The sequence below is a fragment of the Collinsella sp. HCP3S3_E11 genome (assembly GCF_052067375.1).
GTDB lineage: Bacteria > Actinomycetota > Coriobacteriia > Coriobacteriales > Coriobacteriaceae > Collinsella.
Genome location: NZ_JBQHQI010000001.1, coordinates 1 through 57671, shown reverse-complemented (window position 1 = coordinate 57671; position 57671 = coordinate 1). Strand labels below are relative to the sequence as shown.

The 57671-nt window shown below is 59.2% G+C and carries 46 protein-coding genes and 4 tRNA genes (1 of these 50 running past the window's edge); 30 read left to right on the top strand and 20 right to left on the bottom strand.

Translation table 11 applies throughout. The features are described 5' to 3' along the window. Together trpS and ACTM86_RS00245 are read right to left on the bottom strand one after the other, a co-directional pair. Positions 1-881 carry the 5' portion of a tryptophan--tRNA ligase gene (trpS, locus tag ACTM86_RS00250; RefSeq protein ID WP_441014802.1) on the bottom strand. Its footprint begins 169 nt before the window's first position, so only the first 881 of its 1050 coding nucleotides appear in the window; its start codon is at positions 879-881; its stop codon lies off the left edge, out of view. 159 nt (positions 882-1040) lie between these two features. After that, on the bottom strand, positions 1041-2240 hold the full coding sequence (locus ACTM86_RS00245; protein WP_441014800.1) for an MraY family glycosyltransferase: 1200 nt from the start codon (positions 2238-2240) through the stop codon (positions 1041-1043). A 534-nt stretch (positions 2241-2774) separates the two neighbouring features. Between ACTM86_RS00245 and ACTM86_RS00240 the strand changes: the two genes are divergently transcribed. The 5 genes from ACTM86_RS00240 (at position 2775) to proB (ending at position 7338) form a co-directional block, all read left to right on the top strand. Next, entirely contained in the window at positions 2775-3713 is a 939-nt protein-coding gene (locus ACTM86_RS00240; RefSeq protein ID WP_441014798.1) for a radical SAM protein, read from the top strand. A 232-nt stretch (positions 3714-3945) separates the two neighbouring features. Further along, positions 3946-4018: transfer RNA gene (locus ACTM86_RS00235), tRNA-Ala, on the top strand. Between the two features lie 64 nt (positions 4019-4082). Further along, the gene (locus ACTM86_RS00230) at positions 4083-4541 is read left to right on the top strand and encodes a hypothetical protein (RefSeq protein WP_441014796.1); all 459 of its coding nucleotides are present in this window, start codon (positions 4083-4085) and stop codon (positions 4539-4541) included. A gap of 84 nt (positions 4542-4625) precedes the next feature. Further along, a complete protein-coding gene (locus ACTM86_RS00225; protein ID WP_441014794.1) occupies positions 4626-6131 on the top strand; it encodes a nicotinate phosphoribosyltransferase in 1506 nt (501 codons plus the stop codon). Positions 6132-6210: 79 nt separating this feature from the next. Then, positions 6211-7338, top strand: coding sequence for a glutamate 5-kinase (gene proB / locus ACTM86_RS00220; RefSeq protein ID WP_441014792.1), 1128 nt, complete (start codon positions 6211-6213; stop codon positions 7336-7338). 100 nt (positions 7339-7438) lie between these two features. Here the strand turns inward: proB and ACTM86_RS00215 are convergent, their stop codons facing one another. Further along, positions 7439-8857, bottom strand: a complete 1419-nt coding sequence (locus tag ACTM86_RS00215; protein ID WP_441036907.1) for an alpha/beta fold hydrolase — start codon at positions 8855-8857, stop codon at positions 7439-7441. Positions 8858-8970: 113 nt separating this feature from the next. Between ACTM86_RS00215 and ACTM86_RS00210 the strand changes: the two genes are divergently transcribed. Together ACTM86_RS00210 and ACTM86_RS00205 are read left to right on the top strand one after the other, a co-directional pair. Next, a complete protein-coding gene (locus ACTM86_RS00210; protein WP_441014788.1) occupies positions 8971-10257 on the top strand; it encodes a glutamate-5-semialdehyde dehydrogenase in 1287 nt (428 codons plus the stop codon). 171 nt (positions 10258-10428) lie between these two features. After that, the gene (locus ACTM86_RS00205) at positions 10429-11028 is read left to right on the top strand and encodes an HD domain-containing protein (protein WP_427747469.1); all 600 of its coding nucleotides are present in this window, start codon (positions 10429-10431) and stop codon (positions 11026-11028) included. A 170-nt stretch (positions 11029-11198) separates the two neighbouring features. On the opposite strand, the gene ACTM86_RS00200 is transcribed toward ACTM86_RS00205, so the two are convergent. Both ACTM86_RS00200 and ACTM86_RS00195 read right to left on the bottom strand, forming a co-directional pair. Then, complete coding sequence (locus ACTM86_RS00200) at positions 11199-11957, bottom strand: transposase (RefSeq protein WP_441014786.1); 759 nt, start codon at positions 11955-11957, stop codon at positions 11199-11201. Between the two features lie 355 nt (positions 11958-12312). Continuing rightward, positions 12313-12798 carry a CarD family transcriptional regulator gene (locus ACTM86_RS00195; RefSeq protein ID WP_427727935.1) on the bottom strand — a complete coding sequence of 162 codons (486 nt, stop codon included), beginning with the start codon at positions 12796-12798 and terminating at the stop codon, positions 12313-12315. A 342-nt stretch (positions 12799-13140) separates the two neighbouring features. On the opposite strand from ACTM86_RS00195, the gene argS reads away from it, so the two are divergent. The 4 genes from argS to ACTM86_RS00175 all read left to right on the top strand — a co-directional run bounded on the left by argS (position 13141) and on the right by ACTM86_RS00175 (position 20570). Next, complete coding sequence (gene argS, locus ACTM86_RS00190) at positions 13141-14994, top strand: arginine--tRNA ligase (RefSeq protein ID WP_441014784.1); 1854 nt, start codon at positions 13141-13143, stop codon at positions 14992-14994. Between the two features lie 980 nt (positions 14995-15974). Next, positions 15975-18353 carry a transcription termination factor Rho gene (gene rho, locus ACTM86_RS00185; RefSeq protein WP_441014782.1) on the top strand — a complete coding sequence of 793 codons (2379 nt, stop codon included), beginning with the start codon at positions 15975-15977 and terminating at the stop codon, positions 18351-18353. A 312-nt stretch (positions 18354-18665) separates the two neighbouring features. After that, positions 18666-20114, top strand: coding sequence for a hypothetical protein (locus tag ACTM86_RS00180; RefSeq protein WP_441014780.1), 1449 nt, complete (start codon positions 18666-18668; stop codon positions 20112-20114). Between the two features lie 6 nt (positions 20115-20120). Next, on the top strand, positions 20121-20570 hold the full coding sequence (locus ACTM86_RS00175; RefSeq protein WP_441014778.1) for a VanZ family protein: 450 nt from the start codon (positions 20121-20123) through the stop codon (positions 20568-20570). A gap of 113 nt (positions 20571-20683) precedes the next feature. Here ACTM86_RS00175 and ACTM86_RS00170 read toward each other — a convergent pair whose 3' ends face one another. Next, the gene (locus ACTM86_RS00170; protein ID WP_441014776.1) at positions 20684-21574 is read right to left on the bottom strand and encodes an ROK family protein; all 891 of its coding nucleotides are present in this window, start codon (positions 21572-21574) and stop codon (positions 20684-20686) included. A gap of 140 nt (positions 21575-21714) precedes the next feature. After that, the gene (locus ACTM86_RS00165; protein WP_441014774.1) at positions 21715-22896 is read right to left on the bottom strand and encodes a pyridoxal phosphate-dependent aminotransferase; all 1182 of its coding nucleotides are present in this window, start codon (positions 22894-22896) and stop codon (positions 21715-21717) included. Between the two features lie 165 nt (positions 22897-23061). Here ACTM86_RS00165 and ACTM86_RS00160 point away from each other — a divergent pair. From ACTM86_RS00160 to ACTM86_RS00150, 3 genes are all read left to right on the top strand, one after another. Then, positions 23062-23138 (top strand) — tRNA-His (locus tag ACTM86_RS00160). 22 nt (positions 23139-23160) lie between these two features. Beyond that, positions 23161-23236 (top strand) — tRNA-Lys (locus ACTM86_RS00155). Between the two features lie 43 nt (positions 23237-23279). Then, positions 23280-23355: transfer RNA gene (locus ACTM86_RS00150), tRNA-Lys, on the top strand. 302 nt (positions 23356-23657) lie between these two features. Here ACTM86_RS00150 and ACTM86_RS00145 read toward each other — a convergent pair. The 4 genes from ACTM86_RS00145 to ACTM86_RS00130 form a co-directional block, all read right to left on the bottom strand. Further along, complete coding sequence (locus ACTM86_RS00145) at positions 23658-24194, bottom strand: BRO family protein (protein WP_441014772.1); 537 nt, start codon at positions 24192-24194, stop codon at positions 23658-23660. 161 nt (positions 24195-24355) lie between these two features. Then, positions 24356-25882, bottom strand: a complete 1527-nt coding sequence (locus tag ACTM86_RS00140) for an FAD-dependent oxidoreductase (protein WP_441014770.1) — start codon at positions 25880-25882, stop codon at positions 24356-24358. Positions 25883-26138: 256 nt separating this feature from the next. Beyond that, a complete protein-coding gene (locus ACTM86_RS00135) occupies positions 26139-27143 on the bottom strand; it encodes a GGGtGRT protein (RefSeq protein WP_154518278.1) in 1005 nt (334 codons plus the stop codon). 18 nt (positions 27144-27161) lie between these two features. Next, positions 27162-27896 (bottom strand): iron-sulfur cluster assembly scaffold protein, encoded by a 735-nt coding sequence (locus ACTM86_RS00130; RefSeq protein WP_006235554.1) that lies wholly within the window; start codon positions 27894-27896, stop codon positions 27162-27164. Positions 27897-28299: 403 nt separating this feature from the next. Here ACTM86_RS00130 and ACTM86_RS00125 point away from each other — a divergent pair, with 403 nt between their 5' ends. After that, positions 28300-29112: a transposase gene (locus ACTM86_RS00125; RefSeq protein WP_441014768.1), complete on the top strand. Its 813-nt coding sequence runs from the start codon at positions 28300-28302 to the stop codon at positions 29110-29112. Positions 29113-29745: 633 nt separating this feature from the next. Here ACTM86_RS00125 and sufU read toward each other — a convergent pair. Genes sufU through sufC form a run of 5 tightly spaced genes read right to left on the bottom strand, consistent with a single transcriptional unit; the run spans position 29746 to position 35099 of the window. Continuing rightward, on the bottom strand, positions 29746-30180 hold the full coding sequence (gene sufU, locus ACTM86_RS00120) for a Fe-S cluster assembly sulfur transfer protein SufU (RefSeq protein ID WP_427718807.1): 435 nt from the start codon (positions 30178-30180) through the stop codon (positions 29746-29748). Further along, on the bottom strand, positions 30173-31498 hold the full coding sequence (locus ACTM86_RS00115; protein WP_441014766.1) for an aminotransferase class V-fold PLP-dependent enzyme: 1326 nt from the start codon (positions 31496-31498) through the stop codon (positions 30173-30175). The genes sufU and ACTM86_RS00115 overlap by 8 nt, the downstream gene beginning before the upstream one ends. Continuing rightward, positions 31495-32874 (bottom strand): SufB/SufD family protein, encoded by a 1380-nt coding sequence (locus ACTM86_RS00110; RefSeq protein WP_441014764.1) that lies wholly within the window; start codon positions 32872-32874, stop codon positions 31495-31497. The genes ACTM86_RS00115 and ACTM86_RS00110 overlap by 4 nt, the downstream gene beginning before the upstream one ends. Next, on the bottom strand, positions 32874-34286 hold the full coding sequence (sufB, locus tag ACTM86_RS00105; RefSeq protein ID WP_441014762.1) for a Fe-S cluster assembly protein SufB: 1413 nt from the start codon (positions 34284-34286) through the stop codon (positions 32874-32876). Before sufB ends, ACTM86_RS00110 begins: the two co-directional genes overlap by 1 nt. Before the next feature lie 12 nt (positions 34287-34298). After that, the gene (sufC, locus tag ACTM86_RS00100; protein ID WP_427794569.1) at positions 34299-35099 is read right to left on the bottom strand and encodes a Fe-S cluster assembly ATPase SufC; all 801 of its coding nucleotides are present in this window, start codon (positions 35097-35099) and stop codon (positions 34299-34301) included. 223 nt (positions 35100-35322) lie between these two features. Here sufC and ACTM86_RS00095 point away from each other — a divergent pair, with 223 nt between their 5' ends. The 3 genes from ACTM86_RS00095 to ACTM86_RS00085 all read left to right on the top strand — a co-directional run bounded on the left by ACTM86_RS00095 (position 35323) and on the right by ACTM86_RS00085 (position 39541). Continuing rightward, positions 35323-35754: an RrF2 family transcriptional regulator gene (locus ACTM86_RS00095; protein WP_154518293.1), complete on the top strand. Its 432-nt coding sequence runs from the start codon at positions 35323-35325 to the stop codon at positions 35752-35754. 138 nt (positions 35755-35892) lie between these two features. Then, the gene (locus tag ACTM86_RS00090) at positions 35893-37542 is read left to right on the top strand and encodes a hypothetical protein (RefSeq protein ID WP_441014760.1); all 1650 of its coding nucleotides are present in this window, start codon (positions 35893-35895) and stop codon (positions 37540-37542) included. 202 nt (positions 37543-37744) lie between these two features. Next, positions 37745-39541 (top strand): AAA family ATPase, encoded by a 1797-nt coding sequence (locus ACTM86_RS00085; protein ID WP_441014758.1) that lies wholly within the window; start codon positions 37745-37747, stop codon positions 39539-39541. Positions 39542-39552: 11 nt separating this feature from the next. Here ACTM86_RS00085 and ACTM86_RS00080 read toward each other — a convergent pair whose 3' ends face one another. Both ACTM86_RS00080 and ACTM86_RS00075 read right to left on the bottom strand, forming a co-directional pair. Then, positions 39553-40572 (bottom strand): glycosyltransferase, encoded by a 1020-nt coding sequence (locus ACTM86_RS00080; protein ID WP_441014756.1) that lies wholly within the window; start codon positions 40570-40572, stop codon positions 39553-39555. 170 nt (positions 40573-40742) lie between these two features. Next, positions 40743-41876 carry an acyltransferase family protein gene (locus ACTM86_RS00075; RefSeq protein ID WP_441014754.1) on the bottom strand — a complete coding sequence of 378 codons (1134 nt, stop codon included), beginning with the start codon at positions 41874-41876 and terminating at the stop codon, positions 40743-40745. Positions 41877-41987: 111 nt separating this feature from the next. Here ACTM86_RS00075 and ACTM86_RS00070 point away from each other — a divergent pair, with 111 nt between their 5' ends. From ACTM86_RS00070 to ACTM86_RS00050, 5 genes are all read left to right on the top strand, one after another. Beyond that, complete coding sequence (locus tag ACTM86_RS00070) at positions 41988-43091, top strand: glycosyltransferase family 2 protein (protein WP_441014752.1); 1104 nt, start codon at positions 41988-41990, stop codon at positions 43089-43091. A 6-nt stretch (positions 43092-43097) separates the two neighbouring features. Then, entirely contained in the window at positions 43098-44138 is a 1041-nt protein-coding gene (locus tag ACTM86_RS00065; protein ID WP_441014750.1) for a glycosyltransferase family 2 protein, read from the top strand. A gap of 74 nt (positions 44139-44212) precedes the next feature. Next, positions 44213-45331, top strand: coding sequence for a glycosyltransferase family 2 protein (locus ACTM86_RS00060; RefSeq protein WP_441014749.1), 1119 nt, complete (start codon positions 44213-44215; stop codon positions 45329-45331). Positions 45332-45343: 12 nt separating this feature from the next. Beyond that, the gene (locus tag ACTM86_RS00055; protein WP_441014747.1) at positions 45344-46411 is read left to right on the top strand and encodes a glycosyltransferase; all 1068 of its coding nucleotides are present in this window, start codon (positions 45344-45346) and stop codon (positions 46409-46411) included. After that, positions 46412-48898, top strand: coding sequence for a glycosyltransferase family 2 protein (locus ACTM86_RS00050; protein ID WP_441014745.1), 2487 nt, complete (start codon positions 46412-46414; stop codon positions 48896-48898). A 146-nt stretch (positions 48899-49044) separates the two neighbouring features. On the opposite strand, the gene rhuM is transcribed toward ACTM86_RS00050, so the two are convergent. Continuing rightward, positions 49045-49989 (bottom strand): RhuM family protein, encoded by a 945-nt coding sequence (gene rhuM, locus ACTM86_RS00045; RefSeq protein WP_441053272.1) that lies wholly within the window; start codon positions 49987-49989, stop codon positions 49045-49047. Positions 49990-50352: 363 nt separating this feature from the next. On the opposite strand from rhuM, the gene ACTM86_RS00040 reads away from it, so the two are divergent. The 6 genes from ACTM86_RS00040 to ACTM86_RS00015 all read left to right on the top strand — a co-directional run bounded on the left by ACTM86_RS00040 (position 50353) and on the right by ACTM86_RS00015 (position 55409). Beyond that, positions 50353-51492, top strand: a complete 1140-nt coding sequence (locus ACTM86_RS00040; RefSeq protein ID WP_373118380.1) for an Abi family protein — start codon at positions 50353-50355, stop codon at positions 51490-51492. A gap of 314 nt (positions 51493-51806) precedes the next feature. Further along, on the top strand, positions 51807-52097 hold the full coding sequence (locus ACTM86_RS00035) for an IS3 family transposase (protein ID WP_441017441.1): 291 nt from the start codon (positions 51807-51809) through the stop codon (positions 52095-52097). A gap of 131 nt (positions 52098-52228) precedes the next feature. Next, entirely contained in the window at positions 52229-53146 is a 918-nt protein-coding gene (locus ACTM86_RS00030) for a hypothetical protein (protein ID WP_373118385.1), read from the top strand. Between the two features lie 3 nt (positions 53147-53149). Further along, positions 53150-53656 (top strand): hypothetical protein, encoded by a 507-nt coding sequence (locus tag ACTM86_RS00025; protein ID WP_441017439.1) that lies wholly within the window; start codon positions 53150-53152, stop codon positions 53654-53656. A gap of 54 nt (positions 53657-53710) precedes the next feature. After that, on the top strand, positions 53711-54166 hold the full coding sequence (locus tag ACTM86_RS00020) for a transposase (RefSeq protein ID WP_275689608.1): 456 nt from the start codon (positions 53711-53713) through the stop codon (positions 54164-54166). Between the two features lie 88 nt (positions 54167-54254). Then, on the top strand, positions 54255-55409 hold the full coding sequence (locus tag ACTM86_RS00015) for an acyltransferase family protein (protein WP_441017436.1): 1155 nt from the start codon (positions 54255-54257) through the stop codon (positions 55407-55409). A gap of 94 nt (positions 55410-55503) precedes the next feature. Here ACTM86_RS00015 and ACTM86_RS00010 read toward each other — a convergent pair whose 3' ends face one another. Further along, the gene (locus ACTM86_RS00010) at positions 55504-55656 is read right to left on the bottom strand and encodes a Fic family protein (RefSeq protein ID WP_161160854.1); all 153 of its coding nucleotides are present in this window, start codon (positions 55654-55656) and stop codon (positions 55504-55506) included. Positions 55657-55778: 122 nt separating this feature from the next. On the opposite strand from ACTM86_RS00010, the gene ACTM86_RS00005 reads away from it, so the two are divergent. Then, positions 55779-57671 (top strand): N-acetylmuramoyl-L-alanine amidase (locus ACTM86_RS00005; protein WP_441053269.1); only part of this gene is annotated, 1893 nt, incomplete at its 3' end.

Sequence of the window (57671 nt, the reverse complement as noted above, 5' to 3'; positions counted from 1 at the left end):
ACGTACTTCTTGAGTTGGCCAGAGCCGCCCATGCCAATCTCCTCGGCAATCTCGACCTCGGAACGGCCGGTGCAGATGGCGGCGGTCGAAAGCAGGCCGGACACGCCGGGGCGGTTCTCGGGATCGAACGTAATCATGCGCTCGGAGTCGGTCTGGCTCTTCTTGATGCGCTTGGCCGTCTCCTCGGCGGTCATCGAGATATTGATGGCGTTGCCGTAGCTCTTGCTCATCTTGCGGCCGTCCAGGCCGGGCAGCAGCGGGGTTTCGGACAGCAGCGCGTCGACCTCGGGGAACACCTTGCCGTAGCGGTTGTTAAAGCGACGGGCGATGGTACGGGTGAGCTCGATGTGCGGCAGCTGGTCGCGACCGACGGGCACAACGTTACCCTTGCAGAACAGGATGTCGCAGGCCTGGTGTACCGGATAGGTGAGCAGAAGGCCGGTGAGCTCGTGGCCCGAGGCCTCCATCTCGGCCTTGACGGTGGGGTTGCGCGCCAGCTCGGCCTCGGAGACCAGCGACAGGAACGGCAGCATGAGCTGGTTGGCGGCGGGCACGGCGGAGTGCGTGTAGATCATGGTCTTGTCGGGGTCGATACCGCAGGCAAGGTAGTCCATGACCATGTTATACACGTTGTCCTGGATGTGCTCGGTGGTGTCGCGGTCGGTGATGACCTGGTAGTCGGCAATGAGCACGTTGGTCTTGGCGCCCATATTCTGCAACTCCACGCGGCCCTTGAGGGTGCCAAAGTAGTGGCCTAGGTGCAGACGGCCGGTGGGGCGGTCGCCGGAAAGCATGGTGAACTTCTCGGGCGTCTTGGCCAGGCCCTCGCGAATGGCGTTGCTCTTTTGCAGCGCGACTTCGTAGCTGTTCTCGTTTGGCATGATTGCTCCTAACGTATGTTCATGGGTCAAGATGATAACGCGTTTATTGAGAGGGGCGGGCGAAAGTGGGCAAGGGGGTGGTAAGGCGAGACATGCGTGGCGGTCGAGGCGCGGTCACGAGCGGCCGACGGTAAGCAGAGCGACCTTCTGCAGCAAACCTTAATGCCTGTGGTGGCGCTCTCCCTTACGCTCCTCGGCCGCTTGCTCCTCCTGCTTAAAGGCGGGGTCGTCGGGGGTTATCAGCTCGTCTTCGTGCGTGCGCTTGTTGTAATGGTGGCGTAGCACGGGCTCAAACAGGTGCAGGTGCTTGGCGAAGGCTGCCGAGCCAATGCCAAGGACGGTAAAGATGAGCACGCGCATGGGGACTTCGACCTGGTTGATGGCGGCCGCACCGGCCGAAAGCAGGACACACCAGGCATAGATAAGCAGCACAGCCTGCTTTTGGTTATAGCCCTCTTGAATGAGGCGGTGGTGGATGTGGCCTTTGTCGGCCTGCCCAATGCTAATGTGGGCGCGCTTGCGGCGCACGATGGCGCTAAACGTGTCGATGATGGGCACACCGGCAACGATGAGCGGAATGATAAGCGAGGTGAGCGCGGCAGTGCGGCTCACATTAAGCAGCGAAATGGAGCCCAGCGCAAAGCCCAGCAGCAGCGACCCCGAGTCGCCCAGAAAGATGCTCGCGGGGTTGAAGTTGTAGCGCAAGAAGGCCAGGCAGGCGCCAAACAACGCGATGGAGAGCGCGGCGGCATCGATGCGGCCCGAGAGAACGGCCATCGAGAACATCGTGAACGATGCGATGCCGCAGATGCCTGTGGCCAGGCCATCGAGGCCGTCGATGAGGTTGATGATATTGGTGAACGCCACCAGGTAGACCACGGTGATGGGATAGGCGAGCCAGCCGAGCATGATCTCGCCGGGGGCAACCGGGTTGACGATGACGCCGATTTTTAGTCCACCCACGCAGGCGATGAGCGCGGCGAGGACCTGGCCGGCGAGCTTTTGCTTGGGCTTAAGCTGGAAGACGTCGTCGATCGCGCCGGTCGCAAAAATGACGGTAAAAGAAAGCGCCAGCATGGGGTAGCTAATGTGCAGGCGCGGATGCGGGACCAAGACGGGCGGCCAGCCCAGATGCCAGGTGCCCATAATCTGAACGATGCAGGCAACGACCAGGCCCAAAAAGACCGCCGTACCTCCCAAGCGCGGGATGGGCTTGGTGTTGATACGGCGTTTTGAAGGATAGTCAACGGCGTCGAGCTTGATTGCCAGACGTTTAACCAGGGGCACCGTGAGGAAGGTCGTGATATATGCCGCGGCTGCCACGCAAAGGAACGGTATGTAGCTCGTGGATGAAGCCATGTATCAAAAACCGCCAAGCGTCGAAGGAAAAGGTCAAAGGATGCCATGCCGCAAAGGGTATAGCTGACCCATGATACTCGACCAAAGGGGGTGCGGGGAATCGCGCCGATCGATAATCACGCGCTTACCAGATATTGGGATGGTGGTGAGGGTTCTGCCAAGTGCCGTTGGGTGTCATACGGGATCTGCGATGGCAATTTTTGGCAAAAACGGCAAAAGAAAACCACCCCCCACGTTACGAAAATGAACCCACCTAAAACAGGTGGGTGCCCTCATCGACCGTTCCAGCGTCCTTAACAACGAAGGATACCTGTACTACGTACGACTGTGTGGGCTCCCTAAATAAACGCGACGGTTCACCCAGTTGCTCCGCGGGGGGCGGAATACCTACATCATAAAGCGGCACTTTATCGATTCCAGTCTTGACTTTACAAAAATCGTGTCGGACGATTACGGCGCCTTGGGCTCGAGCCGTCTGCGCGGTTGGTCCTTTTGCGTTTGAGCTGCTGAATCGTTGTTTTGGAGCATGTTTTTATGCCGACGTCGTTGACCGAACTTTTTTCTCCCGCTTGCCATTTGTGTCCGGCCCGTTGCGGTGCGGCGCGCGATGAGGGTGCGCGCGGCGTATGCGGTGCTAACGACACGCTCAAGGTGGCCCGCGCGGCGCTTCATATGTGGGAGGAGCCGCCTATCTCGGGCGAGGCCGGTTCGGGCACGATCTTCTTTAGCGGCTGCTCGCTCAAATGCGTCTATTGCCAGAACCACGAGATCTCGACGGGCAATTTTGGGCTTGAAATTTCGCCTGAGCGCCTGGTCGAGATTATGTTGGAGCTGCAGGACCAGGGTGCAAACAATATTAACTTGGTGACGGCGACGCACTACGCGCACCTGCTGCCGGCTGCGATTGCCGCGGCACGGGCGCGCGGGCTGGTTGTTCCAATCGTCTACAACACGAGCGGTTATGAGCGCGCGAGTGCCGTGGCGGCGCTCGGCGATCTGGTCGATGTGTGGCTTACCGACTTTAAATATGCCGATGCGGGGCTTGCGCAGTCGCTCTCTCATATTCAGGACTACCCGCGTGTGGCCGTGTCGGGTTTAGCGCAAATGGCGCGCGAGATTGAGCGCCGTGGGGGAGAGCTGGTGGACGAGGACGGGCTCATGAAGCGCGGCATGATCGTGCGTCACCTGGTGTTGCCGGGGCATGCGGACGATTCGTGTCGCGTGCTAGACCTGGTGTGGCAGACGGTGGGTGATGTGCCGATCTCGGTCATGAACCAGTACACGCCCAATGCGCTCATGCGCGAGCAGGGCGGCGACTTGGCGCGAGCCGTGACGCGCGAGGAGTACGAGCGGGTGCTCGACCATGCCGACGACCTGGGCTTTACGACGATGTTCTGGCAAGAGGGCGGCGCGGTAGACGAGAGCTTTACCCCGGCGTTCGACACCACTGGCGTCCTCACCAGCGCAAAGTAGCTCTTTTGAGCAGTCTTTTTGGGACGGGGCTATTTTAGCTGCCCCTGCCGTTAATCGTCCAAATCGTTTTCGCTATCTGCCTGGGTAGCTAAAAAAGCCCCGTCCCAAAAAGACTGCTCCCGGTGGGGGTCGAGCTACCATCCGAAAAGTAGTCAAAAAAGCCCCGTCCCAAAAAGACTGGGTATTGGGCGTTGACAGCTGGCGAGCCGTAGGTAAAATATCAACTTGTCCTGGGGACGTAGCTCAGTTGGGAGAGCGCTGCCGTCGCATGGCAGAGGCCGAGGGTTCGACTCCCTTCGTCTCCACCCTTGGATTTGATAAGCCGCTGACATTGTGTCGGCGGCTTTTTTTGAAAGAAAGGGCTGCACCATGGCCGAGCTTGATTCCCAACCATTGTCCGACGAGGAGCGCGCCGAGTTGGAAGAGCTCCGCGCTGAGAAGGCCCGCCGCGAGGCCCAGGAAGAGGCCCGGCGCGAGCGTGAGGAGCTGGCTGCCCTGCGTGCCGAGCGTGCGAAGGCCGAGGAGGCTGCCGCGAGCGCCGCATCCGAGCGCAAGCCCGCGCCCGCGCCCAGGCCCGCCGCTGCGAAGCCTGCGCCTGCCGCGCCCAAGCCTCAGCCTAAGAAAGCCGCTCGTCCCAAGCCCGTCGATTCCAAGCCGAGCCGTGACGAGATGACGTTTGCCCAGCGCATGGTCACTTCCAAGGAGCCCACGGCCGAGGGCGAGATCCCCGGTATGGCCCCGGCTCAAAAGATCATCATCGCGCTCGCCTTGGTCGCGTTTGTCGTCTTTATGGGCTACACGATCATGACCAGCATGGGCCTGCTCTAACCGATTTGCATCGGGCGTCATGTCCGCATGCTCTGCTCTCGTCCAACCCTCAACCTCTGCACAACGCATCCGAAAGGTCGCCCCATGGCTTTGACCGACATCTCGCATCCCACCGACATCGCAATGCTCACCGATCTGTACGAGCTCACTATGGCCCAGGGCCTGTGGGAGAGCGGCAAGGCCAATGAGCAGGGCTGTTTTACCGCGTTTTACCGTGACCATCCGTTTGGCAGCGCCTACGCCGTTATGTGCGGCACCGCCGAGCTGCCCGAGCTGGTCGAAAACCTTCGCTTTACGCCCGAGGATATTGACTACCTCGCATCGCTCCAGGCCCCGGCCGGCGGCGCGATGTTCAAGCCCGAATTCCTCGACTACCTGCGCGATTTTCGTGCACATGTAAACATCGACGCCGTCCCCGAGGGCGAGCTCGTCTTTCCGCGCGAGCCCATGGTGCGCGTCACCGGCCCCGCGCTTGAGTGCCAGCTGCTCGAGACGGCGCTGCTCAACATCGTCGGCTTCCAGACGCTTGTCGCCACCAAGACGGCGCGCGTGGTGTTGGCGGCGGACGGCCGTCCCGTGGCCGAGTTTGGCCTGCGCCGCGCCCAGGGTCCCGATGGCGGTCTGGCCGTCGCGCGCGCGAGCTACGTTGCCGGCTGCTCCTCTACGTCCAATGTGCTCGCCGGTCGCCGCTACGGTATTCCCGTCTTTGGCACGCATGCCCACAGCTGGGTGATGAGCTTCGATTCCGAGCTCGAGGCTTTCCGTGCCTTTGCCAAGTCGAGCCCCAAGAACTGCACGCTGCTCATTGACACTTACGACGTGCGCGAGGGCTGCGAGCATGCCATTACGGTTGCCAAGGAGATGGAGGCGGCGGGCGAGCGTCTGTCGGCCATCCGCATCGACTCAGGCGACCTGGCCAAACTCTCCAAGTATGTCCGCGGCCGTTTTGATGCCGAGGGCTTGCCCTATGTGGGGATCTCGGTTTCCAATGATCTGGATGAATACACGATTCAGTCGCTGCTCGACCAGGGTGCGCCCATCGATAGCTTTGGCGTGGGCACCAAGCTCGCGACCTGCTACGACCAACCGGCGCTGGGCGGCGTGTACAAGCTTTCCGCCCGCCGTGCGAGCGAGGCGGACCCGTGGACTCCGGTGGTCAAGCTCTCCGAGCAGCCCTACAAGCGCACGATTCCGGGCGTGCAGCGCGTGCGCCGCTATTACGACGGCTTTGGCGGCCCGGTCTGCGACATGATCTATGACGAGGACCATCTGGCGGGGGAGGGCGCCGCGCGCGGCAATACCCTCGTGGCCGTGAACGATGCCGCTCTAGTGACCGACGTGTCCGAGCTTGAGTATCGCGAGCTGCTGGCGCCGATCGTGCGCGATGGCAGTGCTGTTGCCCCGCGCGAGAGCATCGAGGCCGCACGCGAGCGTTGCGCTTGGGCGCTGGACCATCTGGATCCGGTCTACAAGCGCTTCCTGTACCCGCAGACCTATGTGGTTGGCATGGAGCAGGGCCTGGCGCAGGTGCGCGACGAGCTCGTGCGCAAGAACATGGCCGCGGCTTCTGCCTTCCCCTGGGCTCGCTAATTTTCTTGGGTGTAGGGTGGAATTACGTTCCCTCGGCCGTCAGCTCGCCCGAACCCTCAACAGTTGATTGGTTTGACGTATGACGACTTCTTATAAAACGATGGTGGTAAAGATCGGTTCGTCCACGGTGGTGGGCGCCGATGGCAAGGTCAACCGCGCCTTTATCGGCGGGCTTGCCGATCAGGCTGCTGCCCTGCGCAAGCTCGGCTGGCGTCTGGTCGTGGTGAGTTCGGGCGCCATTGCCTGTGGCTATCCCGTGCTGGGCTTTGACCGCAAACCGGTCGGTGACCTGCCGAGCCTGCAGGCCTGCGCCTCGGCCGGTCAGTGCATCATCTCGTCGGCCTACGACGAGGAGTTCCATGCGCGCGACCTGCTCACCTCGCTCGTGCTGCTCACGCGTCATGACACGGCCCGTCGCACGTCCTATCTGCACGCGCGCGACGCGCTGCTGCGTCTGGTGGAACTGGGCGTGGTGCCGGTCGTCAACGAGAACGACACCGTTACCGTCGACGAGATCAAGTTTGGCGACAACGACACGCTGGCGGCGCTTGTGGGCTGCCTGGTTTCTGCCGACCTGTGCGTGACGCTCTCGGACATCGATGGCCTCTATACCGCCAATCCGCACGAGGACCCCACGGCCGAGTTCGTCCCGGTCGTGCATAGGATCGATGCCAAGATTATCGCCTCGGCGGGCGATTCTTCCACATCGGTTGGCACAGGCGGCATGATTACCAAGATCCGCGCGAGCCGCATCCTGATGACGGCAGGCATTCAGAGCGTGATTTGCTCGGGCGAGGAGCCCGATGCGCTCGTGCGCCTTGCCCGCGGCGAGAGCGTGGGCACGCTGTTCGATCCGCCGGCGGAGCGCCTGGACATTGCGCCCCGCAAGCTGTGGATTGCACTGGGCGACAAGGCGCATGGCTCGGTGACGGTCGATGACGGCGCCGCGAAAGCGCTGGTCAGCCGCGGTTCTTCCCTGCTTGCGGTGGGTATTCGCGAGGTCGATGGCACGTTTGCCGAGGGCGATGTGCTCGACGTGTGCGACCCGAGCGGCATGGTTGTCGCCCGCGGTATCGCCGAGGCCGATTCGGACGTGCTGGAGCTTGCAGCCGGACGCCGCCAGGATCAGATTGCCGGCAACCGCTTGCTGGCAGACTTGGCCGAGAAGCCCGCGATCCACCGAGACAACTTGATCGTCTTTGCATAAAGAAAGACAGCGCTGCGGATCGTTTCCCGCAGCGCTGTCTTTCTCGTGCCGGCACTTGGGGACGTTCCTTTTGTGCCGGCTGATGGGGGACACTCCTTTGCTAGAAGATCTGGCGCAGGTCTCCGCGGTTGAGGGCCTCGTCGAAGAGGTGCTTGAACACCACGCTGCCGTGCAGGCCGTCGTGCTCGAACTCGTTCGTCACCCAGGCGTGTGAGTTGCCCACGCGGCTGAGCGTGTCGAGCTGCAGGCCCGAATCCACGTACATGTCGTCGAAATACACCGCGGCTTGGAGCGGCACCTCGTTGCAGGCCAGGCGCTGCGGGTCGTAGATCTTGTCCCAGCTGGTGTCTTCCATCAGCAGGTCCATGGCGGGCTTGAAGGGCTTGAGCTCGGGCATCTGCTCAAACATCCACGGGAACATGGCCTCACCGGTAAACATGAGTGGGCGCGCGAGGGTGTCGAACTCGGCACGATGGGCCTTTTCCTCGGCGGCTGCCCAGCCAATGGGCATCGTGTCGCCATCGGCGTAGATGAATTCCTGCAGCGTCCAGTACAGCGGATTCGTGCGCGTGTTGGTGCGCTCGAAGGCGCGCATCAAAAAGCTGTCTGATACCGAGGAGCCGCAGCTCAGCGTACCGTCGCCATTAACAAACGCGTGGTCGATAATCCAGTGCATGCGCTCAAAGCTCGGCTTCATGCCAAAGTCGCTGCCCATGAGCTGCAGGCGCTCGACCGTCATCGGCGAGCCGTCGGGCAGCGCGGGCTTTTGCTCCTCGAGGGCATCTGCCAGGGCCGCCACGCGCTCGACGTCGGCGGGGTAGCGGTCGTAATACTGCTGAGTCTTGGCCGCCATACGCGGGAAGGTGTGCGCGTAGACCTCGCTGGCACTTGCCGGCACGTGCGGAATGCCGCCGCAGGTAAAGCTCGCCGCCACGCCCTCGGGGAAGAGCGACAGATAGCTCAACGTCAAAAAGCCGCCGTAGCTCTGGCCGAGTGTGACCCAGGGCTTGCCGCCAAAGCCCACCAGGCGCAGGTACTCAAAGTCGCGCACGATGGAGCTGGCGAGGTGGCGCTTGAGAAAATCCGCCTGCGAGCGGGCCGCATCGGAGCCTGCCGCCTCGGCGCGCTCGCCCAGTGCGGCAATCGTGCGCCCGTCTACACAGCTGCTGCGCCCGGTACCGCGCTGGTCGGGCAGGACGACGCGGAAGTGCTTGACGGCCTCCTCGATCCAGCCGTCGCTTGTGGGCGACAGCGGACGCGGGCTCTCACCGCCGGGGCCGCCCTGCAAAAAGAGGAGGAGTGGCAGGTCGTCGTTGATACGGTCGGGAGCGCAAACCACGCGGTAGAAAAGCTTGATGCTCTCGGGTGCGCCGGCGATGGGCGCCGGCATGGCGCCGCGGCGCATGGTGCTGCCGACGGCCAGGACCATCGGCTCCAGGCCGCGCCAATCCAAGGGGACGTCGATGCTGTGGTCCTCGACATAGAGGCCGGGGACGTGGTACGAAGTGATGAGGGCCATGCGGTACTTCCGTTCGTTGCGGTGTTTCGGGTTGACCAATTCTACCGCCATGCGCGAAGGCATGCACAAATCGGCTACCATGGTTGGCAAACTTCTAAGAGAAAGGGCCGCCCATGTCGGTCGATATAGCCACGTATGTCCACGATCTTGCCGTTGCCGCCAAGGCAGCGTCAGTCTCGCTTGCCACGGCGAGCGACGAGCAGCGCCAGGAGGCCGTGCGCGCCATGGCCGCGGCGCTGCGCGACGGCGTCGATTCCATCGTCGCCGCCAACGAGCTCGATATGTCCGCTGCGCGCGATGCGGGGACCTCGGCGGGGCTCCTCGACCGTCTGCTGCTGACGCCCGAGCGCGTCGAGGGCATGGCCGCCGGCCTGGAGAAGCTCGCTGAGCTGCCCGATCCCGTCGGCCGTGTTCTCGACCACCGCGTACTTGCAAGTGGTGTGGACCTCACTCGCGTGAGCGTGCCGCTGGGCCTGGTCGCCATGGTCTATGAGGCGCGCCCCAACGTGACGGCAGATGCCGCGGGCATCTGCATCCGCACCGGTAACGCCTGTATTCTGCGCGGCGGCTCGCTGGCCTATCACTCGTGCGCCATGATTGCCGAACTGCTGGCCGATGCGCTCGAGGCCAAGGGTTTCCCGCGCGAGGCTATCTCGATGATCGAGTCCACCGATCGCGAGGCCACCGGCGAGCTCATGAAGCTTCGCGGCATCGTCGACGTGCTTATTCCGCGTGGCGGCGCGGGCCTGATCCAGCGCTGCGTGCGCGAGTCGCTTGTGCCGGTTATCGAGACGGGCACGGGAAACTGCCACATCTACGTGCATGAGTCGGCCGACTTTGATAAAGCGCTCAACATTATCGTTAATGCCAAGACCCAGCGCGTGGGCGTGTGCAACGCCGCCGAGTCGCTGCTTGTGGACCGCGCCGTGGCAGATTCGTTTTTGCCGGCGGTCGTGGCCGTGCTGCACGACCACGGTGTGCTGATTCACGGCGACGAGGCCGCGTGTGCCGCATGCGCCGACGCCGGTCTTGCCGAGGGCGATGACTTTGTTGCCGCAACCGAGGAGGACTGGGGCCGTGAGTACCTGGCGCTCGAGATGAGCGTAAAGGTCGTGGCGAACGAGGACGAGGCCATCGCGCACATCAACCGCTATGGCACTATGCATTCCGAGGCCATCATCGCCGAGGACGCGGACGCCTGCGAGCGCTTTTTGGATGAGATCGATGCCTCGGCCGTGTATGCCAACGCCAGCACGCGCTTTACCGACGGCGGCGAGTTTGGCCTGGGCGCCGAGATCGGCATCTCGACCCAAAAGCTCCACGCCCGCGGCCCCTTTGCCGCCGAGGCCCTCACCACCTACAAATACAAGCTCCGCGGCACCGGCCAGGTCCGCCCCTAAACCTACCAAAAAGGGACAGGTTTATTTTGGTAGGTTTTATCTGCGGTTTTGCCGGGCGACGCGTTCGCCCGGCTTTTTTCTCCGTATGCCATTTCTGCCTTTCGGCTTGAGCCGCGGCGATATACGATAGTGACACCGTGTCTTAGCATCGACTCACCTGGAGGTATTGCCATGTCTCAGACGCTTTCCGCCGGAATCACCCGCGACCGTGCGTTCGAATTGCTCAACGAGCACAACAAAGATCCGTTCCACATCACCCACGGCGAGACGGTCGAGGGCACCATGCGCTACTTTGCGCGCGAGTTCGACCCCGAGAACGAGGAGTTTTGGGGCATCGTCGGACTGCTGCACGACTTGGATTGGGAGGAGCATGAGGACGACCCCGTGAACCACACCATCTATGCGGCCGAGATCCTCGAGGGCGAGGGCGCATCGCCCGAGCTCATCCGCGCCATCCAGACGCATACCTCGGACTTCAATACCTCGCTGCCCAAGCCCGAGCTGCAGATGGAAAAGATCCTGTTTGCCTGCGACGAACTTACCGGCCTGATCGGTGCTGCCGTGATCATGCGTCCGAGCAAGAGCGTCATGGACTTTACGACCAAGTCGCTCAAGAAGAAGTTCAAGGACAAGCGCTTTGCCGCCGGCTGCTCGCGCGACGTGATTACGCAGGGCGCCGAGATGCTGGGCTGGGAGCTCCCCGAGCTTTTCGACCGCACCATCGCGGCCATGCAGTCCTTCGCGCCCGACCGCGACACCTTCCAGGCCTAACCTGCCAAAAAGGGACAGGTTTATTTTGGTAGGTTTTATCTGGGAAGACGCTTCCGTTGGACGTTATTCAGCGGAAGCGTTTTCTGTTTAACATGGTAGCGCTTGCGAATGGCGGCGCCTCGCGGCAGGCAGCTGCGCTTCGCCGTATCCGTAACTCGGTAAACGCGACGCTAGGACGCGTTCTTGATAATCCATGTTCCGAGTCCTGTCAGCAGCTGAACCTGCTTAACGGTTAGCCCTTGTTTTCGAAGCGCGAGAAACGCCTCATTGCGAAGTGGCTTGGAGACGGATTTGAGTTCCGTCGGAACGCATCCTGCGACACTCTGCACGATTGCCGTGCCAAATTCGCATAGATCTTCCTCGCGAACCTTGGCTGTTGCGCTGGGGCGATAGGGAAGCGACGGCGCACTTTCCATGAGCTGAAGGTATGAGCGAGGCGTTGGGAATAAAACACCGACAACGCTGCCGGTGACATGCGGCCGTGACCTGGCACTCATTAGATACTCGCGATGGCTGCTCCAGGGATATTCGTCGTATGCCGCCAGTCCTGCTTTTTGTGGATTCAGATGAATGTATCGAATTGCCTCAAGTAAATATGCTTCCGACTTAATGGGCGAATCCCAAAACCGCTCCTGAAACACGTGGCCGACATGCCCCGTCCGCGCATTGTACCTGCCCGCATACGATACGGCTACCGCGTGCATCGCGTCGCTCTTGCGGTCGTCCGGATCGTCGATGAGCAGATGAATATGGTTTCCCATAAGGCACCAAGCGATAAGCTCGATATTGTGTTTGGGGAGGATTGCATCGAGGATCTGAAGCATGGCGATTCGGTCCTCGGCATCGTCAAACAGCAATTGCCCTCCGTTTCCACGCAACGTGACGTGGAAATAACCGGTTGGTGACTTTGAACGAGGTTTTCTCGGCATGGCCCCTCCTTTAGCTTGGATGGGCTGAAGATACCTCATTCGGAGGCTTCGGTTATCGAGATTCAGTTTACCGACTATAGCTGCTACCTGCCGAAATGTTATTGCGTTTTCAAATTGATGCTTTTTAATGGTAATTGAGCAAGACGGGCGCGCTTGCTGTGGATGCGGGCGTTGGTTGCGTCGATCTGGACGGCCCTCGCGTGATGTCATCACAAATGGGCTTCACGCATTTTCGCGGCGATAGAAAAATGGCCGGGGCTTACAAACAAAACGGAGCACCCGACCATTTACCAATTGTTTGTTGACGTTTGGCCAGATAAAACCTGCCAAAATAAACCTGTCCCTTTTTGGCAGGTTAGTTGAGGGCGGCTTGGGATAGGCGGGCTTCGGCGTCCTCCTCGGTGACGCCCAGGGCCACGGCAATCTCCTCGATGGAGCGGCGCTTGGCTTCCTTGAGTACGCGCATGTAGTAGGAGCTGGGCTTTTTATCTGCTTCCTCGGCCTGGCGAATACGGTGCATCATGGTTTTTGCCACGCGGACCGTCTCGGGCGCACCCAGCTTGAGCTGCTGCTTAAAGTGCGTCTCCTCGAGCGAGCTGTTGCGCTCGGTAAAGGTGTCGCACTCCAGCTCGTCGTAATGGCTCAGTAGGTGCTCGGCATCTTGCTGGGAGATGGCGGCATGCAGACGGTCGGCCTGCGCCACGGGGTACATGAGGATCGTCTGCGCATGTCCCTGCTTGGTCTCGAGCAACAGCATGGGCTGCGGTGTGTCTTCCCTAAAACCGACGACGGTGCAGACTCCCTGACCCGGATGAATGACGTGTTGACCGATTGAGAACATGCTACCTCCAACTTATACGAATTTACGTATGTCTAGAATACCACGCTGACGTGCGCAAACCCTTACTTTATGCAGGAAAAGCACACAAATCTGATAGGTAAGAGTATTCGATATTCTGAGCTGCCCATGCAGATGTTTATGCATTTTCGGCGGGTGCACAACCAGCAGGCAGACCGCCATCTTTGAATGGCCTTGCGACAGCTGTAGTCAATTTTGTGCATATGCAATATCGATTGACTTTACCCTGCGACAGTAGTTACCGCTTGTGATAGAGTGCTGCAAACTCTGGCTTTTGCCCTACGAGTGACCAAGAGCTCGGGGGCTTTAACACAAGGAGGATCTATGCCCGAGAAGATTGAAGAGCTGGTACGCGCTGCGCTTGCTGCGGCCCAGGAGGCCGGCGACCTTTCCGCATTTGAACTTGACGATTGCGCTATCGAGCGACCGGCTGACACTTCTCATGGCGAGTGGACCTCCACCATGGCCCTGAAGTCCGCCAAGCTGGCTCACTGCGCCCCGCGCAAGATCGCCGAGGCTGTCGTTGCCCATATGCCCGAGGATCCCGCGATCGAGAAGGTCGAGATCGCCGGCCCTGGCTTCATCAACTTCTACCTCTCCGTCGCCGTCAAGAACGCCATCTTCGGCGAGGCTCGCGAGAAGGGCATGGACTTCGCTAAGTCCAACGTCGGCGGCGGCCTGAAGACCCAGGTCGAGTTCGTCTCCGCCAACCCCGTCGGCCCCATGCATATTGGCCATGGCCGTTGGGCCGCTCTGGGCGACTCCCTCTGCCGCGTTATGGACCATGCCGGTTACGATATCCAGCGTGAGTTCTATATCAACGACCACGGCTCTCAGATGAACACCTTCGGCAACTCCATCAGCACGCGCTATATGCAGCTTGCCGACATCATCGCCAAGCAGGGCGTGGATATCGACGAGGCTCACAAGCTGCTGATTGCCGACCGCGATGCCTTTGTTGCCGACGAGAACGACGAGCATCCCGAGACCCATCCGTATCAGGACAACTTTGCCGAGACTCTGGGCAAGGACTCCTACGGCGGCGACTACATCATCGACGAGGCCGCCGAGTTCTGGCGCACCGACGGTGACAAGTGGGTCGACGCCGATCCGCAGGAGCGTATGGAGAGCTTCCGCGAGCGCGGCTACGTAAAGATGGTCGACAACATGCGTAATCTATGCCACGCCGTCAACTGCGACTTCGATCGTTGGTTCTCCGAGCGCTCGCTGTACGTGAAGGACACCGAGGGCGAGACCGCCGGCACCTCCGCCGTCGACCGCGCTTTTGAGAAGCTCGACAAGATGGGCTACCTCTACACCAAGGACGGAGCCCTGTGGTTCCGCTCCACCGACCTGGGTGACGACAAGGACCGCGTCCTGATCAAGTCCGACGGCGAGTACACCTACTTCGCCTCCGACGTTGCCTATCACTGGGACAAGTTCCAGCGCGTCGACCACGTCATCGACATCTGGGGCGCCGACCACCATGGCTACATCGACCGCGTCCGCTGTGTCTGCGACGCTCTTGGCTATCCCGGCAAGTTCGAGGTTCTGCTGGGCCAGCTCGTCAACCTGCTGCGCAACGGCAAGCCCGTCCGTATGTCCAAGCGCAAGGGCACCATGGTGACCCTGCAGGAGCTTGTTGACGAGGTCGGTTCCGACGCCGCCCGTTACACGCTCATCTCCAAGAGCTCCAACCAGATGGTCGACTTCGATATCGAGGCCGTTAAGAAGCGTGATAACTCCAACCCGGTCTACTACGTGCAGTACGCTCACGCTCGTGTGTGCTCCATTCTGCGCCGTGCCGCTGACGTTACGCCCGAGCAGGCTGACGAGATGGGTATGAAGGCCGTCGCCGCCAAGGCCATCGGCGAGAACGTCGACTACTCGCTGCTGACCGACCCCACCGAGCTCGCCCTGTCGCGTAAGCTCAACGAGCTCGCCGACCTCATCGCCAGCTGCGCTCGCGACCGCGCCCCGTTCCGCCTGACGCACTTTGCCGAGGAGCTCGCCGGCGACTTCCACAGCTTCTACGCTGCCTGTCAGGTGCTTCCGAGCGAGGGCCGTCCCGTCGATCCCGAGCTTTCACGCGCCCGTCTGGCCGCTTGCGACGCCGTCCGCGTGACGCTCGCCCTGGTGCTCACTCTGGTTGGCGTTTCTGCACCCGAGCAGATGTAATCTACGGGTCGTTTGACCGTGTAGGTTTGGCTTTGCTGAGCCCTATAAGCCCGATCTCCATGCGGAGGTCGGGCTTTTTGCGTTTGGCGGGGCTTTTTGGCGTGTTGAAAAATGCTACAAAAACGCAACTATACCGGTTTACGGGGCTGAATTGCTGACTGGCGACCATAGCAACAGCAGCGAAAATAAAATCGCAGGTAGACGGCTTGCCGAATATTAAAAATGCAGGGTATGGTTGGCTTACGCCGTTCTTGCACCGTAATCCGCGATCGTTTTGAAAACGACCCCTTGGGGACGGAGGAAAACGGATCATTTTTGTCCGGTGGGAGAGCGGTGCGAAACCGTCCGCCACGAATCGGGCTTATCTACTACGTTTAGTCGCATACCCCGAACCATGCCGAAAAGTACGATATTAAAACCGCAGGTAGCGGGCTTGCGATTTTAGGAAGATCGAGGGGATGGTCAGGGGTCGCGGGTCAAACGTAGTAGATAGGCGCGTTTTGTGGCGCGGCTATTCCGGATGCCACGGCTTCACTCCTCTGGTGCGACAGAGGAAGCGCTTTTGAGGGAGAGTGTCCCTTTTGACCAGTTGTATAAGAACGTCCAATGACTAAGTTGCAGGTGGTGGCGGTTGTGTTACACTAACGCTGCGTATTTGACGTAATCATCTCGATACAGATCAATGATGCCCGTTGTGTTTTGAACGGAGCTAGACTGTTTAGCCGCCCTGAAGGTTTATGCAGGGAGCATGTGATCACAGGGCTTTAAAAGAAAGTTGAGCAAACACTGTGTCTGATCAACAGCAAGAAAATGAAATAAGCACGGCACAAACCACTCCCGCTGCACCGGTTGCGTTGGACCAGATCGCGAAACCCGTACCGTCGCAGGCGTCGGTCCCCGAGACACACCAGAACGCTGCCTCGGCTTTGAGTGAGAAGCCTGTTCCCGTCGCACCTGTTACCGGGGAGGAGGCTGCGCCCGTGAAGCCCAAGCGCACGCGTCGTGTGGCCAAGCCCGCTGCGGATGGCGATGAGGCTGCAAAGCCCAAACGCCGCACCACGCGCACGACGCGTGCCAAGCGTCCGGTTTCCGCCGAGGTTTCGGCGCCGCTTTCAGATGAGGTTGCGCAGGCCCGCGCGCTTGCGCAGATCAGCGAAGCCCAGGTTGTTCGTGCTCGCCGTCGTGCCGCCGAGCGCGATGCCGCGGCTCTGACCGAACTCGCGGCTTCGTCCGCCCCCGAGGCGCCTTCGGCTCCGGCTCCCGAGCAGGTAGCAGAAAAGCCGGCTCCGCGCACGCGCCGTCGCACGGCGGCCAAGGTCCAGCAGGCTGCCGAGCAGGCTTCGTCCGATGCCGCCGAGACCCCGGTTCGCTCTGCGGCGGGGGAGGACGCTTCCTCTGCTGAGTCTGTCGTGCCTGCCGAGGCCGGCGGTGCATTTGTCGTCGATCCTGCTTTGCGCCCGCATCGCCGCGGCCGCAAGCCCAAGGCATTTGTCGAGGCGGAGAAGGCGGCCGCTGCCGCGGCTTCTGTCCAAGATGCCCCGGCGTTCGTCGAGCCTACAGCGGCTGTCGTGGTTTCGGCCGAGGGCGCTGATGTTCCTGAGGTCGCTGTTTCTGCCGCTGCCGAGTCTGCCGACGTTCGTCCCGGGCGCAGCCGTCACACCGCAGCCAAACGCCCAGCTAAGGCAGAGGCGAAGTCCGGCGCCGAATCTGCGGTAGCTGAGTCTACCGAGGCGAGTGTCGACACGACTCCCGAGACGGAGGGCGCCGATCGGTCGGCAGGCGAGAAGCCCAAGCGCACGCGCAAGAAATCTTCCAAGACCAAGTCTGCCGAACAGCAGGGGGATGCTGAGCAACAGCCCGAGTCCGACGCTAAGTCGGACGGCGAGACCCCGGCGACCGCCGATGCGCCCACGACGCCTGCCGTCGAGAGCGCTGAGGCCGAAGAGGGTTCCCGCCCCAACCGCCGTCAGCACAAGCGTAACGATGAGCGCAGCGAGCGCAAGGACGATCGTAGCAACGACCGCCGCAGCCGTCAGCGCGATCGCAAACAGCGCAACAAGGAGCGCAACGCAGCTCCGACTGAGCCCACGCTTTCGCGCGAGGAGCTCGCGGCCATGAAGGTCGCCGAGCTGCGCGAGAAGGCCAAGGAGTTCGAGATCGAGACGACCGGCAAGAAGAAGGTCGAGCTCGTCGAAGAGATCTACACCACAGCCGCGAAGGCCGAGGGCTTCCGCGATATTAAGGGCATCCTGCAGATTCGCCCGGACAGCTCCGGCATCATCCATGCCCACGGCTACATGAAGTCCAATGACGACGCCTTCGTGCCCGCCTACCTCATCCGCTCCGCGCGTCTGCGCACGGGCGACGTGATCGAGGGTTCGCTTCGTCCCTCGCGCGGCGGCGACAAGCGTGCCGGTCTCGCCAAAATTACGACCGTCAACGGTCTTGATCCTGAGCAGGCCCGTAACCGCCCCAAGTTTGGCGACCTCACTCCGGTCTACCCCAATGAGCCGCTGCGCATGGAGCATGGCAAGGATTCCATTACCGGTCGCGCCATCGATATCGTGTCGCCGATCGGCAAGGGCCAGCGTGGCCTGATCGTGTCACCGCCCAAGGCCGGTAAGACCACGATTCTCAAGAAGATCTGCCAGTCTATCTCGATCAACAACCCCGAGGTGCACCTCATCTGCCTGCTCGTCGACGAGCGCCCCGAAGAGGTCACCGATATGCAGCGCTCCATTGAGGGCGAGGTCGTGGCCTCCACCTTCGATATGCCCGCCGACAACCATACCCGCGTGGCCGAGCTCGTCATCGAGCGCGCCAAGCGCATCGTGGAGTTGGGCGGCGACGTCGTGGTGGTTCTCGACTCCATCACGCGTCTTGCCCGTGCGTACAACCTGGCGGCGCCCGCCTCGGGCCGCATCCTTTCGGGCGGCGTCGATTCGGCGGCCCTGTATCCGCCTAAACGCTTCCTGGGTGCTGCCCGCAATATCGAAAACGGCGGCTCACTCACCATCCTTGCTTCCGCCCTTATCGATACCGGCTCCAAGATGGACGAGGTCATCTTTGAGGAGTTCAAGGGCACCGGCAACATGGAGCTCAAGCTCGATCGCGATCTGGCCGACCGCCGCATCTTCCCGGCCATCGACCCCGTTGCCTCGGGCACGCGCAACGAGGACCTGCTGGTCGACGAGCAAATGCGTCCGTTTGTCTTTGGCCTGCGCCGCATCCTCGCCGGCATGAACAATACCGAGCGCGCGGCAGCGTCGTTTATCAAGGGCCTTAAGGGCACTAATACCAACCAGGAATTTTTGGTGCGTTCGGCCAAAAAGCACAGCGATTACGAGCAGATGTTCTAGTCCGTCCGCTGCACGCGACAGCAACCATAGACATGCCAGAAGGGCCGGGGTTTAGATCCTGGCCCTTTTCGTATAGCCGCTCGCCAACGATTATTGACCTCACGACCGGCAAGCAGCGATTTTCCCGTTTCAATTCCGCTTCGTCGCTTGCAATCCCCAAGGGGGTTTCGCATAATAGCAGTTAAGCTTCGCGACGGAAAACGCAGATGAAACGAACCTTATACCGTTGCTTTGGGGCATAGCCCCGCTTCATCTTCTCTCGCGCAGCCAACTGAATGATGCGATTTGGGTGCTGGAAGATGGGGAGAGCTCATGGCTTCTTCTGATGCAACACAACGAGCAGTCCTTGCCGGACTTTCCTGCGGGATCGGCCTTGCCGCACCCGTGGTCGTGTATGCCGCTACACTGCCGTTTTCGTCAATCAACGAGACGGTCGTCGCGGGTGCTGTTCCCTTTGCCGTGGGCGCAGTGGCCGGCGTGGGTATCTATGCCGCCTCGCTGGGTATCTCTGAGTATCGTGCGGAGCACGATGGCCGCCTGTTTGAGCCCGATGCCGTGGGCGGCGCCGCTCAGTTTAGTCGGACCTACAACGAGTTCAAGACCGCCTCTATTCCCGCTCAGCACGAGGAAGCCGCTCCCCGGGCTGCTGCTCCTGTCACTTTGGACGAGCAGGGTCAATCCTCTTCGCTTCTCTCCGGTCTGACCGGCGCGTTTCAGCGCCGCCACGCCGATGATGGCGTTCCGACCATCGCCCGTGCCGCCAACGCCATGGACGAGGCCGATGCCTGGGCTATGATCGATAGCATGCTCGACGACGACTCGCCGGTTAGCTGCGATCCCGCTCGCTCGCGCGATGTCTATCAGGTCGCAATCGACGAGCTCACAAACGGTGAAAAGACTGGCTCCTATAACCGCGACGACATCGCTGCTGCCGCACGTGCCGTTTCGGGCTCTCATGCCGCCCCTGCTGGCAGCACTGCAGCTTTCGTGGCGCTTGTGGCCAACGCTGCCAACAATGCCGCCTATAACGGTGCTTCGTCGGCTGCGTACGCCTCTGCCGCGGCGGCCGCTTCGACCGGCCAGCAGGGCGCAGCTCAGCCGGCTCCTGTCGCCGACCCCTTTGCCGATGAGCCCCTGGTTGTCGACGAGGAGACCATCGCCGCTCGTCGTGCTGCCGAAAGCTCGCTTTGGGGCGCTTCGGCCCAAATGCAGGCCGCGGAGGCGGTGCCGTACAACGCCAAGCTCGCCAGCATGCCCATCATTTCCGATGCCAAGGGTGTGGATCTCACCGATTTGGACGAGCCCGCCGCCATCACTGCCTCTATCGATGCCCAGAATCGCGTGGATACCGACAGTCTCCCCGATGCCTCCCTCGAGGAAGATATCCCCATGGCCGATTATTCGGGCCACGAGAACATGTGGGCCGCCGCTATGGCGATCATGGCCGAGGTCGCCGAGCCCGCCCCCGCGCCGATGCCCACGCCTGCAGCCTCACCTGTCTCGGTTGCTCCCGTCTATGTCGGCCGCCACAGCTCCGTGTTTCCCGAGGATACCGCGCGTATCTCGCGCGAGAGTATCGAGCGCGCCGAGGCTATCGCCGCCGGCGTTATGGAAAACCGTCGCCATGAGCGCGTCAATCAGATCCTTGAGGAAGAGATCGAGCGCCTGCAGTCCTCTACCGCAAAGCGTACGGGCCGTGCCTATTTGAGTGTTATCGAGGGCGGTACCGCCAGTTTTACGCCGCTTCGTGCCGAGGCCTAGTTCTGCATGATTAAGATCGATCGTAAGTGGGCGGTTGCGGCCTGCGTCATGGTGTTGCTGATCTGGGGCAATTCACTGGTTCCCGGCACGGGGTCCGGCTCACTGAGCTTGGCGATCATGGAGGACGTCCGCGGGTTTTTGCATAGCTTGAGCCTGCCGTATGAATGGGTAACCAACTTTGTCGTCCGCAAGTGCGCACACTTTACCGAGTATATGGTGCTCGGTGTTTTGGTGACACATGCCTTTGATATCGAGGGTCGACGCACTTTTGACAGACTGCTTCCCACGGTGGTTTTTCTGTTGCTGGTCCCCTCAATCGACGAGACGATTCAGTTATTTGTGCCGGGGCGCGCCGGTATGATTACCGACGTGATGATTGACTGCTGCGGAGCGGCTACCGGCGTCGTGCTCCGATATCTCCTCCGATCGCTTGTATGCACCAAAAAGGCCGCCTAGGACGTTTTGCTTGGTCCTAGACGGCCTTGTGCGTTTGGGGGCCCTGCAGGGCGCGATAGCGTTGTCTGCGCGTTATACGAGCCCGGCAATACCGTGTGTCGTTGGTGCACCCTTTACTGGAGCGCCTGTGCGCCAAGGGCCAGACAACCCATGATGCCCTGCTTACCCTCGAGGCTGTTGTTGACAATGTAGGTATCGATGCCATTGACCTCGGGCGTGACGATATAGCCGTTGAGCATCTCGGCGCACTTTTTGCGGGCGAGCGGCACGATGGGGGTGTGGTCGGCCACGCCGCCGCCGATGATGATCTTTTGCGGCGCATAGCACAGCGTGTAGGTCATGAGCGCCTGTGCCAGGTAGCCTGCGAGCAGGTCCATGGCCTCCGGGTCATCGGCCATGTCTCCGGCGCTTTTGCCATCCCAGCGCTTTTTAATGCCGGGGCCAGCGATGAGGCCCTCGAGGCAGTTGTCGTGGAAAGGACAGCCGCTGTGCTCGCCGATGGTGTCGCGCGGATCGCGTGTGACCAAGATGTGCCCGGCCTCGGGATGCATCATGCCATGAACGAGCTGGCCGCCCGAGAGCACGCCGGCGCCCACACCGGTGCCGATGGTCAGATACACCACGTCGGTGAGGCCCTGGGCGCAACCAAAGCTGACCTCGCCCAGGCAGGCGACGTTGACGTCGGTATCGTAGCCACAGGGAATATTGAGTTCGTTTTGGATGGTGCCCAGCAGGTCAAAGTAGCGCCATGCCGTCTTGGGCGTCTCCAAGATCTTGCCGTATTGGGGCGAGGCAGGGTTGACTGCGGTGGGGCCAAAGGCGCCGATGCCCAGCGCGGCGATGCCCTTGTTTGCAAACCATGCGTTGACGGCCTCAACGGTCTCCTGCGGGGTCGTGGTTGCGATCTGCTCACGCTCCAGAACCGTACCGTCTGCATAGCCCGTGGCACAGACCATCTTGGTGCCGCCGGCCTCGAGCGCTCCGATAAGCTGCTGCTCTGCCATAGTATTCCTCCCCCTGGGACGAGTTGCTCCGTGACTAAAGTATAGCGCTTTAAACAAATTAAGAAAGCGCTATAAAAAGAAGCCCCACAACGCGCGTGCGGTGCGGGGCTTCTTTGGGTGCTTTAGTTGCCGGGCCGTCCTTACCCGCGCGGCTTGATTTTATCGCGTAGCGACTTGAGGTTCTCTAGCGCCGCGTTAATCGTCTCGTCTCGCTTGGCAAAGTGGAGGCGAATCAGATGGTTGACGGGCTCACGGAAGAAGCTTGAGCCGGGCACGGCGCCCACGCCCACCTTAGACGCGAGGTCCTCGCAGAAGTCGAGGTCGCTGTCATAGCCAAACTCAGAGATGTCCATCATGACGTAGTAGGCGCCCTGCGGCACGTTATGCTCAAGACCGATGCTATCGAGCCCCTGACAGAACAGATCGCGCTTGGCTGTGTAGAGATCGAGGACCTCCTGGTAATAGCTGTCGTCGAAGTTGAGGGCGGTGACGACGGCTTCCTGCAGGGGAGCGGCGGCACCCACGGTGAGGAAGTCGTGGACCTTCTTGATGCGCTCGGTAATCTGGGCCGGGGCGATGGTGTAACCCAGACGCCAGCCGGTGATGGAGTACGTCTTGGACAGCGAACTGCAGCTGATGGTGCGCTCGAACATGCCGGGCAGTGTGGCCATATAGACGTGCTCGTGGGGCGCGTAGACGATGTGCTCGTACACCTCGTCGGTGATGCAGTAGGCGTCGTACTTTTTGCAGAGGTCGGCGATAAAGGTGAGCTCATCGCGCGTAAAGACCTTGCCGCAGGGATTGGAAGGGTTGCACAGGACGATGGCCTTGGGGTCGTTGTCGCGGAAGGCCGCCTCGAGTGTCTCGCGGTCAAAGTCGAATGTGGGTGGGTTGAGCGGCACGTAGATGGGCTCGGCACCCGAAAGGATTGTGTCGGCGCCGTAGTTCTCGTAGAAGGGCGAGAAGATGACGACCTTGTCGCCGGGGTTGGTGACCGTCATCATGGCAGCCATCATGGCCTCGGTGGAGCCGCAAGTGACCACGATGTTCTGGTTGGGGTCGATCGGCATGCCCATAAAGTGCTCCTGTTTGGCGGCAAGCGCCTCGCGCATGGCCTGGGAGCCCCAGGTGATGGAGTACTGGTGATAGAGCGGCTTAGGGTCGGCGGCGATGGTGCCCAGGCTCTTGAGCAGCTGCGCCGGGGGATCAAAGTCGGGGAAGCCCTGCGAGAGGTTGACGGCGCCGTACATATCGGAGATGCGCGTCATGCGGCGGATGACCGAATCGGTAAACGTTGCCGTGCGATTGGAGAGTTCTTTCATGCTTGTCCTTTCGAACATCGGGGTGGGGCAAGTTTACTCCTATGGAACCGGTGGGATTTGCTCGAAATGGATCCGAAAAACTCTTTTCAAAATTCTTGAAAATTGGGGCTTGCGTCGCGTGGCGTTCCTTGCAATAATAGTCGAGCGCGAAGCGCACAGGACACGGTGGGTGTAGCTCAGTTGGCTAGAGCGACGGGTTGTGGTCCCGTAGGTCGAGGGTTCGAGTCCCTTTACCCACCCCAGTTCTTGCTTCGTGTTGATATCGGGTCGTTAGCTCAGTTGGTAGAGCAGGGGACTCTTAATCCCAAGGTCCAGGGTTCGACCCCCTGACGGCCCACCACACGATATCTCCTCTAAAGTCCGCCACTACGGACTTTAGCTTTGGGTCGTTAGCTCAGTTGGTAGAGCAGGGGACTCTTAATCCCAAGGTCCAGGGTTCGACCCCCTGACGGCCCACCAAAGCATGTTAAAGTGACTGGCTTCGGCTAGTCGCTTTTTTTGTTAACCATACATGGGTCGAACCCGAAAGGGCGCGGAGCTGAGGAAACGCGTAAGCGTTTGCCAGCGCAGCGCGCAAGGCGCGAAGCGCCGCAGCGGCCGCCTGCGCAGCAGGCTGACCCCCTGACGGCCCACCAAAGCATGTTAAGACGGTCAGCGAAAGTTGGCCGTCTTTTTTGTTGACCTCGCATGGGGTCGAACCCGAAAGGGCACAGACGCTTTACAAGTCGAGCCTGCCCTCTTGGGTACACCGAGCTGCTGCTTCATTTCCGCCGCGCTTCTGCCGCCGAATAACGCTTCATCGCCCTTCGACTTGATGATCGCGAATCCTTTGGAGTCCACGCCGCGTTTGAACGCAATACCCGAAGCTGTTTCTCTGAATCGGATAGCGAGTGGCGCGCCTGCAAGCGCTGAATCTCTGCGAAGCGCTGTTCTATGAGCTCTTGGCGGCGCGTCTGCACGGCAAAGTATGCCTGGGCGAGCGCGATCTCTGGCTTGTTTGAATCTCCGTTCTGTGCGATTAAATAGCATGCATAGCGAGTAAGTTTGTAGTCTTTAACCGCGCGAGCGGCGACACCGACTGTTACCATTTTCGTGGTATCACGAAAATGGGAATCAACTGGAGTTTTGTTTGTTTCGTACGAGACTTTTGCCCTCTTAACAACTTCGGCGAAGTTCTCCCATCGAGTGTACCCCATGGGTTCCATTAAATCGCGTGCGAGCCAATACTCAACGCCGGCTTCCACATTGGCGGAGCTATCAAGTTTGACACGCCACTTCTCGATATCATGACTGTCCATATCTCCTCCCCGCTGGTCTATTGTCTGTGTGGGCTTTGCCTGCTCTGTATTCAGAATAAGGATACGCTGCCGTGCGGACACGAATGGACCCCGTGCCACCTCGAGCTCACGGGGCCCATAGATATCGATTAGTTGTGTTCTGCTTTAGATGAGTGTCCAGTTTAGTCCGCTCGATAGTGCGATCCGAGGCTTTCGGTTCGCTTGCGCATGGCTTTGGCCATCTCAACTGCCAGCTGAATCTGCGAGTGCAGGCGGGCGAGGGCTGCGATTTCGCTGTCCTGAGCTTTCTGTGTGCTCAAGGTCGTTGCCTCCGTCTTCAAGCCCTCAAGCTCGTGTAGTGCCTTGGATAGGCCCCCTTCGGTGCGGTTGATCATGCAATAGGTACTCATCGTGTGCTTAAGGCCGCGGGTCAGGCGCTCGGCGTCTGTTGTGGCAATGCCATGCTGGGGGAGGGCGACATCCGCCTTTGGGGCCACCTCAGGTGCATTCTGTGCTGCTTGGGCTGCCGAGGCGCCCGCGATGCGCCCAAACACGATGCCGTTGGCGCTTGACAGGCCACCAATGCGATCGGCCCCGTGCATGCCGCCTGTCGCCTCGCCGCAGGCATAGAGGCCCTCAACGCCCGTGTACGCGGTCTTGTCGATTTTGATGCCGCCATTGGCGGCGTGGGCATACATCGCCACACGCATCTCGTCGGTCGGCGCGATGCCGTGCTCGTCTTGTAGCCAGGTGGCAAAGGTCTGCACAAACTCGGGGACGTCCTCGCGGGGGAAGTCGTAGTGGAGCGCCAGACCTTCAGCACCCGCTTGATCGATGGCAAGATCGATGGCGCGGGAGGCCAAGCGCGAGGTGAAGGGACCATATCCGGAGCGTTGCTCAAGCAGATCGTCCAGCTTGTCGTCGGCGATATCGACCGGCTGGTCTACATGTACGTAGCGCCAGGTCTTCTCGTTAAAGACAAGGTTGCGCTTGGGCTCGATGAAGCCCGGCATCATCTGCATGAACTCTATATTAGTGAGCGTTGCGCCGTGTGCCAGCGCGATGGCCTGCGAGGAGCTGAGCACGTCGGCGGAAGTGAGGCTTCGCTCGAACAGGCCACCCGTGCCGCCCGCAGCGATGATGGTGGCCTTGGCTGCAAGGGTCACGATGCGCTCGTCCGTTTGGTTGTAGAGTACGGCGCCGATAATCTTTCCGGTTGTGTCCTCAACAAGGTCGATAAGCTCGTGGCGGGGGAGCAGGTGAATGCCGAGAGACTTGATCTGGGCCGCACACGCGTCCTCAAGGGGCTTGCGGGTAAGGCCGCGCCAATTGCGTGTCTTATGGTCAAAGCAGGGGATAAATTGCTTTTGCAGGGCGCTCTCGGCGCTTTGCGGGCGTTGGAGCTCAACACCTAGATCCTGCTCGAGCCATTGGATGGCCTGGGGAATACCGTGGACGAACGTCTGGACGAGCGTAGGGTCGGCGACACCGCCGCCCACGGTCTGGATGGTGTCGATGAGATCCTGTTCGTCGTCTTCGTTAACGGGACCGATGAGACCTAGGCCCCAGGTGCCCGGGAAAAAGCTCGATCCGCTCATGGTCTTGCCGGCGCTTGCGACGGCAACGGTCGCGCCCGCGCATGCCGCTTCTATGGCGGCACAAAGGCCCGCAATGCCAGATCCAATTACCAGTACATCAGTCGATTCCATCGGATTCCTTTCTCGTCCGGCGCATTGTCGCATGGGTGATCGGCAATGAGGCCGAAAAGACTCGGCAAATCGGTAAAGGGCAACTATGGCAGATGGGCGTTATGGACGCTCTGACGCTCCATCTCATCACATCTCGTATTTCGTCCCAACTGATATATCGGCATTAGCAACCCTGCGGCAGTGCAAACAAAAAGAGCCGCTACCCGGGTGGATAGCGGCTCCAAGGCTCAACTATATGAGCATCGCGCGGGCGCGATTAGGCCTTGAGGGCCTCCTCGACGGCGACAGCGCAGGCGACGGTGGCACCGACCATGGGGTTGTTGCCCATGCCGATGAGACCCATCATGTCGACGTGCGCAGGCACGGAGGAAGAACCGGCGAACTGGGCGTCGGAGTGCATACGGCCCATGGTGTCGGTCATGCCGTAAGAGGCAGGGCCGGCGCCCATGTTGTCCGGGTGCAGGGTACGGCCAGTGCCGCCACCAGAGGCGACGGAGAAGTACTTCTTGCCAGCCTCGATGCGCTCCTTCTTGTAGGTGCCAGCGACGGGGTGCTGGAAGCGCGTGGGGTTGGTGGAGTTACCGGTGATCGAGATGTCGACGTTCTCGTGCCACATGATGGCAACGCCCTCACGGACGTCGTCGGAGCCGTAGCAGTTAACGGCAGCACGGGGACCATCGGAGTAGGGGATGGTCTCGACAACCTTGAGCTCGCCCGTGTAGTAGTCGAACTGGGTCTTCACGTAGGTGAAGCCGTTGATGCGGGCGATGATCTGGGCGGCGTCCTTGCCCAGACCGTTGAGGATAACGCGCAGCGGCTTCTTACGAGCCTTATTGGCGTTCAGAGCCAGGCCGATAGCGCCCTCAGCGGCAGCGAAGGACTCGTGGCCGGCCAGGAAGGCGAAGCACTCGGTGTCGTCGGAGAGCAGCATAGCGCCCAGGTTGCCGTGGCCCAGACCGACCTTGCGGTCCTCGGCGACGGAGCCGGGAACGGTGAAGGCCTGGATGCCCTCGCCGATGATGGCGGCAGCCTCAGAAGCGTTCTTGGCGCCACGCTTGACAGCGAGAGCGCAGCCGAGGGTGTAGGCCCACTCGGCGTTCTGGAAGGCGATGGACTGGGTGTTGTTGACGATCTCACGCGGGTTGAAGCCCTTGTCGGTGCAGATCTGCAGAGCTTCCTCGAGGGAGGCGATGCCGTTGTCGGCGAGGCACTTGTTGATCTTGTCAGCGCGGCGCTCGTAACCTTCGAACGTAACAGTCATAGTTATTTCCCTCCCTTTCTACTCGTGAACCGGGAACACGCTGGCGACGGAGTGAGTCTCCTCGTCGGTGCGCGGGTCGATGTACTTGGCAGCGTTCTCCCACTGACCATAGTGGCCCATGGCGCCAGCGATGGCCTCCTCGGGGGTCTTGCCGGCCTTGACGGCGTCGGTGAACTTACCGAGGTTCAGGAACTCGAACGCGATGATCTCGTTCTTGTCGTTGAGAGCCATGCGGGTGACGTAGCCCTGAGCGAGCTCGAGGTAACGAGCGCCCTTGGCCTTGGTGCCGAACATGGTGCCGACCTGAGAGCGAAGGCCCTTGCCGAGGTCGTCGAGGGAGGCGCCCACGGGCAGGCCGCCCTCGGAGAACGCGGTCTGGCTGCGGCCGTAAACGATCTGCAGGAAGATCTCGCGCATAGCAACGTTGATGGCGTCGCAGACGAGGTCGGTGTTGAGGGCCTCGAGGATGGTCTTGCCGGGAAGGATCTCGGAAGCCATGGCAGCAGAGTGGGTCATGCCCGAGCAGCCGATGGTCTCAACGAGGGCCTCCTCGATGATGCCGTCCTTGACGTTCAGCGTGAGCTTGCAGGCGCCCTGCTGAGGTGCGCACCAACCCACACCGTGCGTAAGACCGGAGATGTCGGAAATCTCCTTAGCCTGGACCCACTTGCCCTCCTCGGGGATGGGTGCGGGGCCGTGGTATGCACCCTTGGCAACGGGGCACATGTTCTCCACTTCCTGTGAGTACTGCATGCCTCTCCTCTCTATCGTGTTGGCGTCCCGTCTGGAGGTCGTGGCTGGTGATTGCCGGGCGACCCTTCGAAAGGGACATGACATGCAGCCCCTATAATACCGCGAAATGCACGGAATATTCGGCGAACGGCGCAGTTTTCGTAACGAGAAGCGCGGAACTTTCAATTGAAACGATTTAACAAGCTTGGTTGCGGTTATGCGATACGTTTTAGGGGGTCAGTTCTGGTCAAGTTATTGGTTAGTTCTTGCCCCTGTTGCGGTGTCTAGCCTGTGGTTATGATGCCATTCGCCGTCGGTTTGCCGCCTTTTACCGTCGACGGGTGCCATTTTGCGTGAATGTTTTGATGGCACGTTTCAATCGTGATGTATTGGATGGTAAGCAGGTCCCGGCGAAGGGAGCGCCATGCAGCGTGTTTGGAAAACGATCACCGGTTTTTACCATGTCTGTGCCCGCGGTATGGGCAGTCAGCTGATCTTTGAGAGCGACGAGGACCGGTGGGAGTTTTTGGAGCTGATGCGCGACTGCTGCCGCGATGCCCAGGTAACGATTGCGGCGTGGTGCCTCATGGGCGACCATGTTGATCTGGTACTTTTGGATTATGAGGACAACATGAGTGCAGCCATGCAACGCCTGCTGTTGACGTATGCTCGTCGGTTCAATAAGCGTACCGGGCGATCGGGCTGCCTGTTCCGGGAACGTTTTGAGCGCTGTTCGCTCGATACCGACCGGCAGGTGATGGAGGCTGTTCGCTCCGTTCACGCCGATCCGCAGGATGCGGGCATCAACCTAATTGAGCGTTATCCCTGGAGCAGCTTTGCGGAGCATCTGCGCGTTTACGACGGTGACGAGGCAGATGCTACGAGGGGACTTTCCGATCCTTCTTGCGTACTTGAGCTTTTTGGTTCTGCCAAAGCCTTTATTGCCTATTCGCTTTCGACGCCCGACGGCGGCGATCCGGCGATGCGCGATTTGGTAGAGATGGAGTTGGAGCGGCGCGCCTTTGCCGACGAGTTGGCGAAGGGATGCGGGGTTGCGCTCCAGGGGGTTAAAGCGGCGCCGCCGGCGCAGCGTAATATCGTTATTCTTGGATTGCGCGATGCTGGTTTTACGGTGCGCCAGATTGAGCGGTATACGGGGATAAGCAAAAGTACCGCTTCTCGTATTGTGCGTGCCCGTGCTCGAACGGCGGTGCGGACTGATGACAGCCTGGGATAGGGCTGTCTGCCCACTGGGACCATCATTCTAAATGCTTGGACGTTAGCTACACTTCTAAATATGCATAGAATGATTGCCGTCTTGCATAAAACAATAGCTCAGTCCGGTTTTGCCCGTGCCTACCCCCGTCCACGCCGTGCAAAAAGCGGAGTTTTCAGCATCGTAGTGCTGTCGGAACTGCTATAACCTTGCAACTTGCGGGCCCCGAGACAATTATTTGTCTGCCAATACGCCCCGAAGCACGCGTTTGCGTCCCCGTAGACCGTAATGCCTGTTCTAAAACGCAATATATACGCGCCCGAAGGCGCTAATTTATGCTCGTGATTTGTATGCACATAGCTTGGCGTGCTGAATACTCGCAAAAATGCACGCCGCACCCTATGGGACCCGTCTGCGGCAGGCAGGAGGCGAGCCGGAGCCTAGTAGGACGGTGCCTGGCGCTTTGCTCGGCGTGCCCCGTGGCCCTGTGGCAAGCCTTTGGTACTGTGAAAAACGCTTGTGCTTGCGGTTGGCCGTGCGATAAATGACAGATTGGGCGCCGGAAGCGTGGCTGCGCGTGCGCTCGTTATGAAAAAGCCGAGCCGCCCGTATCGGGCGGCTCGGCAATCAAAAACCTTGGATTCGGGGCATCCGTTACTGGTTAGCCTGACCCTCGAGCATGCCGTCGAGAGTTCGCCATGCGAGCTCAGCGCATTTGACGCGGGCGGGCATGTGTGAGATGTCCTGGAGCTGAGCGGCCTCGTCTAGGTCTTCCAAGTCTTCCTCGGAGAGCTCCTCGCCACGGATCATGGCGAGGAAAAGCCCTGCCAGACGACGAGCCTCCTCGACCGTTTCGCCCGTGATGAGGTCGGCCATGATGTCGGCGCTGGCCTGGCTGATAGCGCAGCCGTGCCCGGTAAAGGAAGCCTCCTCGATTACATCGTTCTCGACACGCAGCTGCAGGGTGAGTTCATCGCCGCAGCTGGGGTTGATGCCGTCGTGCTCGTGCGTGGGGGCATCCATCTCGTACTTGTAATCGGGGTGCGAGTTGTGCTCCATAAACGTGGTGGAGGTGTACAGATTACCCATTGAACGTGCTCCAAACGTGATACAGGCCGGCGATGAACTTATCGATATCGGCCTTGTCGTTGTAGAAGGCCACGCTGGCGCGGCAGCAGGCAAGGTTTTCGACCCCCAGCCAGGTGAGCAGCGGCTGCGCGCAGTGGTGACCGGCACGGATGCAGACGCCGTCCATGTCCATGATGCTCGCGACGTCGTGAGGGTGGATGCCCTTGACGTTAAAGCTGACGACCCCGTGGTGGTTGTCCCAATAGATGGAGCCGATGATCTGGACAAAGTCGAGCTGCATGAGCTCGCCCATCAGGTAGTGGACGAGTGCCTGCTCTCGTGCCTGGATGTTTTCGTAGCCCACCGTATTGACCAGGTAATCAAGCGCCGCGCCCGTGGCGAAGACGCCGGCGGCGTCCTGCGTGCCGGCCTCGAACTTCTCGGGGACGGGCGCCCAGACGGCGTCCTGCTCGGTGACCGAATCGATCATCTCGCCACCGGTAAGCATGGGCGGCATGGCGTTGAGCAGATCCATCTTGCCCCACAGCACGCCGATGCCCATGGGACCCATGGCCTTGTGCGCGCTAAAGGCAAAGAAGTCGGCGCCCAGATCGGCCACATCGACCGGCATGTGCGGCAGCGACTGTGCGCCGTCGACGACCAGATAGCCGCCGTACTTGTGCACGAGCTTGCCGAGATTCTTGACCGGGTTCTCGACGCCCAGCACGTTAGAGATCTGACCCACGGCCAGAATCTTGGTCTTGGGGCCAACCTTGGCAAGCACTTCCTCGGTCGTGAGCTGACCGGTCTTGGTGGGGTAGAGGTAGACGAGCTTGGCGCCGGTCTCGCGGCAGACCTGCTGCCACGGAATCAGGTTGGAATGGTGCTCCATGATAGTGATGACGACCTCGTCGCCGGGCTCCAGCACCGTGGGCGCAAAGCTCTTGGCGACCAGGTTGAGCGACTCGCTCGTGTTGCGGGTGAAGACGATCTCATTAGCCTGGGAGGCGCCGATGAGGTCGGCGATCTGCTGGCGCACCTTCGCGATGGCCTCGGTGGCCTCGACGGACAACGAGTACAGGCCGCGCAGGGGGTTGGCGTTCATACGCTGGTAGAAGTCACGCTCGGCGTCGAGCACACAGGCGGGGCGCTGCGCGGTGGCGGCGCTATCGAGGAAGGCAATCTCGGGGTGTTGTTGGAACAGCGGGAACTGCGCCTTGTAGGGATTGGTCTCGATGTCGATGGTAGGCCAGCCGCGCGAGGCCTCATCGCTGGCGTCGAACTCCATGGGCTCGGGGGCAGTACAGGTATCGCATTTAACGTGCTCGGTGTCGATCATGCGAGCTCCTCCTCAAAGTTATCGATCAGGTTGTTGCCCAAGCGGACGACGGCGGCGCGGGTGCGCTCGTCGGTCGCGGAAAGTGCGGCGTCCTCCAGCTTGGCACGGATGAACAGGTCCTCGGCGGCATTTTGGTCAAGACCGCGGCAGGCGAGGTAGAACAGCTGCTCGTCGCGGACGTGGCCGATGGTGGCGCCGTGGTTGCCGGCAACGTCGTCTTCGTCGCAGAGGATGACGGGAACGGTCTTGTTGTCGACGCCCTTGTTGGCCAACAGCACCGTCTCGCGCTCGGTGCCGACAGCACCCTTGCAGCCGTGCACGAGGTCGATGGTGCCGCGGTAGACCTTCTTGGACGTGCCGGTCAGCACGCCGTTGGCATCGATCTCGCACTCGGTCTTGCGGCCGCGGTGGCGCAGCTCGTAGTTAAAGTCGCGCACTTGTTCGCGAGCACCCAGGTAATCGGTATCGATCGTCACCTTGGCGGTGTCGCCCAGCAGGTCGCCGGCAAGGCCGGTGGCGCTGGCGCCAGCACCCAGTACGGTGTGCTGCACGTTGACGCGCGCGCCCTCGTCCAGGAACAGGCCGGTGTCGTCGAGTGCGATCCAGCTGTCGTCGAGCGTCTGCGTGCAGGTCACGTTGACGGTGGCGTACTCGTGGGCGCACACCCGCAGCACGGAGCCCACGACGCCCTCGCCGGTAACGGGGGAGTCCAGGGCGATCTGCAGGTCGAGCGTTGCCTGCGGGCGGGCGACGACATCGATGGCGGCGATGGCAGCCGCGGCATCGACGCCGCTCACGCGCACGGTGACCGTGGCACGGCCGTAGGCGGGCACGTCGATGACGATACGCTTGGTGGCATGGTCGGCCAGATAGGTGTAGGCGGCCTCGCCCATGCCGGTCTCGAAGGCCTCGGCGGGGGAGAGTTCCTCCTCGAGCTTGATGGCGCCGGCCTGGTAGACGGAAGTGGCGGGCACGTCGAGCTCGGTCTCGGGTGTGATGCGGGCGCGGTCGGCGGCGTCGCCGGGGGCTGAGGTGCGTCGCTCGGGGAAGCGCTCGGCCATGGCCTCCATGGCGGCGTCGAAGGCGTCGGCCGCGCCATGGATCTGCTCGTCCAGGCCTTCGACCTCAACGGCCTCGGCAGGAGCGGCAGCAAGTTCGTCCGAAAGCTCGAGCTTGGTCTGGTTCATCTTGAGCCAGCCCCATGTGGCAGCCGGCATCGCGTTGACGCCCCCGATCTCCTGCAGCACGCCGTCTCGGGGCTCCGACCCTCCTCGCGTACCTTTAGTACGCGTCGTCGGGCTCGTCGCTCCCGATACGTCGCACTGCAGAAGCTCGGATGACGTAAATGCGTTCGGCGTGTTGGTGGTCTGTTTCATTATCCGATCGCTCCTTCCATCTCGAGCTTGATCAGGTTGTTCATCTCGACGGCGTACTCCAGCGGCAGCTCCTTGGAGACCGGGTTGGCAAAGCCGTTGACGATCATGGTGCGGGCCTCTTCCTCCGAGATGCCGCGGCTCATCAGGTAGAACACCTTGTCGTCGCCGATGCGGCCGATGGTGGCCTCGTGGCCGATGTCGACGTTCTTGGCGCGGATGTCCATGGCGGGGATGGTGTCGGAGCGGCTTTGGTCGTCGAGCATCAGCGACTGGCAGCTCACGGTTGCCTTGGAGCCCTCGGCCTTAGGCGTGGCCACGATAGAGCTTCGGAAGGTCTGGATGCCGCCGCTCTTGGAGATGCCCTTGGTCTCGACGGTCGCCGAGGTATCGGGCGCGTTGAGCACGACTTTGCAGCCGGTATCGAGGTTCTGGCCGGCGCCGGCAAAGGTGATGCCGGTAAAGCTCGAGCGGGCGCGGCGGCCGTTGAGCACGCTCATGGGGTAGAGGTAGCCCACGTGGCTGCCGAAGGAGCCGCTGATCCACTCGATGTCGCCGTCCTCATCCACGCGCGCACGCTTGGTGTTGAGGTTGTACATGTTTTTGGACCAGTTTTCGATGGTCGAGTAGCGCAGGTGAGCACGCTTGCCCACAAAGAGCTCCACAGCGCCGGCGTGGAGGTTGGCCACGTTGTACTTGGGTGCGGAGCAGCCCTCGATAAAGTGCAGGTCGGCGTCGTCCTCGACGATGATGAGCGTGTGCTCAAACTGGCCGGCGCCCTTGGCGTTGAGGCGGAAGTAGCTCTGCAGCGGAAAATCGAGCTTGGTGCCCTTGGGCACGTAGACAAACGAGCCGCCCGACCATACTGCGCCGTGCAGGGCCGCAAACTTATGGTCGGTGGGCGGGATGAGCGTCATAAACTTCTCGTGGATGAGCGGCTCCCACCGCGGGTCGTGCAGGGCCTCCTCGATGCCGGAGTAGACGATGCCCATTTTGGACGCGGTGTCCTGCATGTTGTGGTAGACGAGCTCAGAGTCGTACTGCGCGCCGACGCCCGCCAGGTAGCTGCGCTCAGCCTCGGGGATACCCAGGCGCTCAAAGGTGTTCTTGATGTCGTCGGGCACCGACTCCCAGTCGTGCTTTTGGTCGGTGTTGGGCTTGACGTAGGTGACGATGTTGTCCATGTCCAGGCCCTCGATGGAGGGGCCCCACGTTGGGTCGGGAAAACGGTTGAAGATCTCGAGGGACTTGAGGCGCAGGGCGAGCATCCACTGTGGCTCGTCCTTCTTGGCGCTGATCTCGCGCACGATGTCGGGCGTGATGCCGGCGTCGAGACGCTCGAATCCCTCCTCGCCATAGGTGAAGTCGTAGAGGCTGCGGTCGATGTCCGCGACCTCGGTGCGGTTCTTGGTCATTGCGTCGCCCCTTTACGCTTGCTGCTCGGCAGCGGCGGCCTCGGCCTGGGCGCGCTGCTCGGCAGCCTCGCGCTCGAAGGTCTCAAAGCCGTTCTTGTCGATCCAAGGGATCAGCGAGGCGTCGTCCTCGCGCACGATGTGGCCCTTGACCATAACGTGGACGCGGTCGACATCCAGGTGCTCCAGGATGCGCGTGTTGTGCGTGATGATGAGCATGGAACCGTTGCAGCTCTTGCGGTAGGCGTCCATGCCGTGGCTGACGGTGGACAGGGCGTCGACGTCCAGGCCGGAGTCGGTCTCGTCCAGGATGGCGAGTTTGGGCTGCAGCAGCAGAAGCTGGAGCATCTCGACCTTCTTTTTCTCGCCGCCCGAGAAGCCTACGCCCAGCTCGCGGTTGAGGTAAGCGGTATCCATGTTGAGCTCGGCCGCGAGCTCCTTGACGCGGCGGCGGAATTCCTTGCCCTTCATCTCCAGGCCGGGGCGGCCGGCGATGCTGGCGCGCAAAAAGCTCGACAGCGGCACGCCCGGGATCTCGACCGGAGCCTGGAAGCTCAGGAACAGGCCGGCGCGCGAACGCTTGTCGGTGGTGAGCTCGGTGATGTCCTGGCCGTCAAAGACGATGCGGCCGTTCTGCACGGTGTAGACGGGGTCGCCCATGACCAGGTGGCCGAGGGTGGACTTGCCGGCGCCGTTGGGTCCCATCAGCACATGGGTCTCGCCGGCGGCGACGTTGAGGTTGACGTTGTGGAGGATGGTCTTCTCGTCCACGGAGGCGGTCAGACCTTCGATGGAAAGCAGCGGATTTGCGCTCATGCTGTCCCTCTCTGTTTATGGTGTACTCATAGGTGTACTAAACCCTAGGAATCTTCTCGGAATAAAGTTACTATGGGTTCGGCGTTAGTCAAGGGAAAACCCGACTAATCCACTCGACTTTTCAGATGTGGGACATAATAGTCGGGATCGTCTGTCCCACACGCTTGGCATCGGGGGCAAACTCTGCTGATGATTTTTTCTCAAGCGCACCGGGAGGGTAGGTATGCTCATTTCTTCTAAGGGCCGCTATGCCCTCCGTTTGATGATTTATATCGCGGCGCTCGGTGACGCCGAGGGCAAAATCGCCCTGCGCGAGATTGCCGACCGTGAGCATATTTCGCAAAAGTATTTGGAGCAGCTGGTCCGTCCGCTTATGAAGGCGGGCCTGCTCAAGAGTGTGCGCGGCAAGGGCGGCGGCTACATGATGGCCGTGGACCCGGCCGAGGTGCGAGCCGGCGATATACTGCGCGCCGTCGAGGGCAGCACCGCGCCCGTCGCATGCGATGGCATCGATAACAACTGCACTCGCAGCGATCTGTGCTCTACTGTGAAGTTCTGGCGCGGTCTGGACGACGTGATTGAAAAGTACGTCGACGGCGTGACATTGGCCGACTTGGCGGCCGTGCCCGAGATTAACTTCGATATCAAGCTGTAACTCGAGCGCAATTCCTCAAGATTTCGCGGAGGGCGTTACCGTCTGTCGAGTTGTTGTTGTACGACATCGGTCTTGCTGCGATACTTAAATCTATCTTTGCAAACTGCACTTTAACTACACCAATGCAAGGAGGATCTTATGCAGCCCAAGCATTCTGCGATTGTTGCCGGATTGACGCTGGCTCTTTCGTTTGGCGCCGTTGCCGCGCCCGCGCCCGCTGCTGCGGATGAGCCCACGCCGGGCGTTGCCTCGGATGCCACCGATATCGATAAGGGTCTTTATACCCAGCAGTCTTTCTCGGGCGTGCTGAGGTCGGTCCAAGGCGTCTCGTTTGTCAATGTGACCAGCGAGATGAAGTACTTTACCAAGTATGAGAGCCACGGCAACTATAACCAGGGCTTTTCGTACGGCGATGGTTACAACGCGCTCGGTTACTACCAGTTTGACCGACGCTGGTCGCTCGTCCCGTTTATGAAGCAGGTCTATAACTACAATCCTGCCAAGTACGGCATGCTTAAGTCTGCAATTGACCGCGGAGGCGATATCTCCAACGCAAGCAACCCCATGTATTCGAACGGTCAGCTGACGGAGCTGGGCCGTATTGCACAGGAGGCCTTCCAGGGCGCCTATAACGCCGATCCGGCTGAGTTTTCGGCGCTGCAAGATTCATATGCATACAACTCCTATTACGCGGTGACCGAGGCCTGGCTCAAGAGCGCGCTTGGTATTGATATCTCTGGCCGCGCCGATTGCGTCAAGGGTATGGTGTGGAGCATCACCAACATGTGCGGCACCTATGGCTGCCAGGACTTTTTCCGCTGGGCAAATCTTACAAACGATATGACCGACCGTGAATTTGTGACGGCGCTTTCCAGCAGCGTGGTCAATAACGTTGCCCGTAAGTACTCGAGCCAGCCGCAATATCACGAGGGCTGGAAGAACCGTTACAAGAACGAGCTTAAGGATTGCCTGGTCTATATTACCGAGGACGAGGCCGCGGCGACGCCGCCGGTCGAGCCTGAGCCCGAGCCTGAGCCCGAGCCCGTGACTCCAGCGCCTAGCCAGGCGCCCGCCGCTCCCGTTGCTCCCTCTGGGCCTAGTGCCGATACCAATGGTGCTGACGAGGATACCGTCGATGCTCCTTCATACGATGCCGGAGCAAGCGATGGAAATGGCGATGTCGGTTCGGCGGGCAGCGCGGGGTCTGCTTCGCCTTCGAATTCCGCAGATGCTGCGGCAGGGTCTGGTTCTTCCGCCGGTGGATCGACTGCCGGCTCGAGCGACTCGTCGACGAATGACGAACCCTCTGCGAGCGAACAGCTTGGCTCCATGTTTGGCTCCTCGCTGATGTCTGGCATCAACAGCAGCTCGTCTTCCAAGAAGGATGGCTCCGACCAGGGCGCTACGGAAAAGACCGAGGATGCTAAGAGCGATTCGAAGGACGAGGGTTCTAAGGAGTCCGATTCCGACCAAGGCGCGGAATCAGACGGTGCGGAATCGAAGGATCCCCGCCTTGGTAAGGATGGCAAGCAGGCGGACGACAATGGGTCCAAGGGCCTGGTTGATGATGGCGCCGACCAGAACCAGGGTAAAACCAAGGTTGCGACTGCCTCAGCCACGACGACTGAGTCCTCTAAGGGCAGCATGCCCAAGACGGGTGACTTGATTTTGATGGCGAGCCTTGCCAGCGCGAGCTTGGCCACATTGGGCGCTACGTCTATTGTGAGCGGTAAGCATAAACTTGATCAGCAAAACAAAGACGCTGCGGAGAAAGACGCCCAAAAGTAGGCTCTCAGCGAGCGTTTTGCCTTAGCGATTCGAATAGGGGCCCGATGCGATAGCACCGGACCCCTATTTGTTGCGAATCGTTTTGTTATGCCCCCCTTATGGAGTCATTTCTACCGTTACCCGAATCATTTGTTGAACAATAAAATTGTTATCAAGATGGTCGCTAAAATGGCATCGTTATTATAAAAGGGGAGATAAAACGGTGTCTGAACAGGCAATGTATGATATTGATAACACCTTTGACGTAAAGTTGCTCAATCCCGGCGGGAATGCTGTTCTGCCGATTGATATTCATGATTTTGCCGATGCCGCCGATCATTGTGTTTTAGTTGATAAGACCATGTTTATTGCCGATATCTTAGATTGCGAATCGACTGTGGCGCTCTGTTGTCGGCCTCATGGTTTTGGCAAGAGTATGAACCTCTCCATGCTCAAATGTTATCTGGAGCGTCCTGTGCCCGGCTCGTCGAGCGTGAATCTGTTCATCGGTAGCCAAATATGGGACGCAGAAGATGGCATCTATCGTGATGAGTATGCACGCTATCCGGTCATTGTTTTGGATTTTTCTACTTCCTCCTATCGAGGCGCCGATGCCGAGGCCGCCATGCGCGATGTCGTCGCTCGTGAGTGCGCTCGTCTGTTGCCGCTGCTGGAAGTTCCCGATTTAGCGCGCGGCGACGTGCGCCATATCGAGCGCGTAGCGCGCGGTGTTGCCGGTTCTGATGAAATCGATTCGGCTCTTGGCGTGTTAATCGAGCTCCTCCGTATGGCATGTGATGAACAGGTTGTGCTGCTGGTTGATGGGTATGACGCGGCGTTTACGAATCATATGCAGGCGAAGGGCGCCTATGGCTCGTGCTTTGTCGAGTTGCTTGACCGTCTGCTCTTTGAGGGCATTGTCTCCTCGATCGATTCTTTGCGGCTGGTTTGCTTGATGGGGGAGCGACCCGGCCCCGCACAGGCGGCACTTGCGCATCGCAACTGCCCGTATTGTTTGGCTTCGCCCTTGTCGAGCTGGTGCGATCGCCGCTTTGGTTTTTCGGATGCCGAAAACAGGGCGCTGCTAGATTGCGCTGGCCAGAGCGACAGACTGGCTTGCGCGCGCGAATGGTTCGAAGGCTACCGGTTTGGCGGGTTCTATTGTTCGAACCCGGCTCGTGTGGCTGAGTTCTTGGCTCGGGGCTGCCTGCCGCCAACGCGCTTTGACGTATGTTGCTATGCCGATTGTCTGAACGAGACTGTGGGCGCCTGGGATTTAAGATGGCTTGCGGCAATGTTTGATTTGCTTGATCCGTATGGCTGTGTTGAGGCGCCGCTGTGCATAGACGCCGTGAAGCCTGATGCCGGGACATCGGAAGGTATTTGGACCGATTTGTATTTGAGTGGACTCCTGACGACAGATGCGACCGATCACCAGACGGACGGCAGTCTGCCCCGCGCCCTGCGCCTTCCCAATAACGAGCTCCGGTATGCGATGCGTCTTGTGATTATCGAATGGTTCGAGTGCGCAGCCGAGAGTGCCGAGACTATCGACGATTTCCAAGAGGGTCTTTGCCGCGGAGACGAGCGTGCAGTTAGGCGAGCTTTGGACGCAATTATTGATGACTTGGGCGTCGAAGGAGACGAGTCGGATTTGCTGCTGGCTTTTCGTTTGGCACTGCAGGGTCTTTGTTTTGGGTTGCCTGGATATGCCGACCCTGTTACAAAACGAGCGCACGGTTCGGAGTTTGGGAGTTTCCAGGTGTTTCCGGCCGCCAATACCTTTGATGCGGCGGATACACTTGGCATATTGGATAGCCGCCCGCTGATCTCGGTCAGCATGCTGTACGACCCCGATGTCGATGCGTTGGGCCTAGAGCTTCTGTCAGTACAGGCATTGCTCGATATCGAGCGGAGCGGTCTCGACGACATTCGCGTGCCACGTCCTGCCGTGGGCCGCATGCGCTGGGGGTTTGGCTTTGATGGACAACGAGTTGCCGTCACATGTCAGAAGTTATAGGAGGGCCGGCTTTACTCGGTTTCCTTCATGGGCGGCATGGGCGTCCAGTTGGGGTCGCGTACGATCTTGCGGGCATCCTTCATGCCACGGCGCAGCGCCGGAATGCCGGTCTTAAAGCACTTGTCGACGGCGGCAAGGCGGATAAACTCCTTGCAGAAGGTCGCCACATTGCCCAAACGGAACAAAATGGGGTGGTAATCACCGTAGATCTGCATGTAGCGGGCCAAGTAGCCGCGGTTACGCATGATGTAGTAACGATTGGTGTCACTGGTGGAATTGAGCTGACGCTTACCGGCGATATCCCAGTTGGAGACGGCGCGGGCGCGCTTGAGCACCACGTCGGCAACCACGGCGGCAGGGAAGTGTTGGCTGGCGACATAGCCATAGCAGGCATCGTCGCCGTAGATAAAGAAACGAGCGTCGGGCAGGCCGATCTTGTCGACAACGCGGCGTGAGAACAGGCCGCCCTCAAAGCACAGCTGGTTCATGGCGCGATAGCCCTCGGGGCCCAGGTCCCACTTAGCGATGGGGTTGGGGATGCCAAGCGAAAGGATAAGCTGGTACTGCCAAAAGAAGGCACCGCCGTCAAAGTCCAGGCGCGAACCCTGGATGACATCGTAGCGGTCGGTCCACTTGGCCAGGCGCTCGATGCCCTCCGGGATGACGAGCACGTCGTCGTCCATCACCCAAAACCACTGGGCGCCCAGATCGTAGGCGCACTTGGTTCCGGCGGAGAAGCCGCCCGCACCGCCGCCGTTTTCGAGCTGCGGGGCGTAGATGACGCGGTCGGTGCCGCCCTGCGCGTCGGGCTGATCGGCGTCGATGCCCCACAGGTTGGCGAGGCGCTCGTTGAATGCGGCGCACATGGCTTCGGTCTCGCGCGAATTCTCGTTGTCGACGATCACGATACGCCACGGCGCGGCCGTGAGCTCGGTCATGGAGTCGAACAGGTTGGCCAGAAGTTCCTGGCGCTTGTACGTAACGACGACGATGGCGAGCTTGTCGATGGGAGCGGGGAGGGTAGAAGTCATGGGGAATATATCCTTTCACGCGCGGCGGGCGAGCGCTGCGCGGAAGCTATCGAATGCGTCCGTTGGACGGCACCTATTGTAAAGGGTCGCTGCGCCATGTTGGCAAGGTTTGAATAAAACGCAGGAACCTGCCATGGCTGTAGCGGCTTTAGCGTCTGACGGCAGTGTGTCTATTGCCGCTTGAGCCGGCGAGCGATAAGGCTTCTAGCTGCATCGATGATGAGAAGCGTCAGCGCAAAGACGATGCTAATGACGGTACCCGTGACGATACATATAGCTGCCGGGCTGTTTTGGCTGACCAGTATGTTTGCGAGCAACGTATTGAAGACTGGACGCCACAGGCTACTGGTGAGCGACTGCATCACATAGAAACCGAGCGTGGCGGTCGATAGGGTGACGATGACATTCGCGGCGCGAGGATTACTCGATTTATTGTCGCGGGTTGCCGCAAAGAACAACGAGGTGGCAGCGAGGGCGAACGAGACGACCGAGGTCGACTTATAGGAAAGCATTGCCATTGCCGACAGGTTGCCGGTTGCGGAGAGTGCGGCTTCCAGGCCGATTGCGATGATTAAAACTGATGCAAGCGATCGCTTGGCGACGGTGCGTGCTTTGTGCGGGTTTGTCGTCCCAGTATAGTCGCGGAGCAACCCGCCCATCAAAAAGGCGACGACGTAGGTGATGGCGCTCATGACCTTTTGGAGCCAAGAAAACTCACCGCTGTTTACTGAGCTCTGCGCCGCTAGATAACCATTGGCAATGAAAACGAGAACGCCGACGGCGACGACGGCTGCTGCTGTGTGGCTTTTCTTACCGAGTCGGTTTTTAGCCAGTCCAAACAACGGCGCCATAAAGACCGTGGCGGCATAGACCCAGATAAACTCAAGGCCTAGCATGTACCAATAGTGCGTGTGAAAGGAGACGCCGGGAATGGGGGAGACGGCTGTGGACCATGCGAGTGACGCGAGGCAATAAAAAGCGGTGGGCAAGATGACCTTGCTAAGGCGCTGCATTGTCCGCTGTAGTTGCGACGTCCATGTGGCCCCGTCACTCCAGGCGCGAGCCGCCGAGGCAATGAGAAAGTAACCCGAGATCATAAAGAAGACCTCGTTGGCCCAGCAGCCCAGCAGGTTGATAAAGCCGAGGGCGCCGGAGTAAGGGAAGACAGCGAGCGGCGCGTATTCCGGTAGGCTGGTGCAGACGGCTTGGAAGGTCCACTGAAACGTGTGGAATATGGCAATCCCAGCGACCGCGAATAAGCGCAGCGCTTCGATGGATATGTTGCGTGCGGCTTTGGGCTGCATGACTTCCTTTCGTATCGGTTTGCCCCTGCGGGCTCCATAGATTATATAAACGCCCGCGGGCTGGACGACCCTTTGATACCATTAACGACAGGTATTTCCTAAGGAGCACATTTGTCTACTAATTCCTCTGTCAGCCCTGTTCTGTCGCTGCTTATTCCCATTTACAACGTTGAGCGCTACCTGCGCGAGTGCCTCGATTCCGCTGTGGCGCAGACGCTCAAGGATATTGAGATCATCTGCATTAACGACGGGTCGACCGACAACTCGCCGGCGATAATCCGCGAGTATATGGAGCGCGACCCCCGCGTCAAGATGATCGATAAGACCAACAGCGGCTACGGCGACTCGATGAACCGCGGGCTGGATATGGCGCGCGGCAAGTACGTGGGCATTCTAGAGTCCGATGACTTTATGGCGCACGATGCGCTGGAGAAGCTGGTCTTGGCAGCCGAGAGCAGTAACGCCGACTTTGCAAAGGCAAATTTTGACTTCTACTGGTCTAAGCCCGAGGAGCGCCGCTCGCTGCACGAGATGTTTAAGCCCAGGGACTGTGACAAGCCGGTGCATCCGAGCGACACGACGCAGTTCTTTAAGCAAAAGCCGTCGATTTGGTCGGCCGTGTACCGTCGCGATTTTCTTGAGCGCAACGGCATCAAGTTCTTGCCGACTCCGGGGGCATCCTTTCAGGACACGTCGTTTGCCTTTAAGGTGATCGCGTGTGCCGATAAGGCTATTTACCTGCACGATGCCGTGCTGTCGTATCGCCAGGACAACGAGAGCTCTTCGGTCAATTCTTCGGCCAAGGTCTTTTGCGTCAATGCCGAGTATGCCGAGATTGAGCGTTGGATCCGAGAGGATTATGCCCGCGATCACGCAAGCGATGACGTCGCCCGCATGCTCAAGTTCAATCAGCTCATTAAGTACGACTCGTATATGTGGAACTATGTGCGCTTGGCGCCTAAGTTCTATAAGGAGTTCCTGGTGCAGATGGCCAAGGAGTTCCAATCGGCCTTGGACGCAGGGGAGTTTCTGCTGGACGATCTTAAGCCGTGGAAGCGTGCGAATCTCGCTGCCATCCTCAAAGATCCTGAGGGCTGGGTTGACGAGCATCCGAGTTTTGCGACGGATGGTGCCTTGGGGCGTGCCAAGTACTACGCATCGGTCGGAGGCCCCGGTGTGGTCGCCGCCTTCCTCATCGAATCGCTGAGGGGGTAGGTCGACATGGGAGAGGCTTCGATTCCCAAAGCGACTATTGTCGTTCCCGTATACAACTCGGCGCACTTGATTCGGCGATGCCTCGATTCGCTGTTGGCGCAGTCGGAGCGCTCGATTCAGGTTGTCTGTGTCAACGACGGTTCGAATGATGATTCGTTGAACGTGTTGCGCCAGATTGCGCAGGCCGACGACCGTGTGCTGGTGATTGACCAGGAAAACGCTGGCGTCTCGTGCGCTCGAAACGCCGGTATCGATGCCGCTAAGGGCGACGTGGTTTTCTTTGTAGACGCCGACGATTACATCGACGCCCAAACGGTGGAGCGCGTGCTGCAGGCCATGGAGTCGTCGGATGCCGAGGTCGCCGTATTCGGTGGTGTCTGCGAGCCGTCCGACGCCGCACCCAAACGCGTCCAGCAACTCATGGGTCCCAAAGCTAGTACCTTCGGCGCTCGTGATCCCCAGCTGCTGTTCCATGCGAATGCGCAGCCGTATGCGTGCCGTGCGGCTTTTTCGCGCGAGCTGCTCAATCGCGAAGGCATTCGCTTTGCTCCCGGCTTGGCCTTGGGCGAGGATGTCGTATTTCAATTTGCGGCCTATGCGCTTGCTCGCAAGACCGTTGTCATGCCGGACAAGTTCTACCACTACGTGATGGAGAACGACTCGGCAACGCACGAGTTCAACAGCGCCGAGGCCCGCGCTAAAAAGCTCGACGCCCATATGAGGATGCTCGAGGAGGTCTTGAAGGATTGGGCTGCCTACGGTCTTTTAGGCCTGTGCCCCGGCGAGCTGATAACTTGGTTTTTGGACCTCATTGTGTTCGACCTGGCACGCTTGGATGCCGATGACTTCCATCGCGTGGCGACTCGCGTCAACATGGACCTCACGACGTTTTTGGGAACTGAGTGGGCGGATATGCCTGCTAAGGGCGCCGTTCGCCGTGTTGCCCATAAGCTCGTAGCGGCGACCTCGGGCGTTTCGATGGCAGATGCCACGCTGTTCTATCTTTCGACCCGCGGTCTTAAGGCCTGCTTGGAACGCTTTATCTAATTCTGGGCACTGCCGCCCGCCGCAACTCGGCTGCTAAAATAACCCTGTTACACGCTATTCAACAGGAGGTTCTCTTGCAGAACTCTGATACCCCTAAAGTTTCGATGCTTGTTCCCATCTGCAATGTTGAGCGCTACCTGCGCGAGTGCCTCGATTCCGCCGTGGCGCAAACGCTCAAGGACATTGAGATCATTTGCATCAACGACGGCTCTACTGATAGCTCGCCAGATATCATCCGCGAGTACATGGAGCGCGACCCCCGTGTAAAGATGATCGACAAGGCCAACAGCGGCTACGGCGACTCGATGAATCGCGGCCTGGAGATGGCACGCGGCGAGTACGTGGGCATCCTTGAGTCCGACGACTTTATGTTTGAGGATTCGCTCCAAAAGCTGGTCGCCAAGGCCGATGCTGAGCATGCCGATGTCGTTAAGGGCGACTTTTACTTGTACTGGTCTGCGCCCAGCGAGCGCCGTGAGCTGTTTGGGATTATCGACGAGCATATGACGGGCGCCGCGTATCGCCCCGTCGATCGCCCGGGCATCTTCTACCGCAAACCTTCCATTTGGTCTGCCATCTATCGGCGCGAGTTCCTTAACGACAATCAGATTCGGTTTCTTCCCACGCCGGGTGCCTCGTATCAGGATGCGGGTTTTAACTTTAAGGTCTGGGCATGCGCCGAGCGTGCCGCGTTTATTGCGGACCCCATTTTGTGCTATCGCCAGGATAACGAGAAGAGCTCCGTTAACTCGCCTAACAAGGTATTTTGCGTGTGCGACGAATATGCCGAGATGCAGCGCTTTTTGGATGAACGCCCCGAGCTTAAGGCTCGGCTTCAGGGCATTTTAATGCGCATGAAGGTCGATACGTACCGTTGGAATGATGAGCGCCTGGTTGATGAGTTGCGCGAGCAGTTTTGGGAGAAGGCTTCACCTGAGCTCAAGGCCGATTGGGATGCCGGTCGCTTTGACCTGTCGCTCTTCGATCCGCGTGGCGAGACCGACTTGCGCCTGATGATCAAGTCGCCCCGTGCTTATATCGATTCGCGTTTTGATTTTAAGAAGCCGGGCAAGCTCAATACGTTTAAGCATTATTTTAAGATTGGCGGTCTGCCGCTGGTTTGGCGTGTGCTGACGTATCAGCGTACCTACGGTGATAACCCGCATCCCGATGACGTGCCGACGGCACAGTAGGAGCGCGTGACCATGGCTACCCCAAAGATTTCCGTTGTCGTTCCCATCTACAAGGTGGAGGAATGCCTGGCATGGTGCCTGGACTCCCTGCTCGCGCAGGATATGTCCGATTGGGAAGGTGTGCTGGTTAACGATGGCTCGCCGGATGGTTCGCGCGACATCGCCGCTGCCTATTGCGAAAAGGATACGCGCTTTAAGCTTGTCGATAAGCCCAACGGTGGTCTGTCGAGTGCACGTAATGCAGGCATCGCTGCGTCCACGGCGCCTATCGTCGCGTTTTTGGATTCCGACGACCGCTTTACGTCCGATGCATGCCGTGTGATCGTCGATGCCTTTGAGCGCGAGGACTGCGACGTTTTGACCTTTGGCGCAAACCCGTATCCGCTCGACGCGGGGTATCCGTGGCTTAACTATGTGCTGAGTCCACGCGACGTTTCGTTTGAGGGCTATAGCTCCGACCTGCTGTTTAAGGAAGCGTCTCGCCCCTTTGCATGGCGTACCGCCTGCAAGCGTGAGTTTTTGCTGGGTAGCGGGATCGTGTTCGACGAAACCGTTAAGTATGGCGAGGACCAGGTCTTCGATTTTGCCGTGTACGGTCGTTCGCGTAAGACCGCGCTTATCTCGAACAAGCTGTACGACTACCGCGTGGCGCGCAAGGGTTCGCTCATGGACACCATGCGCTACGACGACGAGACACGCCTGCTGGAGCACGTGAAGATTTACTCCGCGGTGCTGGCTGACTGGCGGCGCCACGGTCTCGATGCCCAGCATGCCGATGACCTGGCGTACTTCCTGTGTGATCTGGTACTGTACGATGCACTCAGGCTGTTGAGCTCGGGCTGCGGCAAGGTGTTTGCTGCCGTTGCCACGGCGCTTGCCGGTTCTGCCGTGGGCAGCGATGCTGCGCTCGCACAATGCGCTCCTTCTGTTGCCGCTATGGTGCGTACGGCACTTGTCGGTAAGGCGCCTGCTGCTCGTTCGTGCAAAAAACTCATGTTCGATTACGACGTCTTGAGGTTTGGGCGCCTGGGCGCGTGCAAGCGCATGGCTGCGAACGCTCTGGGAAAGCGAGAAGTGTAGATGAGTATCAAGCGTTTGGCGCTTTGCCGCAGTCAGGGTCGTCTATTTGTCCTGCTTCGTTTTGCCGGTCAGGATGTCGCGGGGATTATTGAGCAGGAGGGTTCCCAGGCCTTTGCTCGCGCGACGACCAATGGCGCTTGCGTGCCGTCTTTGGCACTGCCGGTCGATCATGGCCGCGTGCTTGCGCTTTGCCCCTCAGTTGCCGATTATGAGCGTGAGCTCGTCGTCTTGGTGCTTCCGTTTATGGACGGCTCTACAATTGACGTCTCATTTGCGTCCGGCGGCAAAAGGCTGGGCTCTCTTCGCCTTGATAGTCGTATTGCCAAGCTTGAATCTAAGATTAACTACAAAGCAAAGCCTGCGATGTGCGCGCTTATCCGCGATGCGCAGCGCGGCGAGTGCTGCGGTCGCTACGAGATCGATGCCGTTCGTTATTTACCGGCAGATGAGGGCGCCGTCTGGCGCTATGAGGTAAAGTGGGCGGGAGATCCCCAGTGCGTCCCTGGGCTCCAGATCTTCGATACGCACATGAATACGATTGATGCCACCGTGCATGTGTTTGAGTCGCAGGTCGATGTTCTCCAGCAAAACGGTTGTCGCGTCAATAAAACGTATCTGAGCGTGGAGATGCCCGAGGATATACGAGATTTTGTCGCGATTGCGGCTGATCCCACGGGCCAAATCCAGAGTGGGTTTTGCGCCATGGATGGCCGCCTGTACAACGGCATGGTCGACGACAGTTGGAACCGCATGAAAGATGCGCGTGCGGATGACGCTGCTTATCGATGCTGGTTTGAGCAGCATCGCGCAAGGCCGGGCGACCTGGCGTGCCAGTGCGTCGTCGCGGCGGCATTCGCCTACCGACCGCTCGTGAGCATTGTGGTGCCGTGCTATAAGACCGATCGGGTCTATCTGCACGAGCTGCTGGACTCGGTGCTATCTCAGAGCTATGACAACTGGGAATTGCTGCTTATGGACGCCTCGCCCGAATGGGATGCGGTGGCAAATCTTGCGGCCGACGCCAATGACGAGCGGGTTCATCGTATTGAGCTGCCTGGCAACGGCGGCATTGTGCTCAACACCAACGCTGGCATTCAACAAGCGTCGGGCGACTACATCGCATTTTTGGACCATGACGACATTCTGGAGCAGGATGCGCTGTTCCACTATGTCGCCGCGTTGAACAAGGCGGCAGAGGGGGAGCGTCCGCAGGTCCTGTTTTGTGACGAGGACATGTTTCAGAAAACGGGGGAGTGGGGTCAGCCGGTCTTTAAGACGAAGCTCAACGTTGACCTGCTCTATAGCCATAACTGCGTGACGCATTTTCTGATGGTGGAGAAGGCGCTTATCGATCGCATTGGCATGTCGCCGGAAGACGTCGCGGGCGCCCAGGATTATGATCTGACGCTTCGCTGCCTTGCATCGGGCGCACGGTTTGAACATATTGCCCACGTGCTGTATCACTGGCGCGTGCATCCCGGTTCTACCGCCGATGGCTCTGCAGATAGCAAGCCGTATGCCATCGAGGCCGGACGCCTTGCGCTGCAGCGTCACTTTGACGCGCTGCGCATTCACGGAACGGTCGAGGAGACCGAGACGCCGTTTGTCTACCGCATGCGCTATGCGCTGCCGGAGCCTGCGCCGCTGGTGAGTATTGTGATTCCCACCAAGGATCACGTTGAGACGCTCGACGCCTGTGTCATGTCGATCGCCCAGAAGGCCACGTATGCCAACTACGAGATCGTCTTGGTGGAGAACAACAGCGAAGTCCCGGAGACGTTTGCGTATTACGAAACCCTGCCAGAGCGCGTGGCTGCAGCATCCGAAGGTAAAGGTAGCGCACGTGTTGTGTACTGGCCGGGCGAGTTCAATTACTCCCAGATCATCAACTTTGGCGTTGAGCATGCCAAGGGCGATTATCTGTTGCTGCTGAACAACGATACCGAGGTCATAAGCCCCGATTTTATTGAAGAGATGATGGGTTATCTGCAACGTCCCGATGCGGGCGTGGTGGGCGCCAAGCTCTACTTTGCCGACCATCTGGTGCAACACGCTGGCATATTGGTTGGCGTGCGTGGCGCTCTTGCCCATGCCAACCAGGACTTCTCGGCAAAGCGTGAGGGCTATCTTGCCCGTGCCGTGCGCCCGGGCAACTTTAGCGCCGTGACGGGCGCCTGCCAGATGGTGCGACGCGACGTATTTGAGCAGGTCGGAGGCTATAACGAGGAATTCGCCGTCGGTTTTAACGACGCAGACTTTTGTCTGCGCGTGTGGAAGGCGGGCTTCCGCACCATCTTTACGCCCTATGCCGAGCTGTACCACTACGAGTTCACCTCGCGCGGCAGGGAAGAGGCCAACGAGGCAAAGCTGCGCCGCTGGAAGCGCGAGCAGGCCCTGTTCACGCAGCGCTGGCCTGAGTTCTTCTTGACGGGCGATCCGTGGCTGGGGCCTAACTTGTCCTCCGAAAGCGAGTACTTCTCGCTTTAGACAATGGTTTAACTGCTGTCGAGAGCCGCTAAGGACACTAAGGGCTATGACTATCTGGTGCAACTGGTCGGTTACTCCATTTGGCAGCGCGCCAACTTGCACCTGCCATAGGAAGGAATGTCGATTCTGGTGTTCGGGCGAAGGCGCTACGCGATGAAATTCTCCACTAGCGCAACCATCGAGTCCTTCTCGCTTGGATCGGAGAGGGCGACCATGAGCGTCATCGCCGCCAGCGCGTTGCCCTCCACGCGGAGTCTCTCTCCGTCTCTGAGGACTCCGTTCTTATCGAGGAAGTGTATGAAGAGCGCCGCCGCGGAGCGCTTGTTGCCATCCAAGAACGGATGGTCCTTCACTACGAGGTAGAGAAGGTTGGCGGCCTTCGCTTGAACGGAGGGATATAGGTCTTGGTCGCCAAAGCCTTGATAGAGAGTGCTGATGATTCCGGCGAACTGGTTGTCCCGCTCTCGTCCGAACAGGGTGAACGACGAATAGAACGGTAGACTGCGGACGACTTCGAGAGCTTCGGTATAATCGAGCTCCCAGTTGGGCTCGTTACCCTGTGGCGCCTTCATCCTTCCCGTATCGTATTCGTCGAGCAGGGTAAGGCTCGGAAGGTACTTCCGCAGCACCTCGGCCGCGCCGGAGAGCTCCGGCGCGCTTGATCGCTCGAGGACCTTGAAGACCGTTCCAAGCGCCTCGAGCCTTTTTTGGTTGATGGAGTAACCCTGTAGGAGGTGCTGCTTGAGCACGCCATTTGCCCACCGGCGGAAGTACACGCCCTGCTGGGACTTCACACGGTAGCCAACTGAGATGATCATGTCGAGGTTGTAGTGCTCGACCTGACGTTTTACCGTTCTTGTTCCCTCCAAACGAACTATTTCAAAAAATGAAATAGTTCGAATTCCGGCAAGCTCTTCCTTTGCTGCGGAATGAATGTGCTTGGAAATAGTCGGCACTCCGCGCCCGAACAACGTCGCCATCTGCTGCTGGGTCAGCCAGACCGTATCACCGTCGACGCGCACGTCCAAGTGGACGGTGTGGTCGGGATTCTCGTACAAAGCGATTTGTTGGATTTCGGTCGCAGTGCGCATAGCGCATGCCCCCTTTGATAAGTTCGACGTGGACAAGCCTGCTCTTTAGGAATAGAGCGCTTCCACCGTGTCTGTTGTATATGGTGCCAACCGGCATCCCGCCGGTCAGCTGACGTCGCGAGCGCCAGCTAAGCCAGGATCGGGGCAGCGGGGGTTCACGGCGCCGGCGCTTCGTACCATTGGGGGCCTCCGAAGCGACTTTCACCCTGTCTTGTTCGGTAAAGACAGTATACCACGAAACACGAACATGCGTACGTATTTCTGATATAATTATAGCCGGACGCGGCGCGTGTCGTCCTCCGCCCTACTCTCCGAAGTCCATGACAATCCGGGCCGCGGTTTCACGAGGCAGTGGGTGGCCATATGGATAGGATCATCCTTCTCCTACCGGCATACCCGGTCTCGGAGATAGGCGGCGAAATAGGCCGTCACCAACGACAGACTCGCCCCGCCGAAGCAGGCGGGGATATAAATTCCTTGAAGGAGGCCAAAGGAGGTTCGATGAAGAAGGGCATGAGCATCAATTCCCTCATGAAGCACATGAGGACGAATCACGGCATGGAGGATTTGCGGGGGAGCGACAGAAAGATACTGCTGAGAAACATGGGCTATTTCCATGGCTATAAAGGCTTCCGGTTTGTCCGAAAGCCCAAAAACGCTATACCCCTCCCTTCGTTCGATGCCCTCATGGACATATACGGGTTCGATTCCGCCATCAAGGCGGCAATCTACCCGGAAATAATGTTCATCGAAACTGCGGTTAAAAACATAGTCCTGGCCAGGATACTTGAGAACATAGAGGACCCCGGGCTGGCGACCTTCTTAAGGCGCGGCCTCCGGACATGCAGGGATGCCGGCGGAAGGGTCGTGAGCGGGCAGATGAGGGAAAAGCTCAAGCTCAAGAGCCAGCTTCAGAACATCGTGAGACGGAGTTACAAAAACGATCTCGTGAAGCACTATGTCGATCGCGACGACGACGCGCCCGTTTGGAGCATTTTCGAGGTGATGACCCTCGGGGATCTCACAAGCGTATGCAGGAGCCTTCCCGATGAAACCCTCGCCGAGATCGCAAGCGACCTAGGTTTCTCACATGCGAACCCCGGCATCGTCGTCGACATCGTCGAGACGATTCGCCCCTTAAGGAACGCGGTCGCCCACAACGGGGCGGTGTTCGATTCGAGGTTCAGCCAATCGGTCAAGTACACCAATCCCGACAGAAACCTGGCCGCGGTCGGCGAGCTTCTCGATGAGGACCTTTCTATCGGATACAGGTTGAATTTCAATTCCATAGTCGACTACATCGTTCTCCTGGCCTATCTATTGACCTTACTAACGCATCAGAAGAAGCGTTCCAGAGAATTTCTTCGGAAATGCCTTCGGGAGCTGGAGAAGCTGGAGAGCGCTGTCGGGGTGGACACGTACATGATGATCGTCGGAAGCGGTGATCGGCAGAAATACAGATTTATTGAGGGGTTCATTGATGGCTACGGGCGCAAACGGTGACGTTTCTCCCTTGTGCTAGAATAAACAACAAGAAGCGGCGAAACGCCGTGGGAGGAGTCGATCAGTCGGCTCCTCCCTTTTTTAATATGAATTGAACATTGCCAGGCGGCAAATGGCCCTGCCGTCCGCGGAGCTATCGCGGACGGCAGGGCCAATCTATCTTCACTCGGTGGTCGAATGCGGCCTTTTCCGGTTGTAGTAGACCTTGATGAGCTCGATCACCGCGTTCTTCGCGGCGCTTCTGGTGGTGAAGACCCTGCGGTGGTATATTTCATTTTCAGCATCGCAAAGAAGGACTCCGTAACGGCGTTGTCGTGGCAGTTGAGTACCGGTGGTCGGGCTGGATTGGCATCTGTGACGAGCACTGCATCGTGCGCTCGATGCCGAGGAGGGGAGGCACACCTGACAATTCAAGGGCGGAGGGCTTCTTCGGCAGGCTGAAGGTGGAGTTCTTCTACGGAAGGGGCTGGAACGATGCTAGCATGGGGGAGTTCATTGAGATGCTGGACGCCTATCTGGTCTGGTATCGCGACGGGAGCCGCAAGAGCGACCTGGGCTATAAGAGTCCGATGCAGTACCGAAGAAACCTAGGTTTTGTAGCGTAGGAACACGGTCCAGGATTTCCACTGTACTCCCCATCTTCGTGCACGAGGTGTATCGCGAGCTGCATGGCGGGGAGTAGTCGAAGTATGGGTTTCGGTGATGTACGGTTCGTGCAGGATTTGGAGGACTAGGCATGCCAAAGCGCTCCCTCTCTGTGAGGAGGCTCACATTCCAGAAGAAATACGACCGCTCGGGGAACCCCGAACAGTTCTCGCCAGCAGACCTAGATGGCAAGAACCTTCTTGACCTCTTTGATGCCTGGAGGAAGGAGCCCAACGCCATACCGCTGATGGAGCCTGGATCCGACGACTGCGTGGTCGTGAAGAAGGTCTCTCGACCAGACAAATACTCGCTATTCATCGATACAAACTCCGGCAAGCGCGGAGAAGAAGGCGACCTCTATAGGCCAGATAGCTCGCGACCAGCCCAGCACATCAACGAGGAGGATGCCGCGACGGGACATACCCGAGTCCTTCTCTACGTGCCAGAGCGAGGACGAAACGCACTTCTCTTTTCCGAGCACTGTCTGCGTGGAGCAGCCGGTAAAAGACTGCTCGACCTCTTTAGCCGCTGGTTCGCAAAGCAGTGCCCCTCCATCAAGCTCAAAAGTGAATGTGTGTGCGAGGGAACCGATTGGCTAGAGCATATCAAAGCCGTCAAAAGCATTGAGGTTCGCGCACATCGCCTCCCGAAGAAGGCGTATGACGCCCTCGGCACGACAGTAGGTTCTTTCAATCTGGAATTCAAGCCAGATACAGGGCGCAGCTTTCCAATTCAGAAGTGCTTACAGCTTCGTGAAGCCAAGGATGAGGCCAATATCCTCGATACCGTGTTTGGCATCCCCGAACTTGATGGCGAGGGCGAGAGCAAGCTGTTGGCCACCGTCGTTGGAAACGATGACCGAACCAAGAAGGTCGACTTCGATAAAGAGGTGCTGCCCCACTTCCTGCGCACGCTCAGCGAGAATGGAGACCCCGAGATCAGCGACGATGAGTTCATACAGCGCTGCTTTTTCCACGCTGACGAGATACTCAAGCGCATCGGTGAGTAGCCTATGAATATGTTTGGGCGGTATCTCGAAACGCTCTGTTACAGAAGGTCAGACGGTAAGCAACGAGTTGACTTTGGACGGGCATTTGTTCAGCTTGGCGCTCCTTTGATCGTGGCATTAATCTTGGCTCTTATTGGTGTGGAAGTAGACGAGGGTTCCAACGCGATTTCGTTCATCTCCATTATCGCGGGCCTGATGTGCGCGGTCGCCGCTCTTCTGTTCGAGGCAAGAACGTCCATCATGAGGCGGGACAAGACAACCGTCGAAAATGATGAACGCTCTGCGGACGAGTTGTTCTGCCTTTGCATCTGGCTGATTTTCGTTGGCATAGTCGGAACGATTGCGTTTCTGCTCCCAGACTTTAAATATCCGTTCAGTTTTCCCTGGTGGGTACATAGGGCATACAGCTTTGTATGCTTTGCCATCATCTTGCACTTCTTCATTGTTGTGGCAGCCTTTGCGACGAGGTTTATTCGCATTTACGTACGCGTCGTTGAACACAAGGAATAACGCACTAAACCGCATATGAGCACCGGTTTGTGACCGGCTTGGAGGGTGAGCAGGATGGCGCGGTTGAGATTTACTTCGCCGAGGTCGACCTCGAACTGGTGCGCGCCGGGTACACCCGCGCCGTCGAACTGCTGGCTGCCGAGGACCGCGACGTGGCCAATCTGCTTGAGAAGGCGGCACCCCTTCGAGCTCACGTACCTGGGCTTCCCCCGCGAGCGCCGCAAATGGATGCGCACCGACGACGTCCGGGAGCGCGCCAACGCCGGGGTCGAGCGGCGCACCAAGGCGGTGTCGGTCTTCCCGTCCGTCGAGTCACTGGTCGGGCTCGTCGGGGCCGTCTGCCTCGACCAGAGCGACGCGTTGCCGTACGCGCAGAACCTTATGGACGTCCGCAGTCTGCGGAAGGGCTACGAGTCGCCCGGGCTGCCGGCGGCGGGGGAAGGGGCCGTCGGACGTGCCCCGACGCTCGTGGGGGTTGCCTTCATGGACAAGCTTGGTAAGGTCGCGTAGGATATCGGTCGACGACGGCCCTGGAGGGGCTTACGCCACTATTCGTGACACAACTTGCCCTCCATGTGTAATTGGCTAAATTGTTAGTATGCAGGACACGTTAGCGACTTATAAAAGTTGCACGGTGATGGGGGAGAGTTTGGGACGATCAAAAGGGCGCAATTCAAAGGTTGAGCTTCTGCGCATCATCTCGATGTGGTTCATAGTGGCTCATCATTTCGTGATTCATAATGCTGAGCCCATTTCTGTTTTTCCGGGAACACTTACGCGCATGGTGCTGCACGGCGTGCTGTATCCCTCGGGGCGTATTGCCGTTGCCGTGTTTTTTATCATCACGGTGTGGTATCTGGCCGACGCGCAACTGACACTTAAGGGTCAGCTGCGAAGGGCTTGGACCCTGCTGGGACAAATGCTCTTTTACAGTGTGCCGCTCGTCCTGTTCTTCGGTGTGTTTAAGGCGGGGGATGGTCTGCAAGCTGAAGAGCTGATGGCTGCCGTCTTTGCCCCGCTCGCCTCGCTGTGGTGGTTTCCTACGGTGTATATTCTGCTGATTCTTGTGGCGCCCTATCTGTTCGACGGGTTGCGTGCCCTGACGAGCCGGCGGCTGGGCGAGCTCTGCATGCTGCTGATCGTGCTATATGGCGTCTTGCCCGTTGTGCCGTATTCGACAATTGGCGGCTTTGTTTCCTCCCTGACGGGTCAGACGGTCGTGATCGCGTGCGTGACGTGTTGGTTTAAGTATCATTATCGCGGCGGGGCGGATGCGAGGGTTTTGGCGCTGCCTGTTCTTTCGTACGTTGCTGTGTACGTTTGCTACTTTGTGGCTCAAAAGGACGTGCTCCTTTTGAGCGCTTTCGCTTCCAGCGTGTACGGATCGGTGGTGACTAATCCTGCAAGCCTCTTGTCGCTTGCGATCGCACTTCCGGTGTGCTTGTTTGTCTTTAACGCTCAACCTGCGCATTGGCCTGCTGTCAATTACTTGGCCACGTTGTCGTTTGGCGTATACCTTGCTACGGACAGCGGTTATATGCAGGAATTACTTTGGAAGAACGTGCTTGTGTTTTCTCACTGCCACACGGCGTGGGGGCTGCTGTCGGTTGTGCTCGTGGTGACCGGCGTGTATGTTGCCGCGTCCTGCGTCGAGGCAGTTCGACAGGTTCTGTATCGGGTGATGTTCAAGCATCCGGGTAGGGCGTTTGATGTTTTGTGTGACAAGATTGCAGGGGTTTCTTTGCTAAGGTAGGCCATTGTTGGGCCAAGTCCTGTGCGGTGTGTAAATTCGTAATCGCGATTCCCCTACGCTGTCTTCCTCAGCTTCGCCTGCTGCCCGGCGATTCTCACCAGCTTCGGCACGGAGTCTCTCCGTCTCTGAGAACTCCGTTCTTATCGAGGAAGTGAATGAAGAACGCCGCTGCAGAGCGCTTGTTGCCATCCAAGAACGGATGCTCCTTCACTGCGATATAGGCAAGGACTCTGTTGGCAGAAAACACTGTCTAACATTTCTGCCGCGTTCCCCAGTAGGTCAAGTAATTCAATTACAATTATTCGAGTTCAAATTTGTTTGGTTAAAGTTTACTTTTTAGATTTAAGTTAATTTGTTGGGAGTGCATATATGAAAAAAGTTCGTTGCGCAGTCGCTAATTTGGTTACCGCTGTTCTGGTTTCCTCTTCATTCCTTGCTCCCGTTTCGTCGGCCTATGCAGTTGAGTTTTCCTCGCTTTCAAATAATGAAGCCGAGACCTCTAGCTCCTCTTCATTTTCGGATTTCGTTTCCGAGGATACTGAGAAGACCGCCGAAGCCGACCCTTGTGAGGTTACTGAGAAGACCGCCGAAGCCGACTCTTGTAATTCGGAAGTCGAATCGGCCGCTCAGCCGGCTCAATCTTACGATTCCTCCTCTGTCGATGCCTCTTTTCAATACTTGTACATTGCGCAGCCCTCTCTTTCGTTGGGTGCTATGCAAGAGGCGGCGTTCGCAACTGCATCTGACTCCGATGTTTTGACCTCTGCGTCCCTATCATTCGTCAGCGATTCTGGCGAACAGCGCTCCATTGAAGCTTCGGCCTTCGCTGGGAATGCTGCGGGCTTTACATTTGGACAAGATTTGTTGGTAGCGCGGTATTTTTTAACCGGTATTACGTATCAGGTGAAGGATTCGAACGCAATCTATTCAGTGGACCTCTCGTCTGAGGATTACAGCTTTGACGTAGTCAATTCGTCTTCTTCATCTGATTACGTTGACAATTCCGATGATACGTCGGTCTACTATGCCGATGAGAACGGCAATCCTGTCGAGGCTTTCTCTATTGAAGAGGCGCTTTCCGGTTCTGAAGATGATGGCGGCATTGCGGCTTATAGCGTCGATTCCCGTTCAGCTCGTAAAAACGTTCGTGTGATTGCACTTGATGCCGGTCACGGTGGATCCGATCCTGGCGCTCAGGGCAATGGGAAGAGTGAAGCCGACCTAACTTGGAAGATTGTTAGCGCGTGTAAGACCAAGCTTGAGAATTACGGATTTAAGGTAATTCTCGCTCGTGAGCAGTCGGGCAGTTACGGAAGCAACGACTTCCTTTACCGCGTTCAGCGTTGCGTCAATCAGGGCGCTCAGGCCTATATCAGTTTCCATATCAATTCAGGTTCGTCCGCAGCTCATGGTGCCGAGGTATATTCGCCTACCGTGAACGGGGCTGACTATACCCAGGTTTCGTACGAACTGGCCCAGAAGGTTCAGAACAATCTTGTTGCTCTCGGACTTACAAACCGTGGCGTCTTTCAGATGCAGGTAGGCGACGAATTCGCTGTTATTCGTTGTGCTCGTGAGGCTGGAATCCCCGGTATTTTGATTGAGCACGGATTTATCTCCAATTGGGGCGATGCGAACAAGTATTTTAGTGATGCCGGGTGCAAACGTCTTGGAGAAGCTGATGCGGATGCCATCATCGCGCAGTTCCCCAAATCCTCTTGGCTTGATTATTCGTCTGTTTTCGATGCCGACTACTATCTCAATAAGTATCCAGATGTTAACGAATGGGCAAACGGAAACAAAGATAAGGCCCTAGATCACTTCATCAGCTACGGCATGTCGGAGGGCCGCCGCGGCTCCGAGGCGTTCGACGTGCAGAGCTACTACAACGAGTACCCCGATCTCCGCGCCGCCTTTGGCACCGACCTCGCCAGCTACTACTCGCACTACCTTATGTACGGCAAGAAGGAGGGGCGCCACGCCACCGGCTGCTCGAAGCTCAGGGGCCCCGTAACCAAGGCGGGCGGAGTGGACTACGCTCCCGTCTACGACCCCGAGTACTACCTCTCCCGCAACGGCGACGTCGAGAAGGCCTTCACCAAGTCGACCTACGGCGGCGTGACCACGGTCGACGACTCGGCCGTCCTGCGGCACTTCATCAGCTACGGCATGTCGGAGGGCCGCCGCGGCTCCGAGGCGTTCGACGTGCAGAGCTACTACAACGAGTACCCCGATCTCCGCGCCGCCTTTGGCACCGACCTC

Coding starts and splice junctions, on each gene's coding strand:
- ACTM86_RS00245 (WP_441014800.1), bottom strand. CDS start 2,240: ATGGCTTCATCCACGAGCTACATACCGTTCCTTTGCGTGGCAGCCGCG.
- ACTM86_RS00240 (WP_441014798.1), top strand. CDS start 2,775: ATGCCGACGTCGTTGACCGAACTTTTTTCTCCCGCTTGCCATTTGTGT.
- ACTM86_RS00230 (WP_441014796.1), top strand. CDS start 4,083: ATGGCCGAGCTTGATTCCCAACCATTGTCCGACGAGGAGCGCGCCGAG.
- ACTM86_RS00225 (WP_441014794.1), top strand. CDS start 4,626: ATGGCTTTGACCGACATCTCGCATCCCACCGACATCGCAATGCTCACC.
- proB (WP_441014792.1), top strand. CDS start 6,211: ATGACGACTTCTTATAAAACGATGGTGGTAAAGATCGGTTCGTCCACG.
- ACTM86_RS00215 (WP_441036907.1), bottom strand. CDS start 8,857: ATGGCCCTCATCACTTCGTACCACGTCCCCGGCCTCTATGTCGAGGAC.
- ACTM86_RS00210 (WP_441014788.1), top strand. CDS start 8,971: ATGTCGGTCGATATAGCCACGTATGTCCACGATCTTGCCGTTGCCGCC.
- ACTM86_RS00205 (WP_427747469.1), top strand. CDS start 10,429: ATGTCTCAGACGCTTTCCGCCGGAATCACCCGCGACCGTGCGTTCGAA.
- ACTM86_RS00200 (WP_441014786.1), bottom strand. CDS start 11,957: ATGCCGAGAAAACCTCGTTCAAAGTCACCAACCGGTTATTTCCACGTC.
- ACTM86_RS00195 (WP_427727935.1), bottom strand. CDS start 12,798: ATGTTCTCAATCGGTCAACACGTCATTCATCCGGGTCAGGGAGTCTGC.
- argS (WP_441014784.1), top strand. CDS start 13,141: ATGCCCGAGAAGATTGAAGAGCTGGTACGCGCTGCGCTTGCTGCGGCC.
- ACTM86_RS00180 (WP_441014780.1), top strand. CDS start 18,666: ATGGCTTCTTCTGATGCAACACAACGAGCAGTCCTTGCCGGACTTTCC.
- ACTM86_RS00175 (WP_441014778.1), top strand. CDS start 20,121: ATGATTAAGATCGATCGTAAGTGGGCGGTTGCGGCCTGCGTCATGGTG.
- ACTM86_RS00170 (WP_441014776.1), bottom strand. CDS start 21,574: ATGGCAGAGCAGCAGCTTATCGGAGCGCTCGAGGCCGGCGGCACCAAG.
- ACTM86_RS00165 (WP_441014774.1), bottom strand. CDS start 22,896: ATGAAAGAACTCTCCAATCGCACGGCAACGTTTACCGATTCGGTCATC.
- ACTM86_RS00145 (WP_441014772.1), bottom strand. CDS start 24,194: ATGGACAGTCATGATATCGAGAAGTGGCGTGTCAAACTTGATAGCTCC.
- ACTM86_RS00140 (WP_441014770.1), bottom strand. CDS start 25,882: ATGGAATCGACTGATGTACTGGTAATTGGATCTGGCATTGCGGGCCTT.
- ACTM86_RS00135 (WP_154518278.1), bottom strand. CDS start 27,143: ATGACTGTTACGTTCGAAGGTTACGAGCGCCGCGCTGACAAGATCAAC.
- ACTM86_RS00130 (WP_006235554.1), bottom strand. CDS start 27,896: ATGCAGTACTCACAGGAAGTGGAGAACATGTGCCCCGTTGCCAAGGGT.
- ACTM86_RS00125 (WP_441014768.1), top strand. CDS start 28,300: ATGCAGCGTGTTTGGAAAACGATCACCGGTTTTTACCATGTCTGTGCC.
- sufU (WP_427718807.1), bottom strand. CDS start 30,180: ATGGGTAATCTGTACACCTCCACCACGTTTATGGAGCACAACTCGCAC.
- ACTM86_RS00115 (WP_441014766.1), bottom strand. CDS start 31,498: ATGATCGACACCGAGCACGTTAAATGCGATACCTGTACTGCCCCCGAG.
- ACTM86_RS00110 (WP_441014764.1), bottom strand. CDS start 32,874: ATGAAACAGACCACCAACACGCCGAACGCATTTACGTCATCCGAGCTT.
- sufB (WP_441014762.1), bottom strand. CDS start 34,286: ATGACCAAGAACCGCACCGAGGTCGCGGACATCGACCGCAGCCTCTAC.
- sufC (WP_427794569.1), bottom strand. CDS start 35,099: ATGAGCGCAAATCCGCTGCTTTCCATCGAAGGTCTGACCGCCTCCGTG.
- ACTM86_RS00095 (WP_154518293.1), top strand. CDS start 35,323: ATGCTCATTTCTTCTAAGGGCCGCTATGCCCTCCGTTTGATGATTTAT.
- ACTM86_RS00090 (WP_441014760.1), top strand. CDS start 35,893: ATGCAGCCCAAGCATTCTGCGATTGTTGCCGGATTGACGCTGGCTCTT.
- ACTM86_RS00080 (WP_441014756.1), bottom strand. CDS start 40,572: ATGACTTCTACCCTCCCCGCTCCCATCGACAAGCTCGCCATCGTCGTC.
- ACTM86_RS00075 (WP_441014754.1), bottom strand. CDS start 41,876: ATGCAGCCCAAAGCCGCACGCAACATATCCATCGAAGCGCTGCGCTTA.
- ACTM86_RS00065 (WP_441014750.1), top strand. CDS start 43,098: ATGGGAGAGGCTTCGATTCCCAAAGCGACTATTGTCGTTCCCGTATAC.
- ACTM86_RS00055 (WP_441014747.1), top strand. CDS start 45,344: ATGGCTACCCCAAAGATTTCCGTTGTCGTTCCCATCTACAAGGTGGAG.
- ACTM86_RS00050 (WP_441014745.1), top strand. CDS start 46,412: ATGAGTATCAAGCGTTTGGCGCTTTGCCGCAGTCAGGGTCGTCTATTT.
- rhuM (WP_441053272.1), bottom strand. CDS start 49,989: ATGCGCACTGCGACCGAAATCCAACAAATCGCTTTGTACGAGAATCCC.
- ACTM86_RS00040 (WP_373118380.1), top strand. CDS start 50,353: ATGGATAGGATCATCCTTCTCCTACCGGCATACCCGGTCTCGGAGATA.
- ACTM86_RS00030 (WP_373118385.1), top strand. CDS start 52,229: ATGCCAAAGCGCTCCCTCTCTGTGAGGAGGCTCACATTCCAGAAGAAA.
- ACTM86_RS00025 (WP_441017439.1), top strand. CDS start 53,150: ATGAATATGTTTGGGCGGTATCTCGAAACGCTCTGTTACAGAAGGTCA.
- ACTM86_RS00020 (WP_275689608.1), top strand. CDS start 53,711: ATGGCGCGGTTGAGATTTACTTCGCCGAGGTCGACCTCGAACTGGTGC.
- ACTM86_RS00015 (WP_441017436.1), top strand. CDS start 54,255: ATGCAGGACACGTTAGCGACTTATAAAAGTTGCACGGTGATGGGGGAG.